This window comes from Streptomyces sp. NPDC014891, from assembly GCF_043081085.1.
Lineage (GTDB): Bacteria > Actinomycetota > Actinomycetes > Streptomycetales > Streptomycetaceae > Streptomyces.
The window spans coordinates 392,308-449,978 of the sequence record NZ_JBIBWF010000002.1; the positions used below are offsets into that span (position 1 = coordinate 392,308).

45 protein-coding genes and 2 tRNA genes (2 of these 47 only partly in view) are annotated in these 57,671 nt (G+C 72.6%); 9 read left to right on the forward strand and 38 right to left on the reverse strand.

Translation table 11 applies throughout. The features are described 5' to 3' along the window. Both ACF09E_RS06410 and lepA read right to left on the reverse strand, forming a co-directional pair. On the reverse strand, nt 1–1,580 hold the 5' portion of the coding sequence (locus tag ACF09E_RS06410; protein ID WP_392204140.1) for an AMP-dependent synthetase/ligase. The gene continues 298 nt to the left of window position 1, outside the view; only the first 1,580 of its 1,878 coding nucleotides appear in the window; the start codon lies at nt 1,578–1,580; its stop codon lies beyond the left edge, outside the window. 197 nt (nt 1,581–1,777) lie between these two features. Then, on the reverse strand, nt 1,778–3,643 hold the full coding sequence (gene lepA, locus ACF09E_RS06415) for a translation elongation factor 4 (RefSeq protein WP_361849536.1): 1,866 nt from the start codon (nt 3,641–3,643) through the stop codon (nt 1,778–1,780). Nucleotides 3,644–3,827: 184 nt separating this feature from the next. Between lepA and rpsT the strand changes: the two genes are divergently transcribed. Next, complete coding sequence (gene rpsT / locus ACF09E_RS06420) at nt 3,828–4,094, forward strand: 30S ribosomal protein S20 (protein ID WP_030317512.1); 267 nt, start codon at nt 3,828–3,830, stop codon at nt 4,092–4,094. A gap of 356 nt (nt 4,095–4,450) precedes the next feature. Here rpsT and holA read toward each other — a convergent pair whose 3' ends face one another. Further along, complete coding sequence (gene holA / locus ACF09E_RS06425; RefSeq protein WP_392204141.1) at nt 4,451–5,440, reverse strand: DNA polymerase III subunit delta; 990 nt, start codon at nt 5,438–5,440, stop codon at nt 4,451–4,453. Nucleotides 5,441–5,478: 38 nt separating this feature from the next. Between holA and ACF09E_RS06430 the strand changes: the two genes are divergently transcribed. After that, on the forward strand, nt 5,479–5,739 hold the full coding sequence (locus ACF09E_RS06430) for a hypothetical protein (RefSeq protein ID WP_388798905.1): 261 nt from the start codon (nt 5,479–5,481) through the stop codon (nt 5,737–5,739). A 37-nt stretch (nt 5,740–5,776) separates the two neighbouring features. Here ACF09E_RS06430 and ACF09E_RS06435 read toward each other — a convergent pair whose 3' ends face one another. The 10 genes from ACF09E_RS06435 to ACF09E_RS06480 all read right to left on the reverse strand — a co-directional run bounded on the left by ACF09E_RS06435 (nt 5,777) and on the right by ACF09E_RS06480 (nt 18,709). After that, a complete protein-coding gene (locus tag ACF09E_RS06435; protein ID WP_392204142.1) occupies nt 5,777–6,670 on the reverse strand; it encodes a YceI family protein in 894 nt (297 codons plus the stop codon). Nucleotides 6,671–6,769: 99 nt separating this feature from the next. Continuing rightward, on the reverse strand, nt 6,770–7,690 hold the full coding sequence (locus ACF09E_RS06440) for an arylamine N-acetyltransferase (protein WP_392204143.1): 921 nt from the start codon (nt 7,688–7,690) through the stop codon (nt 6,770–6,772). Then, nucleotides 7,687–8,991, reverse strand: a complete 1,305-nt coding sequence (locus ACF09E_RS06445) for an MFS transporter (protein WP_392204144.1) — start codon at nt 8,989–8,991, stop codon at nt 7,687–7,689. Before ACF09E_RS06445 ends, ACF09E_RS06440 begins: the two co-directional genes overlap by 4 nt. 5 nt (nt 8,992–8,996) lie before the next feature. Next, a complete protein-coding gene (locus ACF09E_RS06450) occupies nt 8,997–9,620 on the reverse strand; it encodes a winged helix-turn-helix domain-containing protein (protein ID WP_392204145.1) in 624 nt (207 codons plus the stop codon). A 73-nt stretch (nt 9,621–9,693) separates the two neighbouring features. After that, entirely contained in the window at nt 9,694–12,336 is a 2,643-nt protein-coding gene (locus ACF09E_RS06455; protein ID WP_392204146.1) for a ComEC/Rec2 family competence protein, read from the reverse strand. Continuing rightward, on the reverse strand, nt 12,333–13,097 hold the full coding sequence (locus ACF09E_RS06460; protein WP_392204147.1) for a helix-hairpin-helix domain-containing protein: 765 nt from the start codon (nt 13,095–13,097) through the stop codon (nt 12,333–12,335). The genes ACF09E_RS06455 and ACF09E_RS06460 overlap by 4 nt, the downstream gene beginning before the upstream one ends. 495 nt (nt 13,098–13,592) lie before the next feature. Continuing rightward, the gene (locus tag ACF09E_RS06465; protein WP_392204148.1) at nt 13,593–14,438 is read right to left on the reverse strand and encodes a DegV family protein; all 846 of its coding nucleotides are present in this window, start codon (nt 14,436–14,438) and stop codon (nt 13,593–13,595) included. Between the two features lie 121 nt (nt 14,439–14,559). After that, complete coding sequence (locus ACF09E_RS06470) at nt 14,560–15,306, reverse strand: hypothetical protein (protein ID WP_392204149.1); 747 nt, start codon at nt 15,304–15,306, stop codon at nt 14,560–14,562. A gap of 122 nt (nt 15,307–15,428) precedes the next feature. Continuing rightward, nucleotides 15,429–18,314 carry a leucine--tRNA ligase gene (leuS, locus tag ACF09E_RS06475; RefSeq protein ID WP_392204150.1) on the reverse strand — a complete coding sequence of 962 codons (2,886 nt, stop codon included), beginning with the start codon at nt 18,312–18,314 and terminating at the stop codon, nt 15,429–15,431. Nucleotides 18,315–18,636: 322 nt separating this feature from the next. Continuing rightward, nucleotides 18,637–18,709 (reverse strand) — tRNA-Ala (locus ACF09E_RS06480). 121 nt (nt 18,710–18,830) lie between these two features. On the opposite strand from ACF09E_RS06480, the gene ACF09E_RS06485 reads away from it, so the two are divergent. After that, the gene (locus ACF09E_RS06485) at nt 18,831–20,051 is read left to right on the forward strand and encodes a glycosyltransferase 87 family protein (RefSeq protein ID WP_388798874.1); all 1,221 of its coding nucleotides are present in this window, start codon (nt 18,831–18,833) and stop codon (nt 20,049–20,051) included. Here ACF09E_RS06485 and ACF09E_RS06490 read toward each other — a convergent pair. Then, nucleotides 20,030–20,263 carry a hypothetical protein gene (locus ACF09E_RS06490; protein WP_017239283.1) on the reverse strand — a complete coding sequence of 78 codons (234 nt, stop codon included), beginning with the start codon at nt 20,261–20,263 and terminating at the stop codon, nt 20,030–20,032. The two genes, ACF09E_RS06485 and ACF09E_RS06490, sit on opposite strands and share 22 nt — an antisense overlap. 137 nt (nt 20,264–20,400) lie before the next feature. Next, nucleotides 20,401–21,834 (reverse strand): MFS transporter, encoded by a 1,434-nt coding sequence (locus ACF09E_RS06495; RefSeq protein ID WP_392204151.1) that lies wholly within the window; start codon nt 21,832–21,834, stop codon nt 20,401–20,403. Between the two features lie 101 nt (nt 21,835–21,935). On the opposite strand from ACF09E_RS06495, the gene ACF09E_RS06500 reads away from it, so the two are divergent. Next, a complete protein-coding gene (locus ACF09E_RS06500) occupies nt 21,936–22,820 on the forward strand; it encodes a helix-turn-helix transcriptional regulator (RefSeq protein ID WP_392204152.1) in 885 nt (294 codons plus the stop codon). A gap of 44 nt (nt 22,821–22,864) precedes the next feature. Here the strand turns inward: ACF09E_RS06500 and ACF09E_RS06505 are convergent. From ACF09E_RS06505 to ACF09E_RS06535, 7 genes are all read right to left on the reverse strand, one after another. Continuing rightward, nucleotides 22,865–22,937: transfer RNA gene (locus ACF09E_RS06505), tRNA-Ala, on the reverse strand. A gap of 94 nt (nt 22,938–23,031) precedes the next feature. Next, nucleotides 23,032–23,685, reverse strand: a complete 654-nt coding sequence (locus tag ACF09E_RS06510; RefSeq protein ID WP_392204433.1) for a histidine phosphatase family protein — start codon at nt 23,683–23,685, stop codon at nt 23,032–23,034. After that, complete coding sequence (gene rsfS, locus ACF09E_RS06515; RefSeq protein ID WP_361849505.1) at nt 23,682–24,149, reverse strand: ribosome silencing factor; 468 nt, start codon at nt 24,147–24,149, stop codon at nt 23,682–23,684. Before rsfS ends, ACF09E_RS06510 begins: the two co-directional genes overlap by 4 nt. Nucleotides 24,150–24,232: 83 nt before the next feature. Then, a complete protein-coding gene (locus tag ACF09E_RS06520) occupies nt 24,233–25,939 on the reverse strand; it encodes an LCP family protein (protein ID WP_392204153.1) in 1,707 nt (568 codons plus the stop codon). Nucleotides 25,940–25,958: 19 nt separating this feature from the next. Next, nucleotides 25,959–26,579 (reverse strand): nicotinate-nucleotide adenylyltransferase, encoded by a 621-nt coding sequence (gene nadD, locus ACF09E_RS06525; RefSeq protein ID WP_392204154.1) that lies wholly within the window; start codon nt 26,577–26,579, stop codon nt 25,959–25,961. 51 nt (nt 26,580–26,630) lie between these two features. Beyond that, the gene (locus tag ACF09E_RS06530; RefSeq protein WP_361856377.1) at nt 26,631–26,792 is read right to left on the reverse strand and encodes a hypothetical protein; all 162 of its coding nucleotides are present in this window, start codon (nt 26,790–26,792) and stop codon (nt 26,631–26,633) included. An 83-nt stretch (nt 26,793–26,875) separates the two neighbouring features. Then, on the reverse strand, nt 26,876–27,112 hold the full coding sequence (locus ACF09E_RS06535; protein ID WP_392204446.1) for a hypothetical protein: 237 nt from the start codon (nt 27,110–27,112) through the stop codon (nt 26,876–26,878). A gap of 127 nt (nt 27,113–27,239) precedes the next feature. Between ACF09E_RS06535 and ACF09E_RS06540 the strand changes: the two genes are divergently transcribed. Next, nucleotides 27,240–28,364 carry a M48 family metallopeptidase gene (locus ACF09E_RS06540; protein ID WP_392204155.1) on the forward strand — a complete coding sequence of 375 codons (1,125 nt, stop codon included), beginning with the start codon at nt 27,240–27,242 and terminating at the stop codon, nt 28,362–28,364. Between the two features lie 57 nt (nt 28,365–28,421). Here the strand turns inward: ACF09E_RS06540 and ACF09E_RS06545 are convergent, their stop codons facing one another. The 7 genes from ACF09E_RS06545 to ACF09E_RS06575 form a co-directional block, all read right to left on the reverse strand. Then, nucleotides 28,422–29,507 (reverse strand): hypothetical protein, encoded by a 1,086-nt coding sequence (locus ACF09E_RS06545; RefSeq protein ID WP_392204156.1) that lies wholly within the window; start codon nt 29,505–29,507, stop codon nt 28,422–28,424. A gap of 169 nt (nt 29,508–29,676) precedes the next feature. Next, the gene (locus ACF09E_RS06550) at nt 29,677–30,237 is read right to left on the reverse strand and encodes a hypothetical protein (RefSeq protein WP_388798854.1); all 561 of its coding nucleotides are present in this window, start codon (nt 30,235–30,237) and stop codon (nt 29,677–29,679) included. Between the two features lie 76 nt (nt 30,238–30,313). Beyond that, nucleotides 30,314–31,597, reverse strand: coding sequence for a glutamate-5-semialdehyde dehydrogenase (locus ACF09E_RS06555; protein WP_392204157.1), 1,284 nt, complete (start codon nt 31,595–31,597; stop codon nt 30,314–30,316). A gap of 113 nt (nt 31,598–31,710) precedes the next feature. Next, entirely contained in the window at nt 31,711–32,232 is a 522-nt protein-coding gene (locus ACF09E_RS06560; protein ID WP_355960877.1) for a hypothetical protein, read from the reverse strand. A 154-nt stretch (nt 32,233–32,386) separates the two neighbouring features. Next, entirely contained in the window at nt 32,387–33,523 is a 1,137-nt protein-coding gene (proB, locus tag ACF09E_RS06565; protein WP_392204158.1) for a glutamate 5-kinase, read from the reverse strand. 87 nt (nt 33,524–33,610) lie between these two features. Continuing rightward, a complete protein-coding gene (locus ACF09E_RS06570) occupies nt 33,611–34,078 on the reverse strand; it encodes a GtrA family protein (protein WP_392204159.1) in 468 nt (155 codons plus the stop codon). Next, nucleotides 34,078–35,073 carry a glycosyltransferase family 2 protein gene (locus tag ACF09E_RS06575; protein WP_392204160.1) on the reverse strand — a complete coding sequence of 332 codons (996 nt, stop codon included), beginning with the start codon at nt 35,071–35,073 and terminating at the stop codon, nt 34,078–34,080. The genes ACF09E_RS06570 and ACF09E_RS06575 overlap by 1 nt, the downstream gene beginning before the upstream one ends. A 290-nt stretch (nt 35,074–35,363) precedes the next feature. Between ACF09E_RS06575 and ACF09E_RS06580 the strand changes: the two genes are divergently transcribed. The 3 genes from ACF09E_RS06580 to ACF09E_RS06590 all read left to right on the forward strand — a co-directional run bounded on the left by ACF09E_RS06580 (nt 35,364) and on the right by ACF09E_RS06590 (nt 41,131). Continuing rightward, a complete protein-coding gene (locus tag ACF09E_RS06580; RefSeq protein ID WP_392204161.1) occupies nt 35,364–36,974 on the forward strand; it encodes a hypothetical protein in 1,611 nt (536 codons plus the stop codon). A 90-nt stretch (nt 36,975–37,064) separates the two neighbouring features. Next, on the forward strand, nt 37,065–39,935 hold the full coding sequence (locus ACF09E_RS06585) for a CDP-glycerol glycerophosphotransferase family protein (protein WP_392204162.1): 2,871 nt from the start codon (nt 37,065–37,067) through the stop codon (nt 39,933–39,935). A gap of 89 nt (nt 39,936–40,024) precedes the next feature. Continuing rightward, nucleotides 40,025–41,131: a glycosyltransferase gene (locus ACF09E_RS06590; RefSeq protein ID WP_392204434.1), complete on the forward strand. Its 1,107-nt coding sequence runs from the start codon at nt 40,025–40,027 to the stop codon at nt 41,129–41,131. A 118-nt stretch (nt 41,132–41,249) separates the two neighbouring features. On the opposite strand, the gene galE is transcribed toward ACF09E_RS06590, so the two are convergent. The 8 genes from galE to ACF09E_RS06630 all read right to left on the reverse strand — a co-directional run bounded on the left by galE (nt 41,250) and on the right by ACF09E_RS06630 (nt 52,637). Beyond that, nucleotides 41,250–42,236 (reverse strand): UDP-glucose 4-epimerase GalE, encoded by a 987-nt coding sequence (gene galE / locus ACF09E_RS06595; protein ID WP_392204163.1) that lies wholly within the window; start codon nt 42,234–42,236, stop codon nt 41,250–41,252. Between the two features lie 15 nt (nt 42,237–42,251). After that, the gene (locus ACF09E_RS06600; protein ID WP_392204164.1) at nt 42,252–43,901 is read right to left on the reverse strand and encodes a glycosyltransferase family 2 protein; all 1,650 of its coding nucleotides are present in this window, start codon (nt 43,899–43,901) and stop codon (nt 42,252–42,254) included. Nucleotides 43,902–44,074: 173 nt separating this feature from the next. Beyond that, complete coding sequence (obgE, locus tag ACF09E_RS06605; RefSeq protein WP_392204165.1) at nt 44,075–45,514, reverse strand: GTPase ObgE; 1,440 nt, start codon at nt 45,512–45,514, stop codon at nt 44,075–44,077. A gap of 105 nt (nt 45,515–45,619) precedes the next feature. Then, the gene (rpmA, locus tag ACF09E_RS06610) at nt 45,620–45,874 is read right to left on the reverse strand and encodes a 50S ribosomal protein L27 (protein WP_073914109.1); all 255 of its coding nucleotides are present in this window, start codon (nt 45,872–45,874) and stop codon (nt 45,620–45,622) included. A gap of 13 nt (nt 45,875–45,887) precedes the next feature. Continuing rightward, entirely contained in the window at nt 45,888–46,208 is a 321-nt protein-coding gene (rplU, locus tag ACF09E_RS06615; protein WP_015033583.1) for a 50S ribosomal protein L21, read from the reverse strand. 249 nt (nt 46,209–46,457) lie between these two features. Then, nucleotides 46,458–50,336, reverse strand: a complete 3,879-nt coding sequence (locus ACF09E_RS06620; protein WP_392204166.1) for an Rne/Rng family ribonuclease — start codon at nt 50,334–50,336, stop codon at nt 46,458–46,460. 233 nt (nt 50,337–50,569) lie between these two features. Continuing rightward, nucleotides 50,570–51,361 carry a TIGR03936 family radical SAM-associated protein gene (locus ACF09E_RS06625; protein ID WP_392204167.1) on the reverse strand — a complete coding sequence of 264 codons (792 nt, stop codon included), beginning with the start codon at nt 51,359–51,361 and terminating at the stop codon, nt 50,570–50,572. 133 nt (nt 51,362–51,494) lie between these two features. Further along, the gene (locus ACF09E_RS06630; protein ID WP_392204168.1) at nt 51,495–52,637 is read right to left on the reverse strand and encodes a hypothetical protein; all 1,143 of its coding nucleotides are present in this window, start codon (nt 52,635–52,637) and stop codon (nt 51,495–51,497) included. Between the two features lie 224 nt (nt 52,638–52,861). Here ACF09E_RS06630 and ACF09E_RS06635 point away from each other — a divergent pair, with 224 nt between their 5' ends. After that, nucleotides 52,862–54,838: a glycosyltransferase gene (locus ACF09E_RS06635; protein ID WP_392204169.1), complete on the forward strand. Its 1,977-nt coding sequence runs from the start codon at nt 52,862–52,864 to the stop codon at nt 54,836–54,838. Between the two features lie 100 nt (nt 54,839–54,938). On the opposite strand, the gene ACF09E_RS06640 is transcribed toward ACF09E_RS06635, so the two are convergent. Then, nucleotides 54,939–57,671 carry the 3' portion of a CDP-glycerol glycerophosphotransferase family protein gene (locus tag ACF09E_RS06640; protein ID WP_392204170.1) on the reverse strand. It continues 879 nt past the right edge of the window, so only the last 2,733 of its 3,612 coding nucleotides appear in the window; its start codon lies beyond the right edge, outside the window; the stop codon is at nt 54,939–54,941.

Genomic DNA, 57,671 nt, shown 5'->3' on the forward strand with positions numbered 1-57,671 from the left:
AGGGCGGTGCAGAAGTTCCGGTCGGCTCCGTGCACCAGGATGTTCGAGACGAACGGGCAGACGGCCTTGAACTGGCCCTCGACCTCGGCCGGCGCGATGTACTTGCCGCCGGACGTCTTGATCAGGTCCTTCTTGCGGTCGGTGATCCGCAGGTAGCCGTCGGCGGACAGCTCGCCGATGTCGCCGGTGTGGAACCAGCCGTCGGACTCCAGGACCTCGGCCGTCTTCTCGGGCAGGCCGTGGTAGCCCTCCATGACGCCCGGGCCGCGCAGCAGGATCTCGCCGTCGTCGGCGATCCGGACCTCGGTGCCGGGGAGCGGCTTGCCGACGGTGCCGGTGCGGTAGGCCTCGCCCGGGTTGACGAAGGAGGCCGCGGAGGTCTCGGTGAGTCCGTAGCCCTCCAGGATGTGGATGCCGGCGCCGGAGAAGAAGTAGCCGATCTCGGGGGCGAGCGCGGCGGATCCGGAGATGCAGGCGCGCAGGTTGCCGCCGAAGGCCTCGCGGATCTTGGCGTAGACGAGCGCGTCGGCGACCTTGTGCTTGGCGGTGAGGCCGAAGGGCGCGGAGGCGGTGCCGGTGCGGCGGAAGTTGTCCTGGCTGGTCCGGGCGTACTCGCGGGAGACGCCGGCGGCCCACTGGAAGATCTTGTACTTGGCGCCGCCGGCGGCGCGGGCCTTGGCGGCGACGCCGTTGTAGACCTTCTCGAAGATGCGAGGCACGGCCGCCATGTAGGTGGGCTGGACGACCGGCAGGTTCTCGATGATCTTGTCGACCCGGCCGTCGACGGCGGTGACGTGGCCGACCTCGATCTGGCCGGAGGTGAGGACCTTGCCGAAGACGTGGGCGAGCGGCAGCCACAGGTACTGGACGTCGGCCTGGGTGACGAGGCCGGTGGCGGCGATGGCCTTGGCCATGTACGACCAGTTGTCGTGCGGGAGGCGGACGCCCTTGGGGCGGCCGGTGGTGCCCGAGGTGTAGATGACGGTGGCGAGCTGCGTGGCGGTGATCGCCGCGACCCGCTCCTTCACGGCCTCGGGGTGCTTCTCCAGGTACGCCGTGCCGCGCGCCTCCAGCTCGGCGAGGGTGAGGACGAACTGGCCGTCGCTCTCCACCCCGGTCGCGTCCACGACGACGATGTGGCGGAGGTTCGGCAGTTCGGCGCGGCGCTCGACGGCCTTGGCGAGCTGGGCCGCGTCCTCGGCGATGAGGACCCGCGACTCGGAGTCCGAGAGGATGAACGCCGACTCCTCGGCGTTGGTCTGCGGGTAGACCGTGGTGGTCGCGGCGCCCGCGCACATCACGCCCAGGTCGGCGAGGATCCACTCGACCCGGGTGGAGGAGGCGAGGGCGACCCGCTCCTCGGCGGCGACACCCAGGTCGACGAGGCCGGCGGCGATCGCGTAGACCCGCTCCGCGGCCTGCCCCCAACTGAGCGACTTCCAGTCGTCCGGGCCGGTTCCGGAGGCGGCGGGCACCGGGTAGCGGTAGGCCTCCGCATCCGGAGTCCGCTCGACGCGCTCAAGGAAGAGGGTCGCCACGGAGGGCGGCCGGTTCTCGATCTGGGTCTGTGTGTCGCTCACGACGTCCTCCGGGCGGCGGCGGTGCCTTCTGGCGGTTCGTAACTAACTGGCGAGTAACCTTCGAGCCGGGATCAGACTAAAGGCCCGAGGTCCGGCGCGTAAGGGCCTGCAGCGCGTCGCTTGATAACGAACGGGCCCACGCGCACTCGGCACGTGGACCCGTTCGTTCGCACAGGGCGGCTTCGTGGGCGCCGCCGCTACTTCTTCTTGCCGGAGGACTCGTCGCTCGACAGGACGGCGATGAAGGCCTCCTGGGGCACCTCCACCGAGCCGACCATCTTCATGCGCTTCTTGCCTTCCTTCTGCTTCTCCAGCAGCTTCCGCTTACGGGAGATGTCACCGCCGTAGCACTTGGCGAGGACGTCCTTGCGGATGGCCCGGATGGTCTCGCGGGCGATGACCCGGGACCCGATCGCGGCCTGGATCGGCACCTCGAACGCCTGCCGCGGGATGAGCTCGCGCAGCTTGGCGACGAGCCGCACGCCGTAGGCGTACGCGGCGTCCTTGTGGGTGACGGCGGAGAAGGCGTCGACCTTGTCGCCGTGCAGCAGGATGTCGACCTTGACCAGGCTGGAGGCCTGCTCGCCGGTGGGCTCGTAGTCGAGGGAGGCGTAACCGCGCGTCTTGGACTTCAGCTGGTCGAAGAAGTCGAAGACGATCTCGGCCAGCGGCAGGGTGTAGCGGATCTCGACCCGGTCCTCGGAGAGGTAGTCCATGCCGATCAGGGTGCCGCGACGGGTCTGGCAGAGCTCCATGATCGCGCCGATGAACTCGCTGGGGGCGAGGATCGTGGCGCGTACGACGGGCTCGTACACGTCGCTGATCTTGCCCTCGGGGAACTCGCTCGGGTTGGTGACCGTGTGCTCGCTGCCGTCCTCCATGACCACGCGATAGACCACGTTGGGGGCGGTGGCGATGAGGTCGAGCCCGAACTCGCGCTCCAGCCGCTCGCGGATCACGTCGAGGTGGAGGAGCCCGAGGAAGCCGACGCGGAAGCCGAAGCCCAGCGCGGCGGAGGTCTCCGGCTCGTAGACCAGCGCGGCGTCGTTGAGCTGCAGCTTGTCCAGGGCCTCGCGGAGGTCCGGGTACTCCGAGCCGTCCAGCGGGTAGAGGCCCGAGAAGACCATCGGCTTCGGGTCCTTGTAGCCGCCGAGGGCCTCGGTGGCGCCCTTGTTCAGGGAGGTGATCGTGTCACCGACCTTGGACTGGCGGACGTCCTTCACACCGGTGATGAGGTAGCCCACCTCGCCGACGCCGAGACCGTCGGACGGAGTCATCTCCGGGGAGGAGACACCGATCTCCAGCAGCTCGTGCGTGGCGCCGGTCGACATCATCTTGATGCGCTCGCGCTTGTTGAGCTGGCCGTCGACCACACGCACGTAGGTCACGACGCCCCGGTACGAGTCGTACACCGAGTCGAAGATCATCGCGCGCGCGGGGGCGTCGGCGACGCCCACCGGGGCGGGGACGTCCCGGACGACCCGGTCGAGCAGCGCGTCGACGCCGACACCGGTCTTCGCGGAGACCTTGAGGACGTCCTCCGGCTGGCAGCCGATGAGGTTGGCCAGCTCCTCGGAGAACTTCTCCGGCTGGGCCGCCGGCAGGTCGATCTTGTTCAGCACGGGAACGATCGTGAGGTCGTTCTCCATGGCCAGGTAGAGGTTGGCCAGCGTCTGCGCCTCGATGCCCTGGGCCGCGTCGACCAGCAGGATCGTGCCCTCGCAGGCCGCGAGCGACCGGGACACCTCGTACGTGAAGTCGACGTGCCCGGGGGTGTCGATCATGTTCAGGATGTGCGTACTGCCCTGACCCGGCCCCTCGGTCGGCGCCCACGGCAGCCGGACCGCCTGGGACTTGATCGTGATGCCGCGCTCCCGCTCGATGTCCATGCGGTCGAGGTACTGGGCACGCATCTGCCGCTGGTCGACCACACCGGTCAGCTGGAGCATCCGGTCGGCGAGCGTGGACTTGCCGTGGTCGATGTGCGCGATGATGCAGAAGTTGCGGATCAGAGCCGGGTCGGTACGGCTCGGCTCGGGCACGTTGGTAGGAGTCGCGGGCACGCAGGGTCTCGTCTCGGGGCGATGTCGGATCGATACGTAGGCTCCATGGTCCCATGCCCGTCGCCCGGCGCCCGGTTTGGGCGGGCACGAGAGTGGCTGATACCGTGGACAGCTGTGCCTCGTGTGCCCTCTCAGCCTGCGAGTCACCTTCAGAAGGAACATCGAACCTGTAAAGGCTCTTTTCGTGGCGAACATCAAGTCCCAGATCAAGCGGAACAAGACGAACGAGAAGGCGCGCCTGCGCAACAAGGCCGTCAAGTCCTCGCTCAAGACCGCGATCCGCAAGGCCCGCGAGGCCGTCGCCGCGGGTGACGTCGAGAAGGCCACCGTGGCTTCCCGCGCCGCCTCCCGCGCGCTCGACAAGGCTGTCTCGAAGGGCGTCATCCACAAGAACGCCGCCGCCAACAAGAAGTCGGCGCTGGCCACCAAGGTTGCCGCTCTCCAGGGCTGAGCTCTGATGTAACCGGCCGCACGGGACCCAGCGGGCCCTCTCTCCCGCTCCCACCCGGCCACCCAGGACTCGCACGCGGACGCGTTCGCCACGCGGGTGCGAGCCCACCGGCTCAACACCGAAGGCCCCACTCCCTCCTTCCCCAGGAGCGAGTGGGGCCTTCGGCATGAGCGGGGGAAGGCAGGGCGGGGGTGGGCTGGGGGAAGGCGGCGCGGGGGTGGGGTGGGCTGGGGGAAGGCAGGGCGGGGGTGGGCTGGAGGAACCGCCCCGGCCACCGACCGACCCGCCTCCCGCCCCGCACCGAGGAGCCGCATTCCGCTGGCACCGCCGGAGGAGCCACGCTCCCCCGGCACCGCCTACCCGCGCCGCATCCTCGCCGCCCGGGCCACCGCGACCACCGCCTTCTCCAGGGCGTACTCCGGGTCGTCCCCGCCGCCCTTCACCCCCGCGTCGGCCTCCGCGATCGCGCGCAGCGCGAGCGCGACCCCGTCGGGGGTCCAGCCCCGCATCTGCTGCCGCACGCGGTCGATCTTCCACGGCGGCATGCCGAGCTCCCGCGCCAGGTCCGCCGGCCGGCCGCCCCGCGCCGAGGACAGCTTGCCGATCGCCCGTACGCCCTGGGCCAGCGCGCTCGTCACCAGCACCGGCGCGACCCCGGTCGAGAGCGACCACCGCAGGGCCTCCAGGGCCTCCGCCGCCCGCCCCTCGACCGCACGGTCCGCGATGTTGAAGGAGGACGCCTCGGCGCGGCCGGTGTAGTACCGCCCGACGACGGCCTCGTCGATCGTCCCGTCCACGTCGGACGTGAGCTGCGCGACCGCGGAGGCGAGCTCCCGCAGATCGCTGCCGATGGCGTCGACGAGCGCCTGGCAGGCCTCGGGCGTGGCCGAACGCCCCAGCGTCCGGAACTCCTGCCGCACGAACGTCAGCCGTTCCGCCGGCTTCGTCGTCTTCGGGCAGGCCACCTCCCGCGCCCCCGCCTTCCGCGCGGCGTCGAGCAGCCCCTTGCCCTTGGCGCCGCCCGCGTGGAGCAGGACGAGCGAGATGTCCTCGACCGGGTCGTCGAGGTACGCCTTGACGTCCTTGATCGTGTCGGCGGACAGGTCCTGCGCGTTCCGCACGACGAGCACCTTGCGCTCGGCGAACAGCGACGGGCTGGTGAGCTCCGCGAGCGAGCCGGGCTGGAGCTGGTCGGGCGTGAGGTCGCGGACGTCCGTGTCGGCGTCGGCGGCGCGCGCCGCCGCCACCACCGCCTGCACGACACGGTCGAGGAGCAGGTCCTCCTGGCCCACGGCGATCGTCACGGGGCCGAGGAGGTCTTCGGGGGAAGTCTTTCTGGTGGCCATCGCGGTCCAGCATCCCACGGACCACCGACAGCCCCGCGATGCCCGAGAATGACGGGGTGAGCGAACGACACGTACTGGTACTCCCCGACCGTGACGCCGCCGAGGAGGTCGCCGGCGAACTCCCCGACCGCTTCGGCGTGGCCGAGGAGCCGCAGCTCGTCCGGGACTCCCTGGCCGGGGAGGACGACGCCGAGGACGCCCAGTGGCTGGTGGTCGTCGAGGACCCGGACGGCCGGCTCGACCCGTCGGCCCTGGACTCCCTGGCGGCGGAGTACGAGGGCTGGCTGGAAGCCCCCTAGGCCACGGGCCGGCCCGCGCCGGCCCCGTCGCCGGCCCTCAGCCCCGCCCGGCCCCCTTGGGCACGATCTGGACGTCCAGATCGATGCTGATGCTCGACCCCACCGCCGCGATCCCCCGGGCGAGCAGTGTCTGCCAGGTGAGGGTGAAGTCCTCCCGGTGCAGTTCGGTGGTGGCCCGGCAGGCGCACCGGGTCTCGCCCTCAAGGCCGCTGCCGAGGCCCAGGTACCGGGTGTCGAGGGTGACGGTGCGGCTCACCCCGTGGAGGGTGAGCGCCCCGGTGACGGCCCACCGGTTGCCGCCCCGGTGCGTGAAGCGCTCGCTGAAGAACTCCAGCGTCGGGTACGCGCCGACGTCGAGGAAGTCGCCGGACCTCAGGTGGTCGTCGCGCATCTGCACCCCGGTGTCGATGGAGGCCGCGTCGATGACGACGTGCATCGCGGAGTGCTCCATGCGGTCGGCGATCCGCACCGCACCGGCGAAGTCGTCGAACCGGCCGTGGATCCGCGCGAGTCCGATGTGGCGTGCGGTGAAGCCGATCCGCGAGTGCGTCGGGTCGATCTCCCACTCGCCCGGCTCGGGGAGCTGGGGCAGCGGCGCGACCTGCAGCAGCACGTCGTCGAGGCCGGTGTGACCGCCCTCGGTGACGACGGCCCTCGCGTGGTGCGGGGTGTACCCCTCGGCGGTGACCGCGAGCCGGTACTCGCCCGCCGGCACCGTCGCGAGCGCGGTGCCGTACGGGTCGGTCTCCCCCGCGACCACCTTGCGCCCGGCGGCGTCGCTGAGGACGAACTCGGCCTGCCGGACGGGTTCGTGCACGGGGTCGAGCACCCGGCAGCTCAGCATCCCCGCCGAGGCGGGGACGGCGAGACCGGCGAGCGGGCCGCCGCGCAACGCGCCCGTCGGCCGCTTCCCGAAGAGACGATCGAACATTCTTCACGCACCCCCGTGCGACTCGTTCACTATGCAACGAAGTCGCATTCGATCATCGTGGGGGCGTTCGACGCAAACCGGTCATGGGGTGAGCAACGGTTACCGAGGGTTCGAATCGGTAATTCCACCGCGAACGACCGGCAGCGCGTCGAGTTCGATCCCGAACAGGTCCCGGTACGCGCTCCGCACCTCGTCCTCGCCGTCGAGGATCCGCTCGTCGCGCCCGCCGCCGGCCCGCGTGATCAGCTTCCGGTCGCTGAGGGTGATCCGGCCCTCTTCGGTCAGCAGGGAGCAGACGAGACTCCGCGGGAAATGGGAGTCGGGCGAGGTCCGGTGGTACCAGGCGCCGGCCGTGAAGTCGGCGAGGCGGCGCGGCCGGACCTCCATCCGGTACTGGGGCTTGCCGTCCCGCAGGACGTCCACGTCGCCCTCGGGGGTGTCCACGAGCCGGAAGACGCCGCCCGGGTCCGCCTGGTCCCCGCGGTCGTCGAAACGGACCGGGAAGTGGCTGTGGTCGCCGAAGCCGACGTCGGCGATCAGGCGTTCCCCGTCCACCGTCTCCACGAGCAGCGCCATGTGGTCGTACGGGATGCCGGGCCGCCCCTCCGGCCCGAAGACCCGCGCCTGGAGCAGCGACACCCGGTAGCCGAGGCCGCGCAGCAGCACGGCGAACGCCGTGTTGACCTCGTAGCAGAACCCTCCTCGGTGCGCGCCGATCACCTTGTCGAGCAGGGACTTCTCCTCCAGGACGATGTCCTCGCCGAGGTGGAGGGAGAGGTTCTCGAACGGCACGGTCCGCAGATGGCGCAGATGCAGGTCGCTCAGGGCGCCCGCGTCCGCGCGGTCGGGCCGCCGCGCGCCGATGCGCCGGAGGTAGGCCAGGACGTCCGCGGGCGCGGGGACGAAGTCCTCGCCGGGAACGGGGGCGGAGTCGGGAGCCGGGACGGCGGAGGGCCCGGAGGGATCCGGGTGCCCGGAGGAGGACTCGGAGGGGACGGGAGCCGTCGGTCGCGTGGTCATTCCGCCAGTCTGCCCGGTCGGTCGTCCCCTCTCCCCGCCCGCGCGACGGGCTCCGACTCCTCTTTCGGGGAGGGGAGTTCCCGCATCCGGGGCAGCGGCGAGGGCAGCAGCCAGAGCACGGCGAAGGCGGCCCCGACGGTGGCGATCCACAGCGTCGGGCGCAGCCCGATCGCGGTGCCGAGGAAGCCGCCGACGAGCGCGCCGAGCGGTCGGAAACCGTGGTTCAGCGTGCGGAAGGCGCCCATCACCCGGGCCCGCACGGCGTCGGGTATCAGTGCCATCTGGAACGATCCCGCGGCGATGTCGACGATCATCACGCCGACGCAGGAGAGGAACTCGGCCACGAAGAGGACGAGCACCACGAGCGGCAGCGGCCCGTCGGCGAGGGGGATCAGGACGAGGGGCAGGGTGAACCCGAGGAAGCCCGCGACGAGCGACCCCCCGATGCCGATCCGCCGGACGACGGCCCCGCTGACGACCGCTCCCAGGAGGCCGCCCACGGCGCCCGCTCCGAGGACGAGGCCGAGCAGTCCGGCGCCGAGGTCGAGCGCGGTGGTCGCGTAGAGCACGAAGAGGGTGTGGAACATGTAGTTGAAGAACTGGACCGTGCCGGAGGCGGCGAACAGCGCCCGCATCGAACGCTCCCGGACCACCCAGCGCAGCCCCTCCGTGAAGTGCCCCTTGGCCACGGGGGCCGGCGGGGGCTCGACGGGCTTGATCCGGGCCAGGTATCCGGCCGACACCAGGTAGGTCAGGGCGTCCGCGACCAGGGCGAAGGGGGCGGTGAGGAACTGCACGAGCAGTCCGCCGATCCCGGGGCCCGCCAGCCAGGCCGTCGAACGGCTGCCGTTCACCAGTGAGTTCGCCTGCACATAGCGCTCGACGGGTACGAGCGCGACGAACAGGGTGGTGTTGCAGACCTCGAAGAGCACGGTGAGCGCGCCGATCCCGAACGCCACCACGTACAGCTGGGTGAGGGTCAGCAGGTCGAGCAGGTGGGCCACGGGAAGGCTCAGGACGAGTGCCGCCCGCCCGATGTCGGCCGCGATCATCGCCCGTCTGCGGCTGGTCTGCCGGTCGGCCCATGCGCCGAACGGCAGGTTGAGCAGCAGCGCCGGCAGGAGCTCGGCGGCCTTGAGCCAGCCCATCGCGGCGGCGTCGGCGCCGAGCACGAGGACGGCGGCGAGCGGTATCGCCATGAGGGATATCTGGTCCCCGGCGAGGGAGACGGTCTGGCCGGTCCAGTAGTTCCGGAAGGTCCGCTCGCGGAGCAGTGCCGGTACGCGGTCCACGAGAGCCATCCCGCTCACTCCTTCTCGTTGTCGGGGACGTCGGGGTCCCGGTAGGCGATCCGCAGGACGCTGACGGGCTTGGCGCCCTCCGGGCGGAGGGACGGGTCGGACGCGCGCTCCTCGTACGGCCGGAGCAGCGCGTCGATGCCCGCTCCGAGCTCGGCCAGTTCCTCGTGGGTGAGATGGAGCAGGGAGTCGCCGAACTGCTCGGCCTCGCGCCACTCCCTCGGCAGCAGGTGCCGCTTCTCCATGGCTCGGGCGACCCGCTCGAAGTACTGCTCGGCGACGGCGGCGCTCAGCGCGTCGGCGGCCTGGGCGACCGACGGGTCCTCGCTGTACTCCGGCCACTCCGTGTACCGGGCCGTGGCCTGCCAGGGCTTCTCCCGCCCGCGGCCGCCCGGCGCCTCCTCGACCAGCCCGTACTTGGCGAGTATCCGCAGGTGGTACGAGCAGCTGGCCACGGATTCGCCGGTCAGCTCGGCGGCCCGGGTGGCGGTGAAGGGGCCGCTGCTGCGCAGCAGCCCCACCAGCGACATCCGCAGCGGGTGGGCGTAGGCCCGCAGGGCTCGCGGGTCGGTGAGGCGGACGGTGCGGGGCTGTTCGCCCTCGGATCGCGGGTCGATGATCTCCTCCGACATAATGAAAAGGTATCTTTAGAAAGATTTCTTTACAAGCAACTGTCCGCAGGACGCCGCCCTCCCCCTCGGGCGGTCACCCTCCCCTCGGCACGGCCACCAGTCCCGGCCCCGACCCGACGACCGCGATCGCCCCGTCCCGATCGGTCCGCAGCACCCGCGCCCCGCCGTCCCGCAACGCCGCCACCGTCCGGGGCGACGGATGTCCGTACGGGTTGTCGCGCCCCGTCGACACCAGCGCGAGCCGCGGGCGCACGGCCCGTATCAGCCCCGGATCCTGATGGGCCGAGCCGTGATGGGCGACCTTGAGCACGTCCACCGGCGCAAGTCCCGGGTGGGCCCGCAGCAGGTCCCGCTGAGCCGGCGGTTCGAGGTCGCCGAGCAGCAGGAGCGTCAGCCCGCCCGCGGCCCGGACGAGCAGCGCGACGCTGGCATCGTTCGCCCCGCCGGAACCGCTGGAACCACCTGAACCGCCGGAACCGCCGGAGCCACCGGAGCCACCGGCTGGTCGCCCGCGCCCCGCCGCCTCACCTCCCCCGGCGGGCCAGAGCACACTCCACTCCAGCACCCCGACCCTGCGCCGCTCCCCCAGGCCCGCCCGGATCAACGGCACCCCCGCGGCCGCCGCCGTCCGCCGCACGAACGCCGCCTGGGCCGGCGGCTCCTCCAGACCCGTCGTCTGGATCGCCCCCACCGCTCGCCCCCGCAACACCCCCGGCAGCCCGGCCACATGGTCCGCGTGGAAGTGCGTCAGCACCAGCAGCGGCACCCTGCGCACCCCCAGGTCCCGCAGGCACCGGTCGACCGGCACGGGATCGGGCCCCGCGTCCACCACGACGGCCGCGTCACCGCCCGCGGCCAGGACCGTCGCGTCCCCCTGCCCCACCTGGCACATGGCGTACACCCAGCCGCGCGGCGGCCATCCCGTGACCCAGCGCGTCAACGGAACCGGCCGCACCACCACGAGCAGCAGCAGCACCACGACGAGCCCGGCGACCGGCCCCCGGTACGGCAGCCTGCGCGCCGCGACGACCAGCAGCGCCGTCAGCAGGGCGAGCGCGAGTCCGCCCCACCAGCCGCCCGGCCAGCTCACCTCCGCCCCCGGCAGGGCCGCACCCGTACGGGCCACCCGTGCGATCCACCCGGCGGGCCACCCCGCCACCCACGCCAGCCCCTCCGCGGCCGGCATACAGACCGCCGCCGCGGCGAGGGCGGCGAAGCCGAACACCGTCGCGGGCGCCACCGCCAGCTCGGCGAAGAGGTTCGCCGGGATCGCCACCAGACTCACCCGGGCGGCGAACACCACCACGACCGGCGCGCACACCGCCTGCGCCGCCAGAGAAGCCGCCAGGGCCTCCGACAGACCGCCCGGCACCCCGCGCCGCCGCAGCGCCGCGCTCCACCGCGGAGCCACCGTCAGCAGCGCCCCGGTGGCGAGGACCGAGAGCAGGAAGCCGTAACTCCGCGCGAGCCAGGGGTCGTAGAGCACCAGGAGCAGCACGGCCGCCGCCAGTGCCGGAATCAGGGATCGCCGCCGACCGGTGGCGATCGCGAGCAGCACCACGAGTCCGCAGGCCGCGGCCCGCAGCACGCTCGGATCAGGCCGGCAGACCACCACGAAGGCGAGCGTCAGCGCTCCGCCGGCCACCGCGGTGCCCCGCAGCGACATCCCCAGTCTCGGCGCGAGCCCGCCACGCTCGACCAGGTGCGCCCGCCCGGGCCTTCCGACCAGCAGGAGCAACACGACCGACAGATTGCTTCCAGAAACGGCCAAAAGGTGGGTGAGATCGGTCGCCACGAAGGCGTCCCGCAGCTCGGGGCCGATCCGCGAGGTGTCCCCGACCACCAGCCCGGGCAGCAGGGCCCGGGCGTCCGGGTCGAGACCCTCGGTCGCCCGCCGCAGCCCGGCGCGCAACTCCCCCGCCGCCCGCTGCAGCGTGCTCGGCGGCCCGATGATCCGGGGCGGCCCCGCGCCCGCCTTGAGCACCGCGGCGAAGGGATCCCCGGAATCCCCGGGCAGCGCGACTCTGGCGGCCACCCGCAGCCGTGTGGAGGGCAGCAGCCGCAGCCACTCGGCCCTCCCCTCGCCCGGCGGCACGATCAGCAGCACCGGTGCCCGCGTCCGGTGGGCCGTCCCGTCCGAGCGCTCGACCCGAGTCACCTCGCCGTCCAGGACGACGGAGACCGGCACCGACTCGCTGCCCCGCACCCGTGGCCGGGTCAGCCGCGGATCGGAGGTCACCGTCACCTCCAGCTGCGCCCGCGCGTAGTCCCGCGCCAGGACCGGCACGGGTCCCCGCCGCAGGTCCGCCGCGTGCAGCCCGGCCGAGGCGGCCCCGGCCGCGGCGCAGAGCAGGACCCCGGCGAACGCCGTGGCCCCCCACCGCGATCCGCTCACGCCCCGAAGCCCCGTCCGCACCGTCCCCACCGTCCCGAGCGCATCAGCGGGCCCGCCCGTCCCGCCGGCCCGGTCGTCGACTCCACCGGACCGGGCCGCCCCGCCGAACCTCCGCGCCACCGTGGGCACCAGGAGGACACCGCCTCCCACCAGGCAGACCGCGACTCCCGCCACCGTCCACCACCCGGGGACCCCGACCGCGATCGCCGCCGCCGCCCACGCCGTCACCGCGAGCGGTACGAGCCGGAGATCGGCCGGCCCCTCCTCCCGGAGCGGAGGCCCGGCTCCCCGGTCGTCCTGGTCCGCCCCGTCCGACTTCACGGCCGCACCAGCCGTTCGAGTTCGGCGAACCGGCGCTCGCCGATGCCGTTGACCTCCCGCAGCTCCCCCACCGAGCGGAAGCCGCCGTGCTGCGCACGGTGGTCGACGATGTGCCGGGCCAGGACCGGACCGACGCCCGGGAGCGTGTCGAGCTGCTCGACCGTGGCCGTGTTGAGGCTCAACGGCACCCCGGGCCCGCCCCCGGCGCCGCCTCCCGGTCCGACCGCCCCGCCACCGACGACACCACCGGAACCACCGGCCGGCGCCCCCGGCACCCCCGGCACCCCCGGCACGCCCACGAGTACCTGCTCACCGTCGAACAGCACCCGGGCCCGGTTGAGTGCGGTGAGATCGGCCCCGGGCTCCGCCCCTCCGGCGGCCCGCAGCGCGTCCGCCACCCGCGACCCCGCCGGCAGCGTCAGCACCCCGGGCCTGCGCACCTTGCCCCCGACGTCCACGATCACCCGCGCCCCGCCCCCGGCGGAACCCGGCACGACCCCCGCCACCGCCCCCGGCCCGGCCCTCGTGGCAGGAACCGCAGGTGCCGCAGGAACCGCGGGAGCCGCACGTCCCGTCGGCGCCGCGGCGACCGGCGCGGCCCGCACCACCTCGGGTGCGCGCACCACCTCCGGCCGCCCCGCCCAGAAGTAGCCGCCCGCGAGCGCCGCGGCCACCACCAGAACCACCGTCAGCGCACCCAGCGCCCCCGGTTCGAGCCCGAACCGGGTCCGCACCCAGACCGGCGTACGGTCCCGCAGCACCGCCGCCAGTCGGGCCCGCGCCCCGGGCGGCTTCCCCCGCTCCGCGACTCCCGGTGGAGCCCCCGGCTCCCCATACGCTTCGGCCCCCGCCTCCGCCGCGGCCGGTTCACCCGGAGTCGCGACCGCCGGCGGGAACAGCTCGTCCCCCCGCCGCCGTACGACCGCCTCGGGGGCCGTCCCGGCCCTCCGGACCCGGGTCCGCCTCCTCACCCGCCCGGAGGACGCGCCACGGGCTCCTGGGCGGCTCCTCCCGTCGGAGCCCGGCGCCCTGCCGGGACCACTGGCCGGAGCGCCCGGCGCGCCGAGCACACCGGGAGCCGTGGAGGAGACGCGTGCACGAGCGGCGATGCCCGCACGGGAGGCGATGCGTGTACGAAGAGTCATGCATGCGACGGTAGGAATCACCGCCGTGCCGTGCGGGCCTCAGCCACGTTCCGTGGACGGCGCCCCCGCTGTGGACAACTCCGTCCCCCCTCCGGGGACGGGTCGCCCTGATCAGCGCGGTGAGACGACGACCGCGAGCAGTCCGGGCCCGGTGTGCGCGCCGATGACCGCGCCCACCTCGCTGACGTGCAGCTCCGCCACCCCCGGCACCCGCTCCCCGAGCCGTTCGGCGAGCGCGGCGGCCCGCTCGGGCGCGGAGAGGTGGTGGACGGCGATGTCGACGGCGCCGGAGCCGGCCCGCTCCACGGCGATCTCCTCCAGCCTCGCGATGGCCTTGGAGGCCGTCCGCACCTTCTCGCGCAGCTCGATGCGTCCGCCGTCGAGTTCGAGGAGCGGTTTCACCGCGAGCGCGGAGCCGAGCAGCGCCTGCGCCGCCCCGATGCGTCCGCCACGGCGCAGATAGTCCAGGGTGTCGACGTAGAAGTAGGCCGAGGTGCCCGCGGCGCGCTTCTCGGCGGCCGCGACGGCCTCGTCGAGCGATCCGCCCGCCTCGGCGACCTGGGCCGCCGCGAGGGCGCAGAAGCCGAGGGCCATGCCCATCATCCGGGTGTCCACGACCCGCACGGGCACGGGAGCGTCCTTGGCGGCGAGCACGGCCGCGTCGTAGGTCCCTGAGACCTCCGCGGAGAGATGGAGGGACACGACGCCCCGGGCACCGGCCTCCGCGGCCTCGCGATAGGCCTCGGCGAAGATCTCGGGGCTGGGCCGCGAGGTGGTGACGGACCGCTTCTTCTGCAAGGCCTCGACGAGCGCCTTGGCCGAGACCTCCGTGCCCTCCTCGAGGGCCCGGTCGCCGATGACGACGGTCAGCGGGACCGTGGTGATCGCGTGCCGCGCCCTGGTCTGGTGTGGCAGGTAGGCCGTGGAATCGGTGACGATCGCGACATGCCGGGACATGAGCGGGAGGTTACCCGCCGAGACCGGCGCACGGGAGTCCGGCCCCCGCCGAGGAGCGTCCGCACGGCACCGGACGGCGCGCCGCACGGCGTCCCGCAGGTCCGACGCGCCCGCGGTCCGGTCAGGTGGTGGTCTCCGGGCGGGCCGACTTCTCCCAGGGATAGGAGGTCAGTCGGGGGTCGGGGGCCGTGATCGCGGACGGCTCGCTGCCGGCCGCCGGCGCGGAACTCCCGGTCGCCGCGCCCCTGCCGCTCTGTGCCGGGTTCCCGGAGGCCGATCCCGGAACCGTCCCCGAGGTGCCGGACGCGGTCTCCGTCCCCGTCGTCGTCCAGTGCCGCAGGGCACCCGCCTCGACGTCGATCTGGGCGCTCAGCGAGGACAGGTCGTCCTCGGCGAACCGGAGCGCCCTCTCACGGGCGGCGCGGCGCAGCGCGTCGGCCGAGCTGGTGATCCGCTCGGTCCGCGCGGTGAGTTCGGGGAGCTGGCCGGCGGCCCAGGCGCGGTCGGGCTCCCGCTCGATCCGCTTCATGTCCTCGTCCAGTTCGAGCCCGTGCGCGCTGAGCCGGTGGAACAGTTCGAGCGACTCCTTCAGTGAGGCGTCCTCGTGGACCCCGGCCTGCAGCGCCTCCTGGGTGGCCCTCATCGAGGTGCGCAGCGAGAGCCTCAGCCGGGCCAGCTCGCCCGCCGCCCCCGTCTGGCCGTAGCTCTTGGCGCGGAGGGTGGTGTCCTCGACGGTCCGCCGGGCCTGGTCGATGGTGCGGTCGACGCCGCGCTTGGCGGCCTTGGCCGCCCGCACCGTGGCGTAGACCCCCAGCGCCACGAAGGACAAGAAGAGCAGCGCCATGATCGTGATAATCGCGGCTTCCATGTGCGCCCCTCCGGCGTCCGTCCGGTCCCCACGGATGTGGTTCCTCCACGGTAAACGGAAAGGGCAGGCCGGGGGTTCCATCGGAACCCCCAACCTGCCCGTAGGGGACATCCCTGTGTGGGTCAGCCGGCGACGATGTTGACCAGCTTCGGCGCGCGGACGATCACCTTGCGGATCTCGGCGCCGCCCAGCGCGGCGACCACGTGCGCGTCGGCCAGTGCCAGCGTCTCCAGCTCCGCGTCGGTGATCGACGGGGAGACCTCCAGGCGGGCCTTGACCTTGCCCTTGATCTGCACGACGCAGGTCACGGTCTCGTCGACGACGTACGCCGGGTCGGCGACCGGGAAGGCCTGGTGGACCACCGAGTCGGTGTGGCCCAGCCTGCGCCACAGCTCCTCCGCGATGTGCGGGGCCAGCGGGGCGACCAGCAGGACCAGCTGCTCGGCGACCGTCCGGGAGAGCGCGCCACCGGACTTCGTCAGATGGTTGTTCAGCTCGGTGATCTTGGCGATGGCGGTGTTGAAGCGCATCGCGACCATGTCCTGCGCGACGCCGTCGATCGCCTTGTGCAGGGCGCGGAGCGTGTCCTCGTCGGCCGCGGTGTCGACGACGGTGACCTCACCGGTCGACTCGTCGACGATGTTGCGCCACAGCCGCTGCAGCAGCCGGTACTGGCCGACCACCGCGCGCGTGTCCCAGGGACGGGAGACGTCCAGCGGGCCCATCGCCATCTCGTACAGGCGCAGGGTGTCGGCGCCGTACTCGGTGCAGATCTCGTCGGGCGTCACGGCGTTCTTCAGGGACTTGCCCATCTTGCCCAGGACGCGGCTGACCTTCTCGCCCTCGTACCAGAAGCCGCCATCGCGCTCCTCGACCTCGGCCGCGGGCACGGCGATGCCGCGCGCGTCCCGGTAGACGAAGGCCTGGATCATGCCCTGGTTGTAGAGCTTGTGGAACGGCTCGGCCGAGGAGATGTGGCCCAGGTCGAACAGCATCTTCGACCAGAAGCGCGCGTACAGCAGGTGCAGCACGGCGTGCTCGGCGCCGCCGACGTACAGGTCGACGCCACCGGTCGGCATGCCCTCGCGGGGGCCCATCCAGTACTGCTCGACGGCGGGGTCGACCAGCTGCTCGGCGTTGTTCGGGTCCAGGTAGCGCAGCTCGTACCAGCAGGAACCGGCCCAGTTGGGCATGGTGTTGGTCTCGCGGCGGTAGCGGCGCGGGCCGGCGCCGTCCCCGAGGTCCAGGGTGACGTTGACCCAGTCCTCGTTGCGGGACAGCGGGGTCTCGGGCTGGGTGTCCGCGTCCTCCGGGTCGAAGGTGCGCGGCGAGTAGTCCTCGACCTCCGGCAGCTCCAGCGGCAGCATCGACTCGGGCAGCGAGTGGGCGACGCCGTCGTCGTCGTAGACGATCGGGAAGGGCTCGCCCCAGTACCGCTGGCGGCTGAACAGCCAGTCGCGCAGGCGGAAGTTGACGGTGCCCTCGCCGATGCCGCGGTCGGCCAGCCAGGCGGTGATCCGCGCCTTGGCGTCGACGACGCCCAGGCCGTCGAGTGCGATGTCCTCGTTGGAGGAGCCGACCAGCTTGGCCTCGTACGAGGAGAAGGCGTCGTCCCAGGTCGAGGTGTCGGTGCCGCGCTCGTCGCTCGGCTCGACGACGCAGCGCATCGGCAGCTCGAAGGCGCGCGCGAAGGCGAAGTCGCGGCTGTCGTGCGCGGGGACCGCCATGATCGCGCCGGTGCCGTAGCCCATCAGGACGTAGTCGGCGATGAAGACCGGGACCTGCTCGCCGCTGACCGGGTTGGTCGCGTACGCGCCGGTGAAGACGCCGGTCTTCTCCTTGGCGTCGGCCTGCCGCTCGACGTCGGACTTGGAGGCGGCCTGCTTGCGGTAGGCGTCGACGGCCTCGGACGGGGTGGCGTGCCCGCCGGTCCACACCTCGTGGGTGCCCTCGGGCCAGGCGGCCGGGACGATCTTCGCAGCGCCGTTGACCAGGGGGTGCTCAGGAGCCAGGACCATGTAGGTGGCGCCGAACAGGGTGTCTTGGCGGGTGGTGAAGACGGTGATGGCGTCGCCGCCGCCGACCTGGAAGTCGACGCGGGCGCCTTCGGAGCGGCCGATCCAGTTCCGCTGCTGCAGCTTGATGGCCTCGGGCCAGTCCAGCGCGTCCAGGTCGTCGAGCAGGCGGTCCGCGTAGGCGGTGATCCGCATGTTCCACTGGCGCAGCTTGGACTTGAAGACGGGGAAGTTGCCGCGCTCGGAGCGGCCGTCGGCGGTGACCTCCTCGTTGGCCAGGACGGTGCCCAGGCCGGGGCACCAGTTGACGGGCGCGTCGGAGGCGTAGGCCAGGCGGTACTCGCCCAGGACGTCGGACCGCTCGGCGGCGGTCAGCTCGCCCCACGCGCGCGTGTGGCCGGGGACCTCACGGGTGCCGTCCTCGAACTGCGCGATCAGGTCGGCGATCGGGCGGGCCCGGCCGGCCTCGCTGTCGTACCAGGAGTTGAAGATCTGCAGGAAGATCCACTGGGTCCACTTGTAGTAGTCCGGATCGATCGTGGCGAACGACCGGCGCTTGTCGTGGCCCAGGCCCAGCCGGCGCAGCTGGACCTTCATGTTCTCCATGTTGGCCTCGGTGGACACGCGCGGGTGCGTGCCCGTCTGCACGGCGTACTGCTCGGCGGGCAGGCCGAAGGCGTCGAAGCCCAGGGTGTGCAGCACGTTGTGGCCGCTCATGCGCGCGTGGCGGGCGAAGACGTCCGTGGCGATGTAGCCGAGCGGGTGGCCGACGTGCAGGCCCGCACCCGAAGGGTACGGGAACATGTCCATGATGAACTTCTTGGGCCGTGCGGCGATCGCGGGGTCGCCCGCCAGGTCGCCGGTGGGGTTCGGGGCCTCGTACGTGCCCTCGGCGTCCCAGAAGTCCTGCCAGCGTGCCTCGATGTCGGCGGCCATGGCCGCCGTGTAGCGATGCGGGGCCGCCGTCTCGGCGGCCGTATTGATCTCGGTCATGGTCCTTGAAGCTCCATCGATCGTCTCTGCCCACTGCCACGGACTGCCGTGAAATGAAAAAGCCCCTCGCACAGGAGGGGACGCCGCGCCGACTCCGGCGGATGTCTGTCGTCCGCCGGGACTGATCAGCGCGGCTCGGTAAGCAGAAGGCGTACGGCACGCATGGCGCCAGGGTACCGCAGGGCCCGAGCGGGCCGCACCGACGTTCCACGGAGCGGAGACGGTGGCGGTGGCTGTGCCTGCGGCTGTGCCGTACCGAGCCGGACGGCACCGGGGAACGAAGAAGCGGGTCACCCGATCCGGGTGACCCGCTTCTCTTCTGTGGAGCTAAGGAGAATTGAACTCCTGACCTCCTGCATGCCATGCAGGCGCTCTACCAACTGAGCTATAGCCCCTTGCTTTCCGTCTCCGTCTCGGTTTCCCTCGCGGCGACAGACAGAACATTAACCGGCTTCCCGGCAGATCTCCAAATCGATTCTCCGGGCCCCCCTGACCTGCCGGGTAGGGTCGCCGACTGTGTCCGTCTCCGTGCTCTCCAAGACCCGCGTCCGGCCGTGGCCCCTTGCCACCGCCGCGGCGATCTGCCTGCTCTCGTTCACGGCCTTCTGGGTGGCGCAACGCCTCGCCCACGTGAACATGCTCGACGTGATGGTCTACCGGGCCGAGGGCGAGACGGTCCGGGCGGGCGGCGACCTGTACGCGATGCGTGCGACCTCGGCGAACCTCGGGATGACCTACCCGCCCTTCGCGGCCCTGCTGTTCGTCCCGCTGACCCTGGTGAGCGTGCCCGTGATGCGGACGCTCGCCACCGCGGGGAACCTGCTCTTGGTGGTCGCGCTGGTGCAGCTCTCGCTCCAGCTGGTCCGCCCGTCCCTTTCGCGCACGGACCTGTGGCGCACGACCCTGTGGGTCGCCGCGGTGGTGGTCTGGTGCGAGCCGGTGTGGACGACGCTGCGGTACGGCCAGATCAACCTGCTCATAGCGGTGGCGGTGCTCTGGGACCTCACCCGGCGCCCCGGCAGCCGCTGGGCCGGCCTGGGCATCGGCCTGGCGACCGCGGTGAAGCTCACACCGGGGCTCTTCGTGGTCCTGCTGCTCGTCGCGGGCGTGCTGCTGTGGCGCCGGGACCGGACCTGGAACACCTGGCTGCGTACGGCGGCCACGGCGACCGGGGTCTTCCTGGGGACGACGCTCGCGGTGGCGCTCGCCCTGCCCGCGGACTCGAAGCGGTTCTGGACCGAGACGCTGTTCGAGACCGGCCGGGTGGGCTTCGCCGAGGAGACCGCCAACCAGTCGATCCGCGGGGTCCTGGCCCGGCTGATGCACACCGACGACCCCGGCATGTGGTGGGCGGTGACGGCGGCCGTCCTGGGCGGCCTGGCGATGGTCCTCGCGGTGCGGGCCGCCGTGCGCGGCGACAAGGCCGTCGCGGTGGTCGTCTGCGCGTTCACGGCGCTGATGATCAGCCCGATCTCCTGGTCGCACCACTGGGTCTGGTGCGTACCCCTGCTGATCCTGCTCGCGGACCGCGCCACGCGCACGTGGCCGGTGACGGGAGCGGTGGCGCTGGCCTTCGCCTCGTTCGCCCTGTGGTGGGTCCCGCACGACCCGGGCCGGCCGGAACTGGACCAGAACGCGGGCCAGATGGTGCTCTCCGCGGTCTATCCGCTGACGACGGCGGCGCTGCTCGTGGGCTATCTGCTGACGCTCCGGCGTCAGGCCGTGGCGAAGGAGTAGAACCGCTTGAGGGTGCAGTGCTCGTCGAGGAGCCGGCCGTAGATCGGCTCCCCCTCCAGCTCGCGGTACGTCTCGATGGGGTCGCCTTTTATGATCAGCGCCCGCGCGCACTCCTCGCACCAGTACTGGAACCCCGTGTTGACGGGGTCCATGTCGCGCACGATGGGCGTGCCGCTGCCGCACCAGTCGCACTTCCGCCTGTGTGCACCCATCAGTCAGCTCCAGCTGTGGCCGCAGGCCGTGCACCCATAGGACACCCCGCCGTTGTCGCCGAGCACTTGGGCCACCCTCCCGTCCGGATCCTCGTCCCCCTCCGGCCGTCCGATTCTGCCATGGCCCCGCAAGGGGGTCAGCGTGCTCGGCGCCACGGCCCGGCCGACGCGCCGGCCAGGGCGGCGACGGCCAGGGCGATCATGGTCGTGCGCAGCGCCTCGGCCGAGTTCCCGGCTCCGGATCCGTCCGCCGCGGAGAGGAAGAGCGTTCCGAACGCGGCGACCCCGATGAGCTGGCCGAGCTGGGTGACGGTGGCGAGCAGACCGCTCGCGTCGGCCGCGTCCTCCGGCCGTACGGCGGCCAGCGCGCCGGTCAGCGCGGGGCTGAAGGCCAGCGCGATCCCGGCCCCGAGCACGCCCAGGGCGGGATACAGCCCCCAGCCGCCCGTGCCGCCGTCCGCGAGCAGTCCGCCGATGGCGAGGGCTCCCGCGGCCGCGAGCAGGAATCCGCCGGGGACCAGCGCGCGGTGGAAGCGGGCCGGCAGGCGCCGCCAGGTGAGCCCGACGGCACCGAAGACGACCGCGGCGGGACCGAAGGTGAGCCCGGCGCGCAGCGCGCTGTGGCCGAGTCCGCCCTGCAGGTGCAGGGTGAGGGTGAACAGGAATCCGGCGTTGACCGCCATCGACGCGGCGATCCACAGCACGGCCCGTCCCATGCCCGGGAGCCGCAGCACGCGCGGGGAGATGAGCGGGGCGCCGCCGCGCCGGGCCAGCCTCGACTCGTACGCGCCGAAGAGGGCGAGGAGCGCCGCGGAACCGCCCAGCGAGAGCCGTGACCACAGCGGCCAGTCCTGCTCCTGGCCGAGGACCAGGGGGACCGTGAGCAGGGACACGGCTCCGGCCAGGAGGACGAGGCCCGGCAGGTCGAGGGCACGCGCACGCGTGGGCGGGGTCCGGCCGTCCCGGGGCAGGACCCGGGCGCCGAGGACCAGGAGGGTGATGCCGATGGGGACGTTGACGAGGAAGACGGGCCGCCAGCCGGTGCCGAGGAGGTCGGCGGTCACCAGGACCCCGCCGACGACCTGACCGGCGGCGGCGCCGGTGGCCAGGACGGCGGCGTAGGCGCTGAGGGCACGCACCCGGCGCTCGCCGGCGAACTCGCGCTGGATGAGGCTGAGCACCTGGGGGATCATCAGGGCGGCTCCCGCGCCCTGCACGAACCGGAAGGCGATCAACTGGCCTGTTCCGGCGGCGAGTCCGCAGGCGAGCGAGGCCGCGGTGAAGAGGGCCAGGCCGCCGAGGTACATCCGGCGGTGTCCGAGGAGGGCGCCGAGGCGGGCTCCGGTGATGAGCAACACCGCGTAGGCGACGGTGTATCCGGCGACGACCAGCTGGAGCGCGGCTCCGGATGCGGAGAGTTCGACCCGGATCGTGGGCGCGGCGACGTTGACGATGAAGACGTCGAGGAGCGCCATGAACTGGGCGGCGAGGACCACGCCCAGCAGCAGTCCGGGGCGGTTGTCGGTGCCACCGTCTTTACTGAGTACGGGACGTGTCGTGGTCGAGGTCATACGCCGAGCGTGACCCCGACCGGATACGGGTAACGAGAGCCCGCTGATGCTGGTACTGACACCACCTGGCAGCGGCGGCACGGGGACTCGACCATGGGGGTGTGACGATCGTGGCAGCAGTACCGACACAGCGGCGCCGGCGGCCGGAACTGGCCGCGTTCCTGCGCAGCCGCCGGGCCAGGGTGACACCGGAGGACGTGGGGATGCCACCGGGGCTCCGCCGCCGCACTCCGGGGCTGCGCCGCGAGGAGGTCGCCCAGCTCTCCGGCGTCGGCGTCACCTGGTACACGTGGCTGGAGCAGGGGCGCCCGATCAACGCCTCGGCGCAGGTGCTCGACGCGGTGGCCAGGACGCTCCGGCTCGACCGGCCCGAGCGTGAGCACCTCTACCACCTGGCGGAGGTGCCGTACGCGCCGGAGCGGTCGGGTTCGGACGCGGCGGTGGTCAGCCCGGAGATCCAGGGCATCCTCGACGCCCTGGACCCGCACCCGGCGGTGCTCTACAACGCGCGGTACGACGTGCTGGCGACCAACGCCATGTACGAGCTGCTCTTCTTCCAGGAGGGCCGGGAGGGCCTGGACACCGGCCCGTACGGCATACGCAACGTCCTGTGGGCGCTGTTCAGCGTGCCCGGCCCCGTCTGCCCGGTCGTCGACCGGAAGCGGGAGCTGCCGCTGATGGTGGCCCAGCTGCGGGGCGCGTACGGCCGCCACGTCGGCGAGCCGGCCTGGGAGGAGTTCGTCCGGGCGCTCGCGGAGGCCAGTCCTGAGTTCGCCCGGCTCTGGCGCAGCGGCGACGTGGTCCCGCCGGGGACCCGGGTGAAGGTCTTCCGCCACCCTCGGACGGGGGAGATCCGGCTGACCTCGGTGTCCCTCTCGGTGAACGGGATGCCGGAGTGCCGGATCGTGGCCTACACGCCGAACGACGAGGAGAGCCGCCGGGGGCTCGCGGCGCTGCGGGAGGCGACGGAACGGCCCGCCCCTTGAACGACGAATCCCGCCCCCTGCTGGGGACGGGATCCGGGTGATTGTGGAGCTAAGGAGAATTGAACTCCTGACCTCCTGCATGCCATGCAGGCGCTCTACCAACTGAGCTATAGCCCCTCGTGTTCTTCGCGCTCTGCGCTGCGAACAAGAAGAACTTTAGCCTGTGACCTGCCGGAAAGTGAAATCCGGGTCCGGCAGGCCGGTCGGGGGCTCAGTCGTCGTCGCCGAGGACCGGCTCGGGCAGCGTGCCCGCGTTGTGCTCCATCAGGCGCCAGCCGCGCGCGCCCTCGCCGAGCACCGACCAGCAGCAGTTCGAGAGGCCGCCCAGGCTCTCCCAGTGCTGCGCCTCCAGGCCGAGGAGCCGGCCGATGGTGGTGCGGATCGTGCCGCCGTGGCTCACCACGACGAGGACGCCGTCCTCGGGCAGCTTGTCGGCGTGCTCCAGGACCACCGGCGCGGCCCGGTCGGCCACCTCGGTCTCCAGTTCGCCGCCGCCCCGGCGGACGGCCTCGCCGCGCTTCCACGCGGCGTACTGCTCGCCGTACCGCGCCACGATCTCGTCGTGGGTCAGCCCCTGCCACTCCCCCGCGTACGTCTCGCGCAGGGCGGAGTCGTGGGCGACGGCGTGGCCGGTGAGCGCGGCCAGCTCGGCGGCGGTGGCCGCCGCCCGCTTCAGGTCGGAGGCCACGATGGCGTCCGGCTGCAGCGCGGCGAGCAGCCGGGCGGCCCGGCGCGCCTGGGCGACGCCGGTCTCCGTCAGCTCGATGTCGGTCGAGCCCTGGAAGCGGCGCTCCAGGTTCCACGAGGTCTGGCCGTGACGCCAGAGGACGATGCGGCGGCCGGTGCCGCTCTTGCCGGTGCTCAGCTCAGCTCACCGTCCGGTCCGTCGGGCAGCCCGGCGGCGTGCGCGGAGAGGTCGACGCCGGTCAGCTCGGCGTGCTCGGCGCCCTTGCCGCGGGTCTTCGCCGCGTCCTCGGGGAGCGCGAGCTCGGGGCAGTCCTTCCACAGGCGCTCGAGCGCATAGAAGACACGCTCCTCGCTGTGCTGGACGTGGACGACGATGTCGACGTAGTCCAGGAGGATCCAGCGCGCGTCGCGGTCGCCCTCGCGGCGGACCGGCTTGGCGCCGAGGTCCTTGTTGAGGCGCTCCTCGATCTCGTCGACGATCGACTTGACCTGGCGGTCGTTGGGCGCGGAGGCGAGCAGGAAGGCGTCGGTGATCGACAGCACGTCGCTGACGTCGTACGCGATGATGTCGTGAGCGAGTCGGTCGGCGGCCGCCTGTGCGGCGGCGTTGACGAGCTCGATGGAACGGTCCGTGGCGGTCACAAGCAGGCTTTCGTCGGCGGTCCAGTACCCCTCCAGGGTCTCACGGACCGCCGACGGCCCCGCCAACGTTTTCCGGAGCGCCGTTACCGGGCTCCCGGCACCTTGTAGTCACGGCCCAGGACCACGGTCACCGCGGCCGCTCCCGAGGGCTTGCCCTTGGTGACCGAGCCGTCCGGCAGGCCCAGGGTCTTGGCGACCTCGGCGGCCGTCGCCTTCTGGAGGTCGTCGGCGTAGACGACCTGCGACTTCTCCTGCGTGTCCGCCTCGCCGCCGCCCACGAAGGCGTAGCCGCCGTTGATCAGGACGATGCGGGCGGCCTCGGTCGCCTTCTTGCCGGAACCGTCGCGGATCGAGACCCGGGGCACGTCGCCGGCCTCGGGCGCGGTGACCTTTCCGCCGAGGATGTCCTTCACCACGCTGTCGCTCGCGCCCTCGGTCAGCGCGCCGTCCTGCCCCACCGGGAGAAGGGCCGTCTTGTAGTCGCCGACCTTGGCGTGCTCGGCGAGCTTGGCCAGGGCGGCGCCCAGGTCCTTCTCGGAGAGCGAGGGGTCGAAGATCTGCGTGAGGCTCTCGACGGTCACCGTGGCGGACCGGGGATCGTCCGAGATCTTGCGCAGGACCGCGTACATGACCTGCCCGAAGCGCTGGAGCTGCTTGGTCTCGGCCTCGCCGGGGGCCCGGTAGGTCGCGTAGGCGACGGCGGCCCGGCCGTTCAGGGACTGCTTCTCGCCCTTCCTGACCAGCGGGTCCGCACCCTTCTTCGGGTCGGGCACCTCGGTGTCGGTGTCCGTCTCGATGCCGCTGACGAGGTCGACGAGGGTGTCCAGGTACGGCGTGTCCAGGCGCCAGGTGCCGGTGATGGGGGCGCCGAGGAGGTTGCCGATCGCCTCGCGGGTGCCGCTGGAGCCGTCGTCCTCGACCGACTTGCCGAGGGTGGTCGCGGCGCCCTCGCCGTCGGCGACGACGACGGAGTTGGGGAGCAGGACCGAGGTGCCCTGGCGGGTCGTGGCGTTGTTGACGAGCAGGACGGTGGAGGTACCGCCGCCCGTGGTGTCGTGGAGGTGGACGACGATCGTGTCGCGCTTCTGCGGACCGGTCGCGGTGCCCCCCTTCTGCTCCTCGGTGGAGGCGCCAGGGAGCATGCCGGCGGACCAGAGGTAGCCGACGCCGCCGACCACCGCGAGGACGAGCACGACGACGAGGGCGACGATCCGGTTGCGGCCCCGGCGCCTGGCCTCCTCGCGCCGCTCGGAACGGCTCTCGGTGAACTTGAGCCAGTCGATGACGTCCTCGGAGTCCTCGTCCGGCTCCTCGATGAACGAGAACTGCTCGGTGCGGTACTCGCGGTCGTCGTCGCCCGCGGGCCGGGCCGGAGCGGGGCGCTCCGCGGCGGGGCTCTCGGAGGCGGGGCGCTGGCCGGGGACGCCGGGGGGCGCCGCGACGGGCGCGGCGGGGGCCACGGGGGGTACGGCCGGGGCGGCGGGCGCGGCGGCCTCGGGCTGGGCGGCCCACTGCTGCCCCGTGTCGTAGGAGGGGTAGGCGTAGCCCTGCTGCCCGTACGGGTCGTAGTGCGGCTGCTGGGGGGCCTGCTGCCGCTCCTGGTACGACGGGGACTGCTGCCCCTGGTACTGCTGCGGCTCCTGGTACTGCTGCTGCTGGGCGTACGGGTCGTATCCGTATCCCTGCTGCGGCTGCTGTTGCTGCTGGTACACCGGCTGCCCGTACTCGTCGTAGCCGATGATCTGCGGCTGCGGATAGTACGGGTCGTACGGCTGCTGCTGGTCGTTCACCGGTGGCCCTCCCCGAAGCTCACTCGCCGCGGTACAACTGGCGCTTGTCGATGTAGCGCACCACGCCGTCCGGGACCAGGTACCAGACGGGATCGCCCTGCGCGACCCTCGCCCGGCAGTCGGTGGAGGAGATGGCGAGCGCGGGAACCTCGACCAGCGAGACGCCGCCCTTGGGCAGTCCGTCGTCGGTGAGGTCGTGCCCCGGCCGGGTGACGCCGATGAAGTGCGCGAGCGAGAAGAGTTCCTCGGCGTCGCGCCAGGTGAGGATCTGCGACAGCGCGTCGGCCCCGGTGATGAAGAAGAGGTCCGCGTGGCTGTTGAGGGAGCGCAGGTCCCGCAGGGTGTCGATGGTGTAGGTCGCGCCGCCGCGGTCGATGTCGATCCGGCTGACCGAGAACTGCGGGTTGGAGGCGGTCGCGATGACCGTCATCAGGTAGCGGTCCTCGGCCGCGGACACGGCCCGGTCGCTCTTCTGCCACGGCTGCCCGGTCGGCACGAACACGACCTCGTCCAGGTGGAACAGGGCGGCGACCTCGCTGGCCGCCACCAGGTGTCCGTGGTGGATCGGGTCGAAGGTTCCGCCCATCACGCCGAGTCGGCGCTTCCCGCGCCCGCCAGTAGGCATTTCCTGCTCTCCCATGCGTGCAGAGCCTACTGGCACGGCAGCGGACGCCTGATCAGGGTCGCCGGTTCAGCGGTCGCGGTTGAAGCGGGTGGTGATCCACAGCAGCAGGAGCAGCGCGCCGAGGGCGCCGAAGCCGGTGAGGTAGGGGCTGAGGCTTGCGTGGTTGCCGCCGTGCTCGGCGCCCTCGGCGAGAGAGACCAGGTTGGCGGCGGTGCTGTGGAGGCTCATCTTCGGCAGACCTATCGATCGGGGATGGGAGCGGAGACTTCGCGCACATCGTATGCGGGCGGTCCCGACCGGCTCACGCCGACTCAGGCACTCGCGTCACGGTCCGTGTTGCCGCCGGAGGCGCCGTCGGTGCCGCCGGCGGTCCGGTCGGCGGCGCCGGCGTCCCCCGTGTCGTCGGTGCGGTAGCCGCGCAGCAGGAACCAGGCGAGCAGCGCACCGCCCACGAGCGAGACCAGCAGCACGATACGGAGCGTGTCACCGGGCCCCTCCTGTGCGGCGGCCGCGAGCAGGGCTGCGGCGGTGTCGACGGTGTCCGGCATGTCGGTCGTGCTCCTCGGTCGTCCTTGTGCCCGAGTTATCCACAGGCTCCGGCACACGGTAGCGCCACCGCCTAGGCTGGGGGGCGTCAGGGGGACGAGCACCGACTCGTACGAACAGGGGGCATCCATGACCGAGAAGGACCAGGGGAACGTGCCGAGCAGGCAGCGGAAGCGGTTCCCCGGCATCTCCTCGCGGGCCTACGAGCATCCGGCCGACCGCTCGGCGCTGGTGGCGCTGCGCAAGCTCAGCGGATTCGACACGGTCTTCAAGGCGCTCAGCGGACTGCTGCCGGAGCGCAGTCTGCGACTGCTCTTCCTCTCGGACTCCGTCCGGGTGAGCGACGCGCAGTTCAGCCATCTCAACGACATGCTGCGGGACGCCTGTTACATCCTGGACCTGGAGAAGGTCCCGCCGATGTACGTGACGCAGGACCCGAAGCCCAACGCCATGTGCATCGGCCTGGACGAGCCGATCATCCTGGTCACCACCGGCCTGGTGGAGCTCCTCGACGAGGAGGAGATGCGGGCGGTCGTCGGCCACGAGGTCGGCCACGCCCTGTCCGGGCACTCGGTGTACCGGACGGTGCTGCTCTTCCTCACCGGACTCGCGCTCAAGGTCGCCTGGATCCCGCTGGGGAACATCGCGATCATGGCCATCGTCACGGCCCTGCGCGAGTGGTTCCGCAAGTCGGAGCTCTCCGCCGACCGGGCCGGGCTCCTCGTCGGGCAGGACGTGCAGTCCTCCATGCGGGGTCTCATGAAGATCGCCGGCGGCAACCACCTCCACGAGATGAACGTGGACGCGTTCCTCGCCCAGGCCGACGAGTACGAGAAGTCCGGGGACCTGCGGGACTCGGTCCTGAAGATCCTCAACGTGCTGCCGCGCACGCATCCCTTCACCACGGTCCGGGCCGCGGAGCTGCGGAAGTGGTCGGAGAGCCGCGACTTCCAGCGGATCATGGACGGCCACTACCCGAAGCGGTCGGAGGACAAGGACACCTCGGTCACGGACTCCTTCCGCGAGTCGGCCGGGCACTACGCGGACACCGTGCGGACCAGCAAGGATCCGCTGATGAAGCTGGTCGGCGACATAGCCGGGGGCGCCGGCGACCTGGCGGGCGACCTGGGCGGCAAGCTGCGCAGCGCCTTCGGCGGCGGGCAGGGCGCGAAGAAGCCCGACAACACCGGGCCGGACGGCACCACCGGCGACGGCAAGAGCGACCCGGACGGCGCCACGGGGGGCGCCCAGTAGCGGAGACGCGGGCGGGCGCCGGGGCTCAGAGTCTCGGGGTCTCACAGGCCCGGGGGCTCAGAGCGAGGGCTGAGCGCTCGGTGCCAGTGCTCCGCACAGCGAGGGAGCGGCGGGCCGGCCCGTGGCGTACGGGTCGGTGGCCGCGGGGCCGCCGCCCGCCTCGGGGGCCCGCGCTCCGGCCAGGAGCGGCTTCAGGGAGCCGGTGGTGTCCGCGCCGCACGCCTGGGGGCCCGCCTCCACGGTGGAGGTCACCAACTCGGTGCGGTGCATCCGCAGGTCCTCGCGGTCGAAGCGGAAGTGCACCTCGCGGTGGACGGTGAAGAGGGAGGCCTGAGCGACGGGGCCCGCCCCCTGGACGGCCGGCCGGACGGCGTAGGTGTACGTGTGGTCCGCGGTGACGTCCAGGGTGTCCGGGCTGGTCTCCTCGAAGCGCAGGGTGCCCTGGACGCGGGTGGCGGGGTCCGCGAGGACCACCTGGCGCGGGTCGAAGCGGACCAGCCAGGCGGCGAGGGCGTGCCGGCCGTCGTCGGCGGGTGCCTCGACGCTCCGGTCGTACTGCTCCAGCTGGTCGGGGTCGAGCAGCAGCCGCGGAGGGCGCACGGTGGCCCCGGACAGCACGTCGGGCTCCAGGGAGGAGGCCACCAGGTACTCCTTGGCGATGCTCAGGGCGGTGACGACCTGGCTTTCGGCGAAATGGGTGGTGCGGCCCGTGAGGGGGAGGTTGATGCCCGCGGCCCCCGTGCGGTACTCGGCGGCCGGGCTGTGGTCGAAGAGCCGGGCGGGCTCGCCGCCGACGACGGCGCCCTGCGGGGCGAGCGGGACCACGGTGGTCCGCAGGGGTTCGGCCCGCTGGTCGGCGGGCGGCTGGTACGGGTTGCGGACACCCAGATAGATGGCCGTGCCGAAGGCGAGGAGGATCAGCAGGACCAGCAGGATGGCCTGACGGGAGCTGCTGCGGCCCTCCCAGGCGGAGGGGCGGTTGCGGACGGCCTCGGTGTGCTCGCCCAGCCGCTCCCGGGCCGAGAACTCCTGGAGGTGGGCAGCGCGGACGAACGCCTCGTCGAAGACGACGGACCTGTACTCGTCCTCACCACCGGGGACGCCCTCGGGGGTCCCCTCAGGCGGGTCGCCACGCCCTGCCATACCTTCAGGGTAGGTCGGCGGGGGCTTCGGTAAACGCCCAGGTACACGACAAAGTCGGAAGAATTCCGCCGTCGGGGTGTGTGCGTGCGGCCAGGGAGCCGAACGGTCTCCGCTCCCCGGGGGACACGGGCCGGGAGAGGCGGCGGCCGGGAGTCCCGAGGGGCCGGTGCTAGTTCGGGGACGCCGAGCTCGCCGCGGGCGCGTGGGCCGCGGGCGGGGCGGGGTTCGGGTTGGGTGTGTCGACGCCGGTCGTGGCCGGGGGCGGGACCTGGTCCTGACGGTTGGCGGCCGCGCCCCGGTAGACGGCGCTGAACGCCAGGGCGACCATGCCGACGCCCATGACGAGGGCGAGGAGCCAGGCGACGGGCCGGTGCCAGCGGGCGCTGCCCCGGTAGGGGCGCAGGGCGCCGCCGTGGCGGCCGTAGGGGCTGGCGTCGTCGCCGACGTCGTCCGGCTCGTAGGTGGGGCCGGAGTGGTCGGGGAAGTCCTCGTAGAGGTCGTCGTCGCCCGATCCGCCGCCGGCTCGTGCGCGGGCCGACTCGGCCTCCGCGCGGGCCTGGGCCGCGGCGAGGAGCCGCTCGACCGCGGTGGGTTCGTGGATGGTCGCGGAGCGCACGAAGTCCTCGTCGAACACCACGTCGGCGTAGACCTCGTCGGCGCCTCCGCGGTCGACAGAGTCCTCAGGGTCCCCGCCGTTCTGGAACGGCGTGCCCCCCACGTCGTCCGGCACGGAATCAGAGTAGACCCGCGAGGGGGTTTTGGGCAGGGAGAGTGCGAAGCCTCCCCGCCCGTACCGATACGAGTGATTACCGCACGTGACCGTCACCGGTGACGATGTACTTGGTCGAGGTGAGCTCCGGAAGGCCCATGGGGCCCCGGGCGTGCAGCTTCTGGGTGGAGATGCCGATCTCCGCGCCGAAGCCGAACTGTCCGCCGTCCGTGAAGCGGGTGGAGGCGTTCACGGCGACCGTGGTGGAGTCGACCAGCTGGGTGAACCGGCGCGCCGCGGCCTGCGAGGTGGTGACGATCGCCTCGGTGTGGCCGGAGGACCAGGTCCGGATGTGTTCCACGGCCTTGTCGAGGGAGTCGACGACGGCGGCGGCGATGTCGTACGAGAGGTACTCGGTCTCCCAGTCCTCCGGCGTGGCCGGTACGACGGTGGCCTTGGAGCCCTCGGAGAGGGCCAGGACCCGCTCGTCGGCGTGGACGGTGACTCCGGCCTCGGCGAGCGCGTCGAGGGCCCTGGGGAGGAAGGCGGCGGCGACGTCCTGGTGGACGAGGAGGGTCTCGGCGGCGTTGCAGACGCTGACCCGGTGGGCCTTGGAGTTGATGAGGATGTCGACGGCCATGTCGAGGTCGGTCTGGGCGTCGACGTAGACGTGGCAGTTGCCGGTGCCGGTCTCGATGACCGGGACGGTGGACTCCTCGACGACCGTGCGGATCAGGGAGGCTCCGCCGCGCGGGATGAGGACGTCGACGAGGCCGCGGGCGCGCATCAGCTCGCGCACCGACTCGCGGGACTCGCCGGGGACGAGCTGGACGGCGTCGGCGGGCAGCCCGGCGCCGCCGACGGCGTCGCGCAGGACCTTCACCAGGGCGGTGTTGGAGGCGTAGGCGGAGGACGAGCCGCGGAGCAGGACGGCGTTGCCGGACTTGAGGCAGAGGGCGGCGGCGTCGACGGTGACGTTGGGGCGGGCCTCGTAGATGATGCCGACGACGCCGAGCGGGACGCGGACCTGGCGCAGGTCGATGCCGTTGGGGAGGGTCGAGCCGCGGACGACCTCGCCGACGGGGTCGGGCAGCGCGACGACGTCGCGGACGTCGGCGGCGATGGCCCGGACGCGCTCGGGGGTGAGGGTCAGCCGGTCGATGATCGCCTCGCTGGTACCGGCTTCGCGGGCCTTGGCGATGTCCTCGGCGTTGGCCTCGACGATCTCGGCGGTGCGCACTTCGAGGGCGTCCGCGATGGCCAGCAGGGCGTCGTCCTTGGCCGCGCGCGGGAGTGGCGCGATTTCGGCGGCGGCGCCGCGGGCCCGGTAGGCGGCCCGGGTGACCGGGGAGAGGTTGTCGAGGGGCGTGAGCGAGGTCATGCCCGCAGGGTACTGGCACCCCTGCGGACATCCCTCACGTATCCCGCACTCCGAGACGTGGCCCGGCGGTTCCGGGACGCCTCGCTCGGGGAGGCGTCCGGGACCGGCCCGGCTCAGTAGGGGTGGACGCCGACCGGGGCGGCGGGCGGCGGGCCGTAGCCCTCCGCGATCCGCTGGTGGTAGGTCTCGCGGTCGATGACCTCCAGGCCCACGATCTCCCAGGGCGGCAGCTTGGCGGTCTGCCGGTGCTCGCCCCAGAGGCGCAGGGCGACGGCGGCGGCGTCGTGGAGGTCGCGGGCCTCCTCCCAGTACCGGATCTCGGCGTGGTCGTTGGCATAGCGGCTGGTCAGCAGGAAGGGGTGGTCGTGGGCCAGTTGTTCCAGCCCTCGGCGCACCTCCTTCAGCGGTGACTCGACACCCGACACGCTGAGCGTGATGTGCCAGAGTTTGGACACGGGCTGTTCCCTGGCGCGTGCCTCACGCGCCTCGCGAACCTCGCGTGTCTCGGTGGTGGTCTCGGTCTTGGTGTCCGTGGACCTGTCCCGTGCCTCGTCGAAGTCGGCTCCGGCCTCGACACTGGTCAGGGCGCGTTCGGCAGTCCCTCGGGGCGGCGCCCCTGGGCGCGCTCGTCTCACCGGCGGCCTCCTGTGTGATGCGTGTGCTGTACCCCGCCCTGCTCTCTTACCCCCGAGACAAAGTTGACCAGCCCGAGGCGGCACTTGGGGCGGTTTTGGTAAACGTCCCTTCCGGATGGCCGCACTTTCAGCCGTTTCAGCAGGGGCGGGCGGGTCAGCGGATGACGACCAGGTCGTCGCGGTGGACGACCTCGCGCTCGTACTCGGGCCCGAGTTCCCTGGCGAGTTCGGGGGTGGAGCGCCCGAGCATGCGGGGCATCTCCTTGGCGTCGAAGTTGACGAGTCCGCGGGCGACGGCCCGGCCGTCGGTGTCGCGGAGTTCGACCGGGTCGCCCGCCACGAAGTCCCCTTCGACTCCGGCGACACCGGCTGCGAGCAGGGACTTCTTGCCCTCGACGACGGCGCGCACGGCTCCGGCGTCCAGGGTGAGGGAGCCCTGCGGGGTGGAGGCGTGGGCGAGCCACAGGAGCCGGTCGGCGGAGCGGCGGCCGGTGGGGTGGAAGTAGGTCCCGGTGTCGCGGCCGGCGAGGGCGTCGGCGGCTCGGCTCGCGGAGGTGAGGACGACGGGGATGCCGGCGGCGGCGGCGATCCGGGCGGCCTCGACCTTGGTGACCATGCCGCCGGTGCCGACGCCGGCCTTGCCGGCGGAGCCGATCTCCACGTGGGCGATGTCGGCCGGGCCGCCGACCCGGGCGATCCGGGAGGTGCCGGGCCTGGACGGGTCGCCGTCGTAGAGGCCGTCGACGTCGGAGAGCAGGACGAGCAGGTCGGCCCGGACGAGATGGGCGACGAGGGCGGCGAGCCTGTCGTTGTCGCCGAAGCGGATCTCGTCGGTGGCGACGGTGTCGTTCTCGTTGACGACCGGCAGCGCGCCCATCGCGAGGAGCTGGTCGAGGGTCCGGTAGGCGTTCCGGTAGTGGGCGCGCCTGCTGGTGTCGTCGGTGGTGAGGAGGACCTGGCCGACGCGGACGCCGTAGCGGGCGAAGGAGGCGGTGTAGCGGGCGACGAGGAGGCCCTGGCCGACGCTGGCGGCGGCCTGCTGGCGGGCGAGGTCCTTGGGGCGGCGGGTGAGGCCGAGCGGTGCGAGGCCGGCGGCGATGGCTCCGGACGAGACGAGGACGATCTCCTTCTCGCCGCCGCTGCGGACCTTGGCGAGCACGTCGACGAGGGCGTCGACGCGGTCGGCGTCGAGGCCTCCGGACGCGGTGGTGAGGGAGGAGGAGCCGACCTTGACGACGATGCGGCGGGCCTCCGTCACGTATCGCCTCGCGTCGTCCGTCTCTCCGGTCATCTGCGCCGTCACCTCTGCCGCCACCTGCGTCGTCCTCACTCGGCTGTCCCGCGCGCCGTGTGTTCCCCGCCGCGACTGTCAGGCAATCTACGCGAGCCGGGAGGGCTGCCGCTCGTCCGTTTCGCTCCCTGGACCCGAGCCGCCGGTGCCCCGTCCGGAGTTCCGGGGGACGAGGATCCGCTGGGAGATGAGGTAGGTGAAGGGGATGGCGACGACGGCCGCGACGAGTGGCGCGATCCGGTCGTCCAGGCCGGCCCAGGTGACGAGCGCGTAGAGGCCGACGCTCTGCACCAGGTAGTTGGTGACGTTGGTGAGCGGGAAGAGGGCGAACTTCTTCCAGGTCGGCCTGGTGCGGTAGGTGAAGTAGGTGTTGAGGAAGAAGGAGCCGATCATGCTGAGGACGAAGGCGAGGGAGTAGGCGGCGAAGTAGGGCATCCACGGGTGGAGGAGCAGGTAACAGCCGAAGAAGGTGCCGGTGTTGACGCCGCCGACGAGGGCGAAGCGGAAGATCTCGGCGAGCCGTCCGCGCCGACCGGTGGGAGGGCCGTCTCCCATCAGCGCTCCCCCTCGGTGGCGACGACGCGGATCCGTTCGGCGGCGGCCCGCTCGGAGGCGCCGCGGCCGAAGGAGCGGTGGGTCTCCTTGACGAGGAAGTGCGGCCGGCGCTTCGTCTCGTAGTAGATGCGGCCGATGTACTCGCCGATCAGCCCCAGCATGACCATCTGCACGCCGCCGAGTCCCGCGATGATCGCGACCAGGGTGACGTATCCGGGGGCGGTGACGCCCTGGGTGACGGCGGCGGCGACGACCCAGACCGCGTAGAGGGCCGCGAGCCCGGTCAGGGTCATGCCGAGCCAGAGGGCGATGCGCAGCGGGCGGTTGTTGAAGGAGATCAGCCCGTCCATGCCGTAGTTGACCAGGGAGCTGAACTTCCACTTCGTCTCGCCGCCCTCGCGTGCGGCGTTCTGGTAGTCGAAGGTGACGGTGTCGAAGCCGATCCAGGAGAAGAGGCCCTTGGAGAAGCGGTTGTACTCCGGGAGCGAGAGCAGGGCGTCGACGGCGGGGCGGGACAGCAGGCGGAAGTCGCCGACGCCGTCGGTGAGTTCCACGTCGACCCAGCGGTTGACCGCCCGGTAGTAGACGCGGCTGAGGGCGGAGCGGAGCTTCTTGTCGCCTTCGCGGGTCCGGCGGGCCATGACCTGGTCGTGGCCCTGGTGGTGCAGGTCGAGCATGCGGGCGAGGAGCTCGGGCGGGTGCTGGAGGTCGGCGTCCATGATGACCACGGCGTCGCCGGTGGACTTGCGCAGGCCGGCGAGCATGGCGGCCTCCTTGCCGAAGTTGCGGCTGAAGGAGGCGTACTGGGTGCGGTGCGGGTGCCGGGCGGCGATCTCGCGGAGCTTGGTCAGCGTTCCGTCGGAGCTGCCGTCGTCGACGTAGCAGATCTCGTATCCGACGGGGAGGCTGTCGAGCACCTGGCGCATCCGCGCGTCGAAGCGTTCGACGACGTCCTCCTCGTTGAAGCAGGGGACGACGACGGAAAGCCTGGTCATGAACGGTCACTCCAGTGGGATGGGCAAGAGTACGTCCTGAGGGACCGCCACCGAACTCGCCTTCGAGCAGCGCGGCCACGGTACGAGGGGGCGGTGACCGTCCGGCGTCGCCCGGGTGGCCGCGCCCGGTCGGCATGTCGTCCATGCGGCAAAGCATGCGGGGAAGATAGTGCTGTACGCGGCGTTTTCTGTCGTTTGTCACCCTAGAGACCTGTTGTGCCGATACCTTGGCGACGCCACGGAGGCGGCGCCCTCGTGCCACGGAACTCGGCCCCCTGGAGCAATGCCCCGTGAGTAGAACGACCCTGTCGGACCTCGGTGACGCACGGATGCCGGACGACGACGAGCAGAGCGGCGACGCGGCCCGCGGTCTGCGGCAGGCGGTCCCCTGGATCGCGCTGGTCATCGGCACCGGAGCGGGCGCGCTGCTGTCGGTGGGCGCCTTCCTCGGTCTGTACGTGCGGCCGACGTCGGACGACTGGTGCGCGCTGTGGAAGACCCGCGACATGGGGGTCCTCGGCATCACGTCGGACTTCTACCTGACCCAGAACGGGCGGGTCACCAACGCGTTGCTGACCGGGCTGCTCTACTCCGACGGCATGCGGGGCCCGAAGCTGATGCCGGCCTTCCTCGTGGTCGCGCTGGGCGCGGGCCTGTTCCTCCTCGCGCGGGCGGTGCTGCGGGCGCTCCGGCTGCCGTTCCCGGCGGCGGCGACCGCCGCGGCGGTGCTGGTGGTCGAGGCGCTGCTGTTCTTCGCGGGGACCCGCTCGTACCAGGTGCTGCTCTGGGCTCCGGCCACCATCTCCCACACCCTGCCGAGCGTGCTCGGCGTCTGGGCGGTGCTGTCGGCCGTGTGGGCGGCCCGGAGCAGTCGGCGGTGGGCGCGGGGCGCCGCGGTCGGGGCGGCGGCGGTGCTGGGCACGGCGGCCGGGATGCTCAGCGAGCCGTTCGTGGCGATGTCCGGGCTGGTCGCCGCGGCGGCGGGCGTGCTCTGCCTGCCGCGGTTCGGCCGGACGCGCGACCGGTTCGCGTCGACCTGGTGCGCCGCCTGGTGCCTGGGCCTCCTGGTCGGTCTGGTGCTGCTGACCACGTCTCCCGGGGCCCGCTGGCGGCGCGCCCAGCAGCCGAAGGAGCCGCTGACGCTGTCCGGGGTCGGGGAGGCGGTACGCGACTGGTACCGGATCTGGGAGACGATCGGCGGGCAGTGGGCGTACGTGGGGGCGCTGGCGGCGGGGGTGCTCCTGGGCCTCGCGGTATCCCTCTCGGTCCGCCGGGCGGGCGGCGGGGGCTCGGGGGCGGACACGGAGGAGCCGGGGTCCGGCCGGGCCTCGGGCGGATCGTTCCGGGTGGCCGTCCTGGCTCTGCCGCTGCCGCTGATCGCGCTCGGGAGCCTGGTGGCCGCGTACGGACTGCGCAGCGGCTACGGGGTGGACGGCTGGACGTACGCGCGCACGTGGACCAGTTTCGTCGTGCCGTTCCTGCTCGCGCTCTGCGGCTACGGGGCCTGGCTGGGGTATCGCCTGGGGCGCGGGCTGGTCGCGCCGCCGGCCGGGGGCGAGGGCGACGGGGAGGGGGCCGGGCGCGCGGCGCCGCCCCCCGGGGTGCGCGCCTCCCGGCTGGCGGCCCTGGTGGCGACCGGTGCGGTGGCGGTGGCGAGCACGGCGGCCCTGGTGCCCGCGGTGCGGACGCTGACGACGGAGACGGTGGCGCGCAGTCTGGCCTGGGACCGGCAGGACGCGCGGATCCGGGCGGAGGTGGCGGCCGGCCGGAGCGAGGTCGGGTACCGCCCGCTGCACATCGGCAGCCTCGCCGAACCGTTCTTCACGAGGGTGTACGAGAAGGACTGGGCCGCCCGGTGTACGGCCGAGTACTACGGCGTGGACCGGATCAACCGATCCTGACCGAACGGCTCTGCGAGGGGTGACATTGCGTAACGGATCATGAACACCAGGTAGTTTGAGGAGGAGTGGACGCACGACAAGTGAATCGAGGTGCCCGTGCCTGACGTCTCCGTGATCGTCATCGCCTACAACGACGCAGAGCGTCTGCCGACGGCCGTCCGGTCGGTGCTGGAGCAGACCCTGCACGGCGTCGAGGTCGTCATCGTCGACGACTGCAGCAGGGACGACACCTTCACGGTCGCCCAGGCTCTCGCCGCCGAGAACCCGGACCGGGTCCGGGCCTTCCAGCTGCCGGCGAACAGCGGCGGCTGCGGAGCCCCGCGCAACCACGGCATCCGGCACGCCACCGGCACGTACGTCATGTTCCTCGACAGCGACGACGTGCTGGAGCGCAACGCCTGCCGCAACATGCTCGACGCCGCCGAGAGCACCGGCTCCGACCTGGTCTCCGGCCTGTGCGTCCGCGTCCACCTCGACAGCCGGCACAGGAAGACCACCGAGTGGTACCCCTGGCTGTACTCCCGGACCCGCACGATCGAGTCGATCACCGAGCTGTCCGACCTGCTGGTCTTCGACACCCTGTCGACGAACAAGTGTTACCGGCGCGCCTTCCTCCTCGAACAGGGCCTGGAGTTCCCGGTCGGCATCCACTACGAGGACCTGCTCTTCTCGGCCCAGGCCTACGTCGCCGCGCGCCGGATCACCCTCATCCCCAACCACGTCTACTTCTGGAACGTGCAGGAGAGCGCCGCCGCCAAGTCGATCAGCAACAGGCGCCACGAGATCGCGAACTTCGTGCACCGCATGGAGATCCACCGACGGGTGGACGCCCTCCTGGAGGCCAGGGGGTACGACGAGCTCAAGTACCGCAAGGACATCAAGTTCCTCAAGCACGACCTCGTGCTGCACCTGCGCGACCTGCCGCTGCTCGGCGACGACTACCGGCGGGAGTTCGCCCGGCTGGCCAACGGCTACCTCGCCGAGATCGACCCGCGGGCGTACGAGGAGGTGCAGCGCATGCACGCCGTCTGCGCGTACCTCCTGAGCAAGGAGGACTGGGCCAACCTCCTCCCGGCCACCGACGCGCTCACCAACCCGGGCCGGCTCACCGTCCCGCTCGCCGAGCGGGACGGCCGGGTCTACTGGTGCGCCGAGCACCTGGACACCGAGCAGGGGCGTCAGATCCTGGACGTCACCTCCTCCCGCTACGACACCAAGCCGCTGACCGCGCTGGCCCTGGGGAACCGGCTGACCTCCTACTCCAGTACGGCCGGGGTCGTCCGCATGGCCGGGCGCGTGGTCAACCCGCTGGGCCGGATCCGCCCGGAGGCCGGACTCGGCGCCGTGCTGGAGTTCTCCGCCCGGCGCAGCGTCGGCGGCCGGACGGCCCGCATCCCGGTCACGACGCTCCGGCACGCCGGCGCCTGGATCGAGTGGGAGGGCGAGGCGGACGTCGCCCGCGCGGTCCGTCCGCTCGGCATCATCGACGCCGTCTGGGACGTCCGGCTGATCCTCACGGTCGACGGCCAGACCCTGCGGACCCGGGTGTCCGCCGGCGGCGCCCCCGTCGACGAGGCCGGCAGCCTCCGGATCCGCCCCCGGCTCACCACGCTGGTGTCCGACCGCTTCGTGCCCCAGGTCACCAGGAAGGGCAATCTCTCCTACGTCCTCACCGCCGAGGGCCGGGCCGCCGTGCACACCACGGCGATGATCGAGGGCGCCATGCACGGCCGCACCGCCCGGCTCGCGAAGACCGGCCTGCGCCGGCTGCTCCGGGCGAGGAAGGAGCTGAACTCGGGCGAGACCAAGCTGCGGGTCTATCACGAGGTGTACAGCCGGCTGCCGATCCGCAAGGGCCTGGTGGTCTTCGAGAGCCACCTCGGCAAGCAGTACAGCGACAGCCCGCGGGCGATCTACGAGGAGATGCGGCGCCAGGGCGTCTCCTTCGGGGCCGTCTGGTCGTACTCGGGCGCCGCGCCGACCGGCTTCCCCGAGGACGCGACCCTGGTCAAGCGCTGGAGCTGGGCGTATCTGCGGGCGCTGGCCCAGGCCGAGTTCTGGATCGACAACCAGGGCTTCCCGCTGCGGCTCACCAAGCGCCCGGGGACCACGTACATCCAGACCTGGCACGGCACCGCCCTCAAGCGGATGGGCTTCGACGAGCCCCACACCAAGTCCCGCGGCCTCGCCGCGCAGGCCTCCTTCCAGCAGGCCCTGGACCGCTTCGACCACTTCCTGATCCGCGGCGAGCACGACCGGCGCACCCTCGCACGGGCCTTCCGGCTCCGCGACGAGGTGCTGCTGCCCGTCGGCTACCCCCGCAACGACGTCCTCGTGGAGGCACGGAGCGCGGAGGCCAGGACGGGCCGCCGGGAGCGCGGACCGCTCGCGGCCGAACTGGGCATCGATCCCGAGAAGCAGGTCCTGCTGTACGCGCCGACGTTCCGCGCGGCGCCGGGCGGCAAGGTCCGGGCCTTCGAAGCACCTTTCGACATCGAGGAGTTCGCGGACCGCTTCGGCGACACCCACACCCTGCTGATCAGGACGCACTACCTGAACAGCGTGTCGCTGCCGGCGTCGGTGCGCGGGCGGGTCGTCGACGTGTCCCGGCTGCACGACGTCACCCCGCTGCTCGCCCTCGCGGACGGGCTGATCACCGACTACTCCTCCGTGATGTTCGACTACGGGCTGCTGGACCGGCCGATGGTCTTCTTCGCGTACGACTACGAGGAGTACGCCCAGGAGAACCGGGGCACCTACTTCGATCTGAAGGAGCACGCCCCCGGCCCCGTCGTGGCCACGGAGGAGGAGCTCTTCGGAGTGATCGCGAACCTGCCGGACGAGGCCGACGCCAAGTACGCGGCGGCCCGGCAGCGGTTCAACGCGGACTTCAGCGAGTACGACCGGGGCGACGCGGCCCGCCGGATCGTCGGCACGTTCTTCACCGGGAGCGGGAAGTGACCATCGAGACCCACGAGATCCACGGGACGCCCGAGACCGCCACGGACGGCGGCCGCGACCTCTTCATCGTCTCCAACAGCGTGGACGAGATGGGCGGGGTGACGACCTGGACGCACCAGATGGCCCGGGCGTTCACCGACCGGGGCCACCGGGTGCACGTCATCGGCATCCGGCCCGCCCCCGAGGGGCGCGAGCACGAGTTCCCCGAGCCCCTGCCGTACCCCACCACCACCCTGTACGACGCGCACCCGCCGCAGGTCCGCTCGCTGCGCGGCCTCCGGGGCCGGCTCAACGCCGCCGAGCGCCGGCGGCACGCGGTCCGCGCCGCCGGGATGCGGGCGCGGGCCGAGCGGATGACGGCCCTGTTCGCCGCCGCCCGGCCCGGTGCCGTCGTGATCGTGACCCAGGTCTGGGCGATGGAGTGGGTGGCCCTCGCCGACACCAAGGGCCTCGTCGTCATCGGCATGAGCCACGAGTCGTACGCCGCGAGCGCGGCCGCCTCCCGGCTCGCCCGGGTGAAGCGCCACTACCGGGACGTCGACCGGCTGCTCGTCCTCACCCCCGGCGACGCGGACCGCTGGATCCGGGCCGGCATGGACAACGTCGGCCACATGCCGAACGCCCTGCCCTTCATGCCCGCGGCGCCGGTGCGCCGCACCGGGAAGGCCGTCGTCTCCGTCGGCCGCCTCTCGCACGAGAAGGGCGTGGACATACTGCTGGACAGCTGGGCCGAGGTCGCGCACCGTCACCCCGACTGGACGCTGCGGATCTACGGCGCCGGGGACGAGGAGCAGGCGCTGCGGCGGCGCACCACCGAGCTGGGGCTCGACGGCTCCGTGGAGTGGCGGGGGCGCACCAACGACGTGCTCGGGGCCCTCGAAGGGGCCTCGGTCTTCGCGCAGGCCTCCCGGGCCGAGGGCTTTCCGATCACCCTGCTGGAGGCGATGGCGGCCGGGGTGCCCTGCGCGGCGTTCGACTGCGCGCCGGGGGTCCGCGAGATCATCCGGGACGGTGAGGACGGCCTGCTGGCCCGGCTCGGCAACACCGTGGAACTCGCCGGCCGGATCAGCACGCTGATCACCGACAGGGAACTGCGGGACCGCATGGGCGACGCCGCCTTCGAGAACGTGAGGCGGTACTCCGCCGACCGGATCACCGACCGCTGGGAGGCGCTGTTCGCCTTCCTGGAGCGCTGAGCCCGCACCGCACCGGACGACAGGGGAGGGGCCGGGGAGTCGTGACTCCCCGGCCCCTCCCCTGTCGTCCTCCGGCGGCCCGCGCCGCCGGTCGGGCGCCCGTCGTTCGCCCGGTGGGTCAGACCGAGGCGCCGCGGCGGGCGACCCAGCCGGCCCAGGCCGAGGTGATCATGTCGCGCACGTCGTGGCGGGCCTTCCAGCCCAGCTCCGAGGCGATGCGGTCGGCGGCGGCGACGACCCGGGCCGGGTCGCCGGGGCGGCGCGGGGTGACGAGCGGCTCGGCGGTGTGCCCGGTGATCTCGTTGATCAGCCCCACCATCTCGGTGACGGAGACGCCCTCACCGCGGCCGATGTTCACCGTGAGGTCGCGCGGCTCGCCCGCCTCGGCCCACTCCGCGAGCTTCCGCGCGGCGACGAGGTGCGCGTCGGCGAGGTCCTCGACGTGGATGTAGTCACGGATGCAGGTGCCGTCGGGCGTGGCGTAGTCGTCGCCGAAGATCCGCGGGGCCTCCCCCGCGTCCAGGCGCTCGAAGACCATCGGGACCAGGTTGAAGACCCCGGTGTCGGCGAGCTCGGGCGTGGCCGCGCCGGCCACGTTGAAGTACCGCAGGCAGGCGGTGGAGATGCCGTGCGCCGCGCCCGCGGCACGCACCAGCCACTCGCCGGCCAGCTTGGTCTCCCCGTACGGGCTCAGCGGCAGGCACGGGGTCTCCTCGGTGACGAGGTCGACGTCCGGCATGCCGTAGACCGCGGCGGAGGACGAGAAGAGGAAGTTGCGGACGCCCGCGGCGGCGACGGCCTCCAGGAGGACCGTGAGGCCGATCACGTTCTCGCGGTAGTAGTGCAGCGGCAGCTCGACGGACTCGCCGACCTGCTTCTTCGCGGCCAGGTGGACGACGCCGGTCACGCCGTGCTCGGCGATCGTGCGGTCCAGGACCTCGCGGTCGAGCGTGGAGCCGACCACCAGGGGGACGCCTTCCGGCACGCGCTCCTCGTAGCCCGTGGACAGGTCGTCGAGGACGACGACCCGCTCGCCGGCCTGCGTCATGGCACGGACGACGTGGGAGCCGATGTATCCGGCGCCACCGGTGATCAGATAAGTCACTGCCCCAAACCCCTTTCAATGAGAGCTGCGGGAGATCCTTCGGAGCTTCGCCCCGATCGCCCGGAGCCCGTCACGGACACCCGGCGCGAGCCGTACCGCCAGCGATCCGTTCGCCGTCGTGTACTGCCGCACCAGCAGTACACCGTACCGGCTGCTCGGTACGAGCGACCGACGCTGCCGTTCCGCCGGCAGCCGGAGGGCCGTCGTGAAGACGGAGCCGTCCGCACAGGTCACCGTCGTCCGGACGTCCCAGAGCTGGACGCCCCGGTTCCCCCGGCGGCGCCCCTCGCGGGCCAGTCCGGTGAGCCCGGCGGGGACGCGGCCGGACCAGCCGACGGGCCCCTCGGTCAGTTCTGTCCGCTCGGTACGGGCGGGCGCGTCGGCCCCCCGGGGCACGAAGTCGACCCGTGCGGTACGGGGAACGGCGACGCTCAGCCGGCCGTACAGGTCGCGGACGGTGAACCGCAGCGAGCCGCCCGCCCCCGCCCCCGCGCCACCGGTCGCGCCGGCCCGCAGGTCGCCGTCGACCAGCAGCGGGAGCCCGGCGAGCGGCAGCGTGTCCACGCCGTCCAGCTCGACGGGGAGGTCCTCGGACCAGACCGGGACGTCGCCGCCCAGGGCGTACGGCGGCAGCAGCCGCGCGGGGTCGGCGGTGAGCCGGGACAGCCGCTCCAGGTCGCGCGGCTCCTCCGCGGCCAGCACGAACCGGGCGGCCCAGCGGGCGGGCGCGGCGGCCGCGGCGATCTCGCCCTCCCCGAAGGTGCCGAGGTACGCCCGGGTGAGCTCCCACCACGCGGTCCGGTAGCCGGCGTCGTGTGCCCGCAGGTCGCGGGCGTACAGCCGCAGGTCGTGTTCGAGGAACTTGGTGCGGCAGGCGGCGGCGAGCTCCTTGCGGCCGGCCGCCTCGAAGGTCTCCACGGCGGTGCGGTGGGCGGCGATCCGGGCCTCCCAGTTCGCGACGGCGTCCCGGTCCAGGGAGATCGACAGCCGGGCGCCGGACCGGCGCACGTGCCAGATGTAGACGGTGTCGGGGACGACGGCGACGCGGGGTGCGGCGGCCAGGACGCGGGCGGTGAAGAGGAAGTCCTCGTAGACGCAGCGCCCGTCGGGGAACCGGATGCCGTGCTCGGCGAGGAACGCGCGGTCGTAGACCTTGTTGACGCAGAGCGTGTCGTGCACGAGCGGCAGGAGGTCGTCCGAGGACTCGAGGACGGCGGGCTCGCGGTAGAGCGCGGGCTGCCAGCGCACGTCGCGGCCCTCGGGCAGTTCGCGCCGGACGCAGGCGCCGACCGCGACCGGGGCGCCGTGCCGCTCGGCCGCCGCCACCAGCGTCTCGGCCGCTCCCTCGGGCAGCACGTCGTCGCTGTCGAGGAATATCACGATGGGCGCGGTGACCGCCCGGACGCCGTCGTTGCGGGGGGTGCCGCAGCCGCCGCTGTTGACCGTGCGGTGGACCACCCGCAGCCGGGGGTGCAGCGCGGCGAGTTCGTCGAGGACCCGGGCCGTCCCGTCGCTCGATCCGTCGTCGACGGCGACGACCTCGGCGACGACGGGTCCCTGGTCGAGCACGGACCGGATCGCGTCGCCCACCAGCGCCTCGTCGTTGTGCGCGATGACGACGACGCCGAGCTTTCCTGCCACCTCAGTGGACGTGATGCTGCTCACACCGAGGATGCTACGGGCCTCCGGACGGCCGAACGGCCTCTGCCCGGCCCGTCCAACAGGACGGGTGAGCAGAGGCCGTTCGGTTGACGCCGAGCGGGCCCGCCAGGGGGCCCGTCGTCGCATCGCCGTCGTCGTCGCCCGGAGGCGGACGGGACGACGGTGACGGCCGGACCCTAGAAGGGGTCGAACTCGTCGTAGGCGCGCTGCGCCTCGTCCCGCTCCGCCTCGCGGTCGCGGCGGCGCTGCGCGGCCGGACGCGGGGCTTCGAGGCGGTGGTCCTCGCCACGGCGGCCGAGCATCTCGGCGCCCGCCATCATCGTGGGCTCCCAGTCGAAGACGACCGCGTTCTCCAGGGGGCCGATCGCGACCCCGTCGCCCGCACGGGCGCCGGCCTTCATCAGCTGGTCCTCGACGCCGAGGCGGTTGAGGCGGTCGGCCAGGTAGCCCACGGCCTCGTCGTTGTTGAAGTCGGTCTGGCGGACCCAGCGCTCCGGCTTCTCGCCGCGCACCCGGTACACGTCCTCGGCCTCGTCGTACGTGACGGTGAAGCCCGCGTCGTCGACTGCCTTCGGGCGGATGACGATACGGGTCGCCTCCTCCTGGGGCTTCGCCGCACGCGCCTCGGCGACGATGCCGGCGAGGGCGAAGGAGAGCTCCTTCAGGCCGAGCCGGGCCACGGCGGAGGCCTCGAAGACCTGGTAGCCGCGGGCCTCCAGGTCGGGGCGGATCATGTCCGCGAGGTCCTGGCCGTCGGGGATGTCGATCTTGTTGAGGACGACGATGCGCGGCCGGTCCTCCAGGCCGCCGTACTGCCGGAGCTCCTCCTCGATGATGTCGAGGTCGCTGACCGGGTCGCGGTCCGATTCGAGGGTCGCGGTGTCCAGGACGTGCACCAGGACCGAGCAGCGCTCGACGTGGCGGAGGAACTCCAGGCCCAGGCCGCGGCCCTGGCTGGCGCCCGGGATCAGGCCCGGCACGTCGGCGATCGTGTAGACGGTCGAGCCGGCGGTGACGACGCCCAGGTTCGGGACGAGGGTGGTGAAGGGGTAGTCCGCGATCTTCGGCTTGGCGGCGGAGAGGACCGAGATGAGCGAGGACTTGCCGGCGCTCGGGTAGCCGACGAGCGCCACGTCGGCGACGGTCTTCAGCTCCAGGACGATGTCCCGGGCCTCGCCCGGCTCGCCCAGCAGCGCGAAACCGGGGGCCTTGCGGCGGGCGGAGGACAGGGCCGCGTTGCCGAGGCCGCCGCGGCCGCCCTGGCCCGCGACGAAGGTGGTGCCCTGGCCGACGAGGTCGGCGAGGACGTTGCCCGCCTTGTCGAGGACGACGGTGCCGTCGGGCACGTTCAGGACGAGGTCCTGGCCGTCCTTGCCGGAGCGGTTGTCGCCGGCGCCGGGCTGGCCGTTGGTGGCCTTGCGGTGCGGCGAGTGGTGGTAGTCGAGAAGCGTGGTGACGGCCTGGTCGACGACCAGGATCACGTCGCCGCCGCGGCCGCCGTTGCCGCCGTCGGGGCCGCCGAGCGGCTTGAACTTCTCCCGGTGGACGGAGGCGCAGCCGTGGCCTCCGTTACCCGCGGCGACATGCAGCTCGACGCGGTCCACGAAGGTGGTCATGGGTGTGCCTCCATCAGATACGTGCGGAATGTCTATCTAGTAACACGCGAAAGGCGGACCCGCTTCCCGAACGGGAAGTGAGGTCCGCCTCCGCAGATGAACCGATCAGGCGACCGGAACGATGTTCACGACCTTGCGGCCACGGTGGGTGCCGAACTGCACCGAACCGGCCTGCAGGGCGAACAGCGTGTCGTCGCCGCCACGGCCGACGCCGGAGCCCGGGTGGAAGTGCGTGCCACGCTGGCGGATCAGGATCTCACCCGCGCTGACGACCTGACCGCCGAAGCGCTTCACGCCGAGCCGCTGGGCATTCGAGTCGCGCCCGTTCCGGGTGGACGATGCGCCCTTCTTGTGTGCCATGTCTCAGTCCCTCTTACTTCGCAGCCGCGGGGATACCGGTGACCTTGATCGCCGTGTACTGCTGGCGGTGACCCTGGCGACGGCGGTAGCCGGTCTTGTTCTTGTAGCGCAGGATGTCGATCTTGGCGCCCTTGTGGTGGTCCACGACCTCGGCCGTGACCTTGATGCCCGCCAGGACCCACGGGTCGCTGGTCACGGCGTCGCCGTCGACAACGAGCAGGGTCGAGAGCTCGACCGTGTCGCCAACCTTGGCAGTGGAAATCTTGTCAACCTCAACGATGTCGCCGACAGCAACCTTGTGCTGGCGACCACCGCTGCGCACGATGGCGTACACGCGGATCTCTCTCTCACTCGGGATCGAAACCTCTGAAGCCAGCCGCTCACACGAGCCCGAGGGCCCGCGGCGTTCCGGAATCGGACGAGCGGCCTCTCCCGGCGAGCGGGAGGGAGGTGCTCAGAGGCGCGACGCGTCGATAGACACGCCGACGGTCTAGGTTACGGGCGGCTGCCTCGGAGGGTCAAATTCGCCCGTTCGGCACGGGCCGCCGCCCCGACGTGCGGAGCGGCGGCCCGTACCCACCGGTCAGTCCTGGGCCGGGGCGGCGGTCTTCTCGGCCGCCTTCTTGGCCGTGGCCTTCTTGGTGGTGGTCTTCTTCGCCGCGGTCTTCTTGGTCGCCGCCGTCTTCTTGGTGGCGGCCTTCTTGGCCGTGGTCTTCTTCGCCGCGGTCTTGCGCGCCGCCGTCTTCTTGGCGGGGGCGGGCTCGGCCTCGGCGGCCTCGGCGCTCTCGGCGGGCGTCTCGGCCGGGGCCGCGGTCACCACGACGACGGCCGCGTCCTCGGCGCCCGACGGCGAACCGGCGGGAGCCGTGGCCTTGCGGACCACCCGGCGGCGGGCCCGCGGCGGGGCGGCCACGGGGGCCTCCTCGGCGACGGGCTCGGCGGCCGGCTCGGTGGCCTCGGCGACCGGCGCCACGACGGGCTCCGGCTCCGGCGCGGCCTCGACGACCGGCTCGACGACGGTCGGCTCGGCGGCCGGCTCCGTGGTCGAGACGACCGGGGAGGTCACCCGGCGGGTGGCACGGCGGCGGGCGCGGGTGGCCGGGGCGGCGGTCTCCTCGACCACCGGCTCGGCGGCCACGGCGACCGGCTCCACGACCGGCTCCGCGGCCGGTTCCACCGCGGGCTCCGGCGTCGGCTCGGCCTTCGGCTTCGCCTCGAACTCGACGGAATCGGTCTCCACGACCGGCCGCGCGGTGGCCGGCGCGGACACCCGGCGGGTCGCTCGGCGGCGGCCGCGACCGCGGGTCGCGGCGGCCTCCGCCTCGGCGACGGAGCCGTACAGCTCCTCGTCCGCGGCGATCGGCTCGGGCAGCGCCACCGGGGCGGCGAGCTCCGCGGCGACCTCGGCCTCGGTCTCGGTCTCCGCGGTCTCGGCACCGGTCTCCGCGACCTCGGCGTGCTCGTGCTCGTGGACGTGCTCGGCGCCGCCGCGGCCGCGCTTCTTCGAGCGCTTGCCTCCGCCACCGCCGCCGGCGGTGGTCGGCTGCTCCATGTGCACGATGACACCGCGGCCGTTGCAGTGGACGCAGGTCTCGGAGAAGGACTCCAGGAGGCCCTGGCCGACCCGCTTGCGGGTCATCTGCACCAGACCGAGCGAGGTGACCTCGGCCACCTGGTGCTTGGTCCGGTCCCGGCCCAGGCACTCCAGGAGGCGGCGCAGCACCAGGTCGCGGTTGGACTCCAGGACCATGTCGATGAAGTCGATGACGACGATGCCGCCGAGGTCGCGCAGCCGGAGCTGGCGCACGATCTCCTCGGCCGCTTCGAGGTTGTTCCTCGTCACGGTCTCTTCGAGGTTGCCGCCCTGGCCGGTGAACTTGCCGGTGTTGACGTCGACGACGATCATCGCCTCGGTCTTGTCGATCACCAGCGAGCCGCCGCTCGGCAGCCAGACCTTGCGGTCCAGCGCCTTCATGAGCTGCTCGTCGATCCGGTACGTCGCGAAGACGTCGACCTCGCTTGTCCACTTGGACAGGCGGTCGGTCAGGTCCGGGGCGACGTGGTGGACGTAGCCGTGGATGGTCTCCCAGGCGTCGTCACCACTCACGATGACCTTGGAGAAGTCCTCGTTGAAGATGTCGCGGACGACCCGGACGGTCATGTCCGGCTCGCCGTAGAGCAGCGTCGGGGCGTTGCCGCTCTTCGCCTTCTTCTGGATGTCCTCCCACTGCGCCTGCAGACGCTCGACGTCGCGGCGCAGCTCGTCCTCGCTCGCGCCCTCGGCGGCGGTGCGCACGATGACGCCCGCGTCCTCGGGGACGATCTTCTTGAGGATGGTCTTGAGGCGGGCGCGCTCGGTGTCCGGGAGCTTGCGGCTGATGCCGGTCATCGAGCCCTCGGGGACGTACACGAGGTAGCGGCCGGGCAGCGAGACCTGGCTGGTCAGACGGGCGCCCTTGTGGCCGATCGGGTCCTTCGTGACCTGGACGAGGACCGACTGGCCGGACTTGAGGGCGCTCTCGATGCGACGCGGGCCGTTGCCCATGCCGAGGGCCTCGAAGTTGACCTCGCCGGCGTACAGGACGGCGTTGCGGCCCTTGCCGATGTCGACGAAGGCGGCCTCCATCGACGGCAGGACGTTCTGGACCTTGCCCAGGTAGACGTTGCCGACGTACGAGGTGGCCTGCTCCTTGTTGACGTAGTGCTCGACGAGCACGTTGTCCTCGAGGACGCCGATCTGGGTGCGCTCGCCGCTCTGGCGGACGACCATGACGCGCTCGACGGCCTCGCGGCGGGCCAGGAACTCGGCCTCGGTGATGATCGGGACGCGGCGGCGGCCCTGCTCGCGGCCCTCGCGGCGGCGCTGCTTCTTGGCCTCCAGGCGGGTCGAGCCCTTGATGGACTGGACCTCGTCGGCGCCGGTGCCGGGCTCGCTCTTCTCACGGGCCGGGCGGGGCTCGCGGACCTTGACGACGGTCCGGACGCCCTCCTCGTCGGTGCCCTCGGCGTCGGCGGAGGCGTCACCGCTGCGACGGCGGCGGCGACGGCGGCGGCGGGAGCTGCTGGAGCCGCCGGCGAAGGCCTCGGACTCCTCGTGCTCCTCCTCGCCGTCCTCGGCGTCTTCGGCGTTCTCGGTCTCGTCCTCGGCGTGCGGCTCCTCGCCGTCCTCGGAGTCGGCGAGCTCACCGCGGCGACGGCGGCGGCCGCCCCGACGGCGGCGCCGGGACGGGCGGTCCTCGTACTCGTCGTTCTCCTCGGCCTCGTCCGCCTCCTCGGCCTCGTCGGCGGCGGCCTCGACCTCGGGCTCGTCGGCGACGGTGGCCGGGACGGGCTCGACGGCGACCGGCTCGCCGCGACGGCGGCGGCGACGGCGGGAGCCCTCGGGGCGCTCGGCGGGCTCGGGGGTCTCCTCGACCTCGGTCACGGCCTCGACGGGCTCGGTCTCCTCGGCCGTCTCCTCGTCCTCGGGCTCGACCGGGGCGGCCGCGGCGGCCGCGGCGGCGGTCTCCGGGGTCTGGAACATCGGCTCGGTGAAGACCGGGGCCTGGAAGACCGCGACCGAGGGGCGCGCGGCACGGCGCGACTCGCGGGCCGGGGCGGCCTCGGAGGTGAACTGCGGGGAGGTCGCGCGGCGGCGGCCGCGGCCACGGGTGGCGGCGGTCTCGGCCGCGGCGACCTCGGCCTCGTCTGCGGTGATCTGCGCGACGGCGGCCGTCGGCAGGGTCTCGCCGGTGGCGACGGCCTCGGGGGCCGCCTCGGGCGAGGCGGTCTGGCGGGTCGCGCGGCGGCGGGTGCGCGGGGCGGGCGCGGCGGACTCCTCCGCGGCCGGAGCGGGCTCGGCGGACTCCTCCGCGGCCGGAGCGGGCTCGGCGGCCGGAGCGGCCTCGGCGACGGTCTCGGCGGCGGCGGCCGGGGAGGTGACCGGCGAGGTGGCCTTGCGGGTGGCGCGGCGGCGCGGACGGGCCGGGGCGGCCTCCGGGGCCTCCTCGGCGGCGGCCGGCTCGGGCTGCGCGGCCGGGGCGGTCTCCTCGGGGGCCTCGGCTGCGGCCGGGGCGGTCACCGGCGAGGTGGCCTTACGGGTGGCGCGACGGCGCGGACGGGCCGGAGCGGCCTCCGGGGCCTCCTCGGCGGGCGCGGGGGCGGCGGCCTCGGAGGCCGGGGTCTCCGCGACCGGCTCGGAGGTCTCCGCGGCGGGTGCCGCGGCCTCGGCGGCCGGTGCGGTGGCCTTGCGGGTGGCCCGGCGACGGGTGCGGGGCGCGGGTGCGGCCTCGGCCGTGGCGGCCTCGGCGGGTGCGCTCTCGACGGCCGCGGGTGCGGTGGTCTCGGCGGCCGGGGCGCTCTCGGCGGCCTCGGCGGTGGTGCCCGTCACCGGCGGACCGGCGGGGCGGGAGGCTGCGCGGCGCCTGCGGCGGGGCGGCAGCTTGTCACCGGGGGCGTTGGTGTCTTCGTTGGACTCGAGCATGCGGGGTTCTCCCGTCACGCTCCCGGGCGCCGCGCCTTGGTCCGGTCCGGCGGCACGGCCGCGCCTGGGGCGCGGTGCCGCCGTCCGGGGCGCGGGCGCCGCACGGGAGCTCTGTGTCTGGCTCGCCGGTTCCGTCCGCACGGTGCGGACGGCCTGGCGAAAGTCTCCTGGTCAGTGCGCTGCCCGACCCAGGTGGCTCCCGAGTACCAGGGCGGCGCTACGACGACCGCTCCCTACGCGGTGCCGGTACCCGGCGCCGTCGCTGAGGCGGTCGCGGCGGCCGTGGTTGATGCGGCCTTGACTGCCTCGCGGTCGGGCGCGAGCGGGTCGGTCACCGTGCCGGACTCCTCGTCGAAGAGCCCCTGCGCCAGCCTGGTCACCGCTGCGGGGACCGGCGGCGCCAGGTCGGCCACGGCTCGGAGACCGGACAGGACGTCGTCGGGTCGTACGGCAGGTGTCACGTGCCGAACAACCAGCCGCAGTATCGCACAGGCGCTGTCCAGCGGCCTATCACCCTGGGGATCGCCCTGGGGAGCGGCTGCCGTCAGCCCGGTGACCGCGGAGCGCGCGTCGAAGGTGCGGACGCCGTTCTTGGTCTTGCGCTGTACTTCCACGGTCTCGGCCGCGAGAAACGCGTCGGCGGCCTTCTCGGCGGCCTCGCGGGTGACGCCCTCCAGGCGCAGCTCCCAGACGGAGGCGGTGAGCCGGTCGGCGAGGCCCGAGGTCCGGGCCTCGACGGCGTCGGTGATGTCGAGGCCGGCCGGGAGGGACTCGTCGAGCAGGACCCGCAGGGTCTCGGGGTCGCGCGTCTCGGTGAGGGCGATCTCCAGGTACTCGGCCTCGGAGCCCGTACCCGTGGGGGCGGCGTTGGCGTACGACACCTTGGGGTGCGGGGTGAAGCCGGCCGAGTACGCCATGGGCACCTCGGCACGGCGCAGCGCGCGCTCGAAGGCGCGCTGGAAGTCACGGTGACTGGTGAACCGGAGGCGGCCGCGCTTGGTGTAGCGCAGTCGGATGCGCTGCACCGCCGGTGCGGGCGGCGGGCCTTCGGGCTGTCGCTTGCCCAGTGGTTCTTCTCCTCGGTGCGGGGCGGGCGCGGGGGGCGCGCCGCCCTCGAATGTACGGGGGCTCTCTCGGGGGCAGCCGGCTCGTCCCCCCTTACGGGGAGATCTCGGACTCGGCCGCCGCGCCGGGAACGGTCTGTCGTGATGCAGCACCTCCCAGGTTACGCGCCCGACCCGGGACGGCGGGCACGGGCTCGGGCTCCCGGGGCCCGCCGAAGAGCGCGCGCCAGGCGTCGCGGCGGGCGGCGGTCACGGTCGCGCGGGCGGCGGCGAGGGCGGCGGACACCGCCCGGCCGGCCTCGGCGGCGGCCTTCCGGGCGGGTCGCCACAGGGCGTCGCGGACGAGGTGTCCGACCGGGGTGCAGACGCTGCGGTAGAACCAGGCGGCGGGTCGGCCGATCAGGTTGTGCGCGAGCAGCCGCAGGACGCGGCCGACGGCGCGGGAGACGTGTCCGGCGACGCGCCAGGCGACCGTGAGCGCGTCGACGAGTTCGCGGCCGAGCACGGCGAGGATCCGTCCGAGGGGGGCGAGGACGGCGCGGTACAGGAGGACGGCGGGGGTGACGAGGAGGGTCCGCAGCAGCCACCCGGCGCCCCGGGCGAGGAGCAGAAGGCCGCGGCCGAGCAGGACGAGGGCCTTCCCGGCTCCCCTGGCGAGCAGGGCGAGGCCGTGGCCGAGCGGGGTGAGGACCCAGCGGTACGTCCCGGCCGCGACGGGCACGGCCACGTACCGCCACAGGGCGGCCCACGGCCGGACGAGCAGGGCGCGGAGCAGCGCTCCGGTGCCGTGGCCGAGCGGGGTGAGCAGCCGGGTGTACGCCCAGGCCGTGCCGCGGGCGAGACCGCGGCCGAGGGGTGCGAGGAGGGTCCGGTACAGCCAGGCCGCCGGGGTCGCGACGCCGTGGACGGCGAGCGGCACGACCAGGTGGCGCCAGAGCAGGATCCAGGGACGGAGGAGGAGGGTCCTGAGCAGCCACCGGCAGGCGGTGACGAGGCCTTGGGCCGTCAGGGCGACGGCCCGGGCCACGGGGGTGAGGACGTGGGCTCGGCACCAGCCGAGCGCGCGGCCCAGCGGGCGGAACGTCCTGCGCAGGAACGCGCCGGCCAGGACGAGCGCGTCCCAGGCGAGGCGCAGGGGGACGACGAGGACCAGCACCACGATCCGTACGGGGATTCTGACGGCCGCCGTGAGGCAGCCCTCGGGCTCCGCCGGCCGGGCTGCTTTCTCCGGATGCATGTGCGGGGAGACGCAGGGGGGCCACCCGTGGTTTCGTCCGGGTCCATCCGGGGTTCGCCCGCGGCGGCGCGGCCCGGGCGCCCCGGTAACCGGACGGACGGGCACCGCCTGTGGGGACGGCCCCGTAGCCTGAGTCCGTACGTCCGTCCCGCATACCCCCCGACACGCTGAGGCTTGGTATGAAAATATCCTTTCTTCTGGTCGATCGCTGCCACATCGGAGGCGTGGTCAGCGCGATCCACAACCTGGCCAAGGCACTCGCGGACCACCACGAGGTCGAGCTCGTCTCCCTGCGCCGCAACCGCGACCAGGCGTTCTTCCCCCTCGACCCCCGGGTGAAGACCCTCGCGCTCAGCGACATGCGGAAGCACTCGCACACCTACGACGGCGACGACCCGATGATCGAGGCGTTCCCGCACATCTACCCGAACGAGCCCACGGACAAGAAGCCGTGGATCAGCCGCCTGGCGGAGCGGCGCCTGATGGAGTACCTGGCCACCACCGACGCCGACGTCGTGGTCAGCAACAACCCCAAGATCACCATCATGCTGGCCTACGCGGACCGCGACTTCCTCAAGGTCGCCATGGAGCACTCGCGCCCCGCCCAGTACGGCCCGCACATCCGGGACGCCCTCTTCCGGGACGCGTACCCGAAGATGGACGCCATCACCGCGCCGACCCCGGACGAGTGCGGCACCATCTCCCGGGTCGTCCCCGGCGTGAGCCACCTGCTCTCCCCCATGCCCAACTGCATCCCGGCCCACGAGGGCCAGATGTCCACCGGCGACAACAAGATCGTCGTCACGGCCGGCCTGCTCAAGCCGCACAAGGGCTTCGACGACCTCATCGAGGCCTTCTCCTCCGTGGCACCGCGCCACCCGGACTGGAGCCTGCGGATCTACGGCTCCGGCCCCGAGCACGGCAAGCTGCGCAAGAAGATCAACGACTCGGGCAGCAACAACCAGGTCTTCCTCATGGGCCCCGCCACCCCGGTCACCCCGGAGTTCGCCAAGGCCTCCGTCTTCGTCCTCCCCTCGCGGCTGGAGGCCTTCGGCAACGTCACGGTCGAGGCGATGGCGGCCGGACTGCCGGTGGTCGCGTACGACGCACCGCACGGTCCGCGCAACATCATCACGCAGGGCGAGGACGGCTACGTCGTGCCGCTCGGCGACAAGAAGGCGCTCGCCGAGCACATCGAGAAGCTGATCTCCGACGAGGACCTGCGCCGGAAGATGGCGGCCGCCGCGGTGGCGAACGTGGTCCGCTTCCAGGAGGCCGCGACCGTCGCCCGCTTCGAGCAGCTCGTCGAGACCATGCGCGCCCGCCGGGCCGTCCCCCGCTCGGCCGCCGCCGTGGTCACCCCGCAGGGCGACGTCCGGGTCCGGGTCGAGGGGCTGCCCGCGGGCAGCGACGCCGAGCTGGTCTGCAAGGACATCCGCAAGAAGGCCGACGAGGTCGTCCTCCCCTTCATCGGCGGCGAGGCCCTGATCGGCTCCGTCGGCAAGCTCGTCGAGGGCGACTGGGAGCTGGCCATCCGTTCCGCAGGCTTCGACCTGCCGCTGCGCTCGGCCGGCTGCGACACCCTCCACATGCTGGCGCTGCAGCGGCCCCGCACCGAGGGCCCCGCCCTGTCCCTGCTGCTCCCGCACGGCCACACGGACGGCACCCTGCGGGTGCAGAGCCGGGTGCGCGCCCAGCACGTCGAGGTCGCCGCCCTGAACGTGGGCGCCACCGAGATCGTCGTCGACGCCGCCGCCTGGGGCGTCGAGCCCGGCAAGGGCAGCGTGATCGAGGCCGTCCACCGCAAGCAGGCCGACAAGAACTTCAGCGTCCCGGTCGAGGCCGGCGCCGACGGCCGCTTCACGGCCTCCCTGGACAACGCCGCCGCGGCCCGCCTCCACGAGCCCGGCGGGGAGGACATCTGGGACCTCTGGCTGCTGCCGGACCGCGAATCCGCCCGGATCCGCGTCTGCAAGCTGGCCACGGACGTGCTCACCCCGATGAACGTCTTCACCTACCCGTACCCGGTGGTGAACGGTTCCGGCGCTCCGGTCGCGCCCGCGCAGCCCAAGGCGAAGAGCGGCTGGCGCGGCCGCCTGTCCGCGTCCGTCCCCGCGGCCGTCACCGGTGCCAAGCACGAACTCCGCCCGTACTTCTCCAGCAACGGCCAGCTCTCGCTGAAGATCATCGACAAGAAGTGACCGGCGGGCGCCGGGCGCCCCGCCCCGCGCACGACGGAGCCCCGGCCCGCAGGGAGACCTGCGGGCCGGGGCTCTTCCGTACGGCCCGGGGAGGCGCCGACTAGAGCGGCGCGCCCTCCTCGGCGATCTTGAACATCAGGTCGGCGAGACGGGCCGAGGCGTGGCCGTCGTCCAGGTCGCAGAACTGGTGGTGGAACTCGTCGTACTTCTCCTGGTACTCGGCCGCCACGTCGTCGATCTCGCGGATCGCGCGGAGCAGGTCGTCGGAGTTGTCGACCAGCGGGCCCGGCGCGTCGTTCTCGAAGTCGAAGTAGAACCCGCGGAGCTTGTCGCGGTAGTGCTCCAGGTCGTACGTGAAGAACAGCATCGGACGACGCAGGTGCGCGTAGTCGAACATGACCGAGGAGTAGTCCGTGATCATGATGTCGGCGGCGACGTAGAGGTCCGCGATGTCCGGGTACTCGGAGACGTCGTAGACGAAGCCGTTCCCGGCGCCGGGGATGCTGTCCACGATGTTGGAGTGGCGCCGGATGAGGAAGACGTGGTCGTCCCCGAGGCGGCGACGGGCGTCCTCCAGGTCGACCCGGAGGTCGAACTTGAACTGGCCGCGGCTGTGCGACAGGTCGTCGCGCCAGGTCGGCGCGTAGAGCACGACCTTCTTGCCCTCGGGCAGGCCCAGCTTCTCCCGCACCTCGCGGGCCCGCTCGTCGCGGTCCTCGGCGTACAGGTAGTCGTTGCGCGGGTAGCCCGTCTCGGCGATCAGGCCGTTGTAGCCCATGGCGCGCTTCAGGATGGGGGTGCTGAAGCGGTTCGACGAGACGAGGATGTTCCAGTTCGCCGCCTCCTGGACCAGCCGCTCGTGGTAGTTCGGGTCGAACTTCGGCGCGTCGATGTCCAGGCCGATCTTCTTCAGCATCGTGCCGTGCCAGGCCTGCACGATCACCTGGCCCTCGCGCCGCTTGATCCAGTGCGGGAGGTGGGCGTTGGTGACGATGTAGCGCGAGCGCGCGAGCGCCTCGTACCAGTCGCGGCCCTGGAACTTGACGGCCTTGACGGTGTCGGGGAGCTCGACCTGGCCGTCCCGGACCAGCCACAGGTGCTCGACGTCCGCACCCCGGCGGAGCAGCTCCTCGTGGACGGCGCGCGGGCTGTCCGAGTACTGCTTGCCGTTGTAGCTGATGTACAGCACCGAGTCGCGCAGCGGCAGTTCGCGGCCGGCCTCGTAGACCTCCTGGCGCAGCTGGTACTGGCGGTTCGCGCCCTTCTCCATGGCCGTGAGGTCGGTCATGCAGTTGAGCTGCGGGTGGTCCTGCCAGTGCACCTCCAGCTGGTACTCGCGGCCGTTGTGCGTGCCCTCCAGCGGGAACTGGGTCGCGGCGAGGCGGTCCACGACGAGCGGGATCGACGGCTCGTCGCCCGAACCGTCGAGGCGGAACACCCAGCGGCCGGCCTTCAGCGGCAGCCGGCCGCCGGAGCCCGACATCGTGGAGGGACGGAAGGAGACCTCGAAGCCGCCGTCCGGGAGGGCGGTCAGCGGGACCGTCTTCTCGTCGAAGCGGTTCTTGGCGCTGACCACCAGGTGGTGGCCCGACAGGTCGACGGCGGCGACGCCGCGGATCGTGAAGGTGCCCTCGGACTCCGAGATACCGGTGATCTTGGCGCGCAGCGGGCGGCCGGAGAACTTCAGGTAGCCGTTGGCGCCGGAGAGGACGGCGACCTCGTTCAGCGGGGCGTCCTCGCCGAAGGATTCGGGCAGCCGGACCTGGAGGTCCTCCAGGCCGTCCCGGACGACGACCCGGACCTTGCGCGGCTCCTCCTTCGAGGGCTCCGCGATCTCGACCTGGGTGCTCCAGTTGCGGCGCATCAGCTTCGCCGGGTCGGCGCCGCCGGCGGCGCGGGCCTCGGCGGTGTCCAGGTGCTCCGGCAGCAGGGCGATGTCGCGCAGCGGCACGCGGACCCGCAGCGGAGTGCGGCCGCCGGAGGCCAGCAGGGTCTCGACGGGGTACTCGAGCTCCTCGCCGCTGTTCTGGTTGCTGACCCGGAAGAGGATCTCGGTGCCGGGTGCGACGGTCTCGCGGAGGTCGGCCTCCAGGAGGATGGCGTCGCCGTCCTGCTCGAAGCCGGTGACCAGGACGGGGACCTTCTCGATGCGCAGCTTGAGGGCCGCGCGCCGCATCTCCGGGACCATCCGGTAGTTCTCGTCGAGCCACTGGTAGGGCGGGTAGGTGAGCCGGTCGGAGCCGTACGAGTGCACCGAGCGGGAGCGCACCAGACCGCCGGACAGCACGCGCATGCCGACGTGCCAGAGGCCTTCCTGCCAGCCGTCGCCCTTGCGGAACCGGGCCGGGTCGATGACCGTCTCCCAGCCGGCCCAGTCAAAGCTGTGACCGCGTCCCTTGTGGCCGGAGCCGGTGGTGGCCTCGGGGTTGAAGACGTTGCCCAGGGGCACCAGCATGCGGCGCTGGGTACCGTCCTTCTTCAGCTGCAGCAGCTTCACGACGCTGCGCTTGCCGGTCTGGTCGACGTGGTCGATCCAGGCGTGGCCGGCCAGCCGCAGCTTGCCGTCCTCCCAGGACAGCTCCTTCAGCGGGGAGCGCAGCTGGAGGTCCCGGTCGACGCGCAGGACCTTCTTGGGCACCAGGTCCCCGTGGGACTCCAGCGAGGGGTACTTGGCGTACTTGCGGATGACGCCGCCGAGCTCGACGGGCTCGCCGAGCCGCTCCGCCTCGATGAACTCGAGGATCTCGGTCATCGCGTGCTTGCGGACGAGCAGCCACTTGACGCGGAGCGCGGTGGGCAGACGGTCGAGGGTCTTGAGGTCGACCTGGTCGAG

What these genes read in the sequence shown, in the direction of transcription:
- ACF09E_RS06590 (WP_392204434.1), top strand. Translation starts at nt 40,025, where the DNA reads ATGGGCGGGGTGACGACCTGGACGCACCAGATGGCCCGGGCGTTCACC.
- proB (WP_392204158.1), bottom strand. Translation starts at nt 33,523, where the DNA reads ATGACCGGAGAGACGGACGACGCGAGGCGATACGTGACGGAGGCCCGC.
- ACF09E_RS06535 (WP_392204446.1), bottom strand. Translation starts at nt 27,112, where the DNA reads ATGCCGGACACCGTCGACACCGCCGCAGCCCTGCTCGCGGCCGCCGCA.
- ACF09E_RS06545 (WP_392204156.1), bottom strand. Translation starts at nt 29,507, where the DNA reads ATGGCAGGGCGTGGCGACCCGCCTGAGGGGACCCCCGAGGGCGTCCCC.
- ACF09E_RS06540 (WP_392204155.1), top strand. Translation starts at nt 27,240, where the DNA reads ATGACCGAGAAGGACCAGGGGAACGTGCCGAGCAGGCAGCGGAAGCGG.
- ACF09E_RS06555 (WP_392204157.1), bottom strand. Translation starts at nt 31,597, where the DNA reads ATGACCTCGCTCACGCCCCTCGACAACCTCTCCCCGGTCACCCGGGCC.
- rpmA (WP_073914109.1), bottom strand. Translation starts at nt 45,874, where the DNA reads ATGGCACACAAGAAGGGCGCATCGTCCACCCGGAACGGGCGCGACTCG.
- ACF09E_RS06490 (WP_017239283.1), bottom strand. Translation starts at nt 20,263, where the DNA reads ATGGGTGCACACAGGCGGAAGTGCGACTGGTGCGGCAGCGGCACGCCC.
- ACF09E_RS06450 (WP_392204145.1), bottom strand. Translation starts at nt 9,620, where the DNA reads ATGTCGGAGGAGATCATCGACCCGCGATCCGAGGGCGAACAGCCCCGC.
- leuS (WP_392204150.1), bottom strand. Translation starts at nt 18,314, where the DNA reads ATGACCGAGATCAATACGGCCGCCGAGACGGCGGCCCCGCATCGCTAC.
- nadD (WP_392204154.1), bottom strand. Translation starts at nt 26,579, where the DNA reads ATGGGAGAGCAGGAAATGCCTACTGGCGGGCGCGGGAAGCGCCGACTC.
- ACF09E_RS06430 (WP_388798905.1), top strand. Translation starts at nt 5,479, where the DNA reads ATGCCCGAGAATGACGGGGTGAGCGAACGACACGTACTGGTACTCCCC.
- ACF09E_RS06620 (WP_392204166.1), bottom strand. Translation starts at nt 50,336, where the DNA reads ATGCTCGAGTCCAACGAAGACACCAACGCCCCCGGTGACAAGCTGCCG.
- ACF09E_RS06530 (WP_361856377.1), bottom strand. Translation starts at nt 26,792, where the DNA reads ATGAGCCTCCACAGCACCGCCGCCAACCTGGTCTCTCTCGCCGAGGGC.
- ACF09E_RS06445 (WP_392204144.1), bottom strand. Translation starts at nt 8,991, where the DNA reads ATGGCTCTCGTGGACCGCGTACCGGCACTGCTCCGCGAGCGGACCTTC.
- ACF09E_RS06570 (WP_392204159.1), bottom strand. Translation starts at nt 34,078, where the DNA reads ATGGGAGACGGCCCTCCCACCGGTCGGCGCGGACGGCTCGCCGAGATC.
- ACF09E_RS06470 (WP_392204149.1), bottom strand. Translation starts at nt 15,306, where the DNA reads ATGGAAGCCGCGATTATCACGATCATGGCGCTGCTCTTCTTGTCCTTC.
- ACF09E_RS06495 (WP_392204151.1), bottom strand. Translation starts at nt 21,834, where the DNA reads ATGACCTCGACCACGACACGTCCCGTACTCAGTAAAGACGGTGGCACC.
- ACF09E_RS06630 (WP_392204168.1), bottom strand. Translation starts at nt 52,637, where the DNA reads ATGCATCCGGAGAAAGCAGCCCGGCCGGCGGAGCCCGAGGGCTGCCTC.
- obgE (WP_392204165.1), bottom strand. Translation starts at nt 45,514, where the DNA reads ATGACCACCTTCGTGGACCGCGTCGAGCTGCATGTCGCCGCGGGTAAC.
- holA (WP_392204141.1), bottom strand. Translation starts at nt 5,440, where the DNA reads ATGGCCACCAGAAAGACTTCCCCCGAAGACCTCCTCGGCCCCGTGACG.
- ACF09E_RS06575 (WP_392204160.1), bottom strand. Translation starts at nt 35,073, where the DNA reads ATGACCAGGCTTTCCGTCGTCGTCCCCTGCTTCAACGAGGAGGACGTC.
- ACF09E_RS06465 (WP_392204148.1), bottom strand. Translation starts at nt 14,438, where the DNA reads ATGTCCCGGCATGTCGCGATCGTCACCGATTCCACGGCCTACCTGCCA.
- ACF09E_RS06435 (WP_392204142.1), bottom strand. Translation starts at nt 6,670, where the DNA reads ATGTTCGATCGTCTCTTCGGGAAGCGGCCGACGGGCGCGTTGCGCGGC.
- ACF09E_RS06440 (WP_392204143.1), bottom strand. Translation starts at nt 7,690, where the DNA reads ATGACCACGCGACCGACGGCTCCCGTCCCCTCCGAGTCCTCCTCCGGG.